The sequence below is a fragment of the Fusibacter tunisiensis genome (genome assembly GCF_016908355.1).
Lineage (GTDB): Bacteria > Bacillota > Clostridia > Peptostreptococcales > Acidaminobacteraceae > Fusibacter_D > Fusibacter_D tunisiensis.
Genome location: NZ_JAFBDT010000016.1, coordinates 1 through 55861 on the forward strand (window position 1 = coordinate 1; position 55861 = coordinate 55861).

Annotated in this window: 42 protein-coding genes, 6 tRNA genes, 1 pseudogene and 1 riboswitch; of the genes and pseudogenes, 12 read left to right on the plus strand and 37 right to left on the minus strand. The window is 39.8% G+C overall.

Annotation, left to right across the window (positions count from 1 at the left end; genetic code table 11):
• A pseudogene (locus JOC49_RS09235) lies at nt 1-347 on the minus strand (IS1634 family transposase); the annotation flags it as partial.
• 256 nt (nt 348-603) lie between these two features.
• Between JOC49_RS09235 and JOC49_RS09240 the strand changes: the two are divergent.
• Nucleotides 604-1719, plus strand: coding sequence for a M20/M25/M40 family metallo-hydrolase (locus tag JOC49_RS09240; RefSeq protein ID WP_204664621.1), 1116 nt, complete (start codon nt 604-606; stop codon nt 1717-1719).
• Between the two features lie 43 nt (nt 1720-1762).
• Here JOC49_RS09240 and JOC49_RS09245 read toward each other — a convergent pair.
• From JOC49_RS09245 to JOC49_RS09330, 18 genes are all read right to left on the minus strand, one after another.
• Nucleotides 1763-1839: transfer RNA gene (locus JOC49_RS09245), tRNA-Arg, on the minus strand.
• A gap of 46 nt (nt 1840-1885) precedes the next feature.
• Nucleotides 1886-1961 (minus strand) — tRNA-Lys (locus JOC49_RS09250).
• 4 nt (nt 1962-1965) lie between these two features.
• Nucleotides 1966-2040: transfer RNA gene (locus tag JOC49_RS09255), tRNA-Gln, on the minus strand.
• A gap of 6 nt (nt 2041-2046) precedes the next feature.
• Nucleotides 2047-2122, minus strand: a tRNA-His gene (locus JOC49_RS09260).
• A gap of 30 nt (nt 2123-2152) precedes the next feature.
• A tRNA-Arg gene (locus tag JOC49_RS09265) sits at nt 2153-2229 on the minus strand.
• Between the two features lie 6 nt (nt 2230-2235).
• A tRNA-Pro gene (locus tag JOC49_RS09270) sits at nt 2236-2312 on the minus strand.
• Between the two features lie 69 nt (nt 2313-2381).
• Nucleotides 2382-2849, minus strand: coding sequence for a metallophosphoesterase family protein (locus JOC49_RS09275; protein WP_204664623.1), 468 nt, complete (start codon nt 2847-2849; stop codon nt 2382-2384).
• Nucleotides 2827-3441: an XTP/dITP diphosphatase gene (locus JOC49_RS09280; RefSeq protein ID WP_204664625.1), complete on the minus strand. Its 615-nt coding sequence runs from the start codon at nt 3439-3441 to the stop codon at nt 2827-2829. The genes JOC49_RS09275 and JOC49_RS09280 overlap by 23 nt, the downstream gene beginning before the upstream one ends.
• A gap of 4 nt (nt 3442-3445) precedes the next feature.
• Nucleotides 3446-4159: a ribonuclease PH gene (gene rph / locus JOC49_RS09285; RefSeq protein WP_204664627.1), complete on the minus strand. Its 714-nt coding sequence runs from the start codon at nt 4157-4159 to the stop codon at nt 3446-3448.
• 12 nt (nt 4160-4171) lie between these two features.
• Nucleotides 4172-6280: an N-acetylmuramoyl-L-alanine amidase gene (locus tag JOC49_RS09290; protein WP_204664629.1), complete on the minus strand. Its 2109-nt coding sequence runs from the start codon at nt 6278-6280 to the stop codon at nt 4172-4174.
• A 12-nt stretch (nt 6281-6292) separates the two neighbouring features.
• Complete coding sequence (locus tag JOC49_RS09295; RefSeq protein WP_204664631.1) at nt 6293-7294, minus strand: AIR synthase family protein; 1002 nt, start codon at nt 7292-7294, stop codon at nt 6293-6295.
• Between the two features lie 31 nt (nt 7295-7325).
• Nucleotides 7326-9317: an NAD-dependent DNA ligase LigA gene (gene ligA / locus JOC49_RS09300; protein WP_204664633.1), complete on the minus strand. Its 1992-nt coding sequence runs from the start codon at nt 9315-9317 to the stop codon at nt 7326-7328.
• A gap of 23 nt (nt 9318-9340) precedes the next feature.
• A complete protein-coding gene (gene pcrA / locus JOC49_RS09305) occupies nt 9341-11566 on the minus strand; it encodes a DNA helicase PcrA (protein WP_204664635.1) in 2226 nt (741 codons plus the stop codon).
• Nucleotides 11567-11584: 18 nt separating this feature from the next.
• A complete protein-coding gene (locus tag JOC49_RS09310; RefSeq protein WP_204664637.1) occupies nt 11585-12034 on the minus strand; it encodes a YaaR family protein in 450 nt (149 codons plus the stop codon).
• A 2-nt stretch (nt 12035-12036) separates the two neighbouring features.
• Nucleotides 12037-12276 carry a hypothetical protein gene (locus JOC49_RS09315; RefSeq protein ID WP_204664639.1) on the minus strand — a complete coding sequence of 80 codons (240 nt, stop codon included), beginning with the start codon at nt 12274-12276 and terminating at the stop codon, nt 12037-12039.
• Nucleotides 12273-14204 (minus strand): hypothetical protein, encoded by a 1932-nt coding sequence (locus JOC49_RS09320; RefSeq protein WP_204664641.1) that lies wholly within the window; start codon nt 14202-14204, stop codon nt 12273-12275. Before JOC49_RS09320 ends, JOC49_RS09315 begins: the two co-directional genes overlap by 4 nt.
• A 35-nt stretch (nt 14205-14239) precedes the next feature.
• Complete coding sequence (locus tag JOC49_RS09325) at nt 14240-15139, minus strand: DMT family transporter (RefSeq protein ID WP_204664643.1); 900 nt, start codon at nt 15137-15139, stop codon at nt 14240-14242.
• Nucleotides 15129-16367: a BaiN/RdsA family NAD(P)/FAD-dependent oxidoreductase gene (locus JOC49_RS09330; protein ID WP_204664645.1), complete on the minus strand. Its 1239-nt coding sequence runs from the start codon at nt 16365-16367 to the stop codon at nt 15129-15131. The genes JOC49_RS09325 and JOC49_RS09330 overlap by 11 nt, the downstream gene beginning before the upstream one ends.
• A gap of 60 nt (nt 16368-16427) precedes the next feature.
• Between JOC49_RS09330 and JOC49_RS09335 the strand changes: the two genes are divergently transcribed.
• Nucleotides 16428-17513: a BREX system ATP-binding domain-containing protein gene (locus JOC49_RS09335; protein WP_204664647.1), complete on the plus strand. Its 1086-nt coding sequence runs from the start codon at nt 16428-16430 to the stop codon at nt 17511-17513.
• Between the two features lie 103 nt (nt 17514-17616).
• On the plus strand, nt 17617-19431 hold the full coding sequence (locus tag JOC49_RS09340) for a heme NO-binding domain-containing protein (RefSeq protein ID WP_204664656.1): 1815 nt from the start codon (nt 17617-17619) through the stop codon (nt 19429-19431).
• A gap of 79 nt (nt 19432-19510) precedes the next feature.
• Here JOC49_RS09340 and JOC49_RS09345 read toward each other — a convergent pair whose 3' ends face one another.
• From JOC49_RS09345 to JOC49_RS09355, 3 genes are all read right to left on the minus strand, one after another.
• A complete protein-coding gene (locus JOC49_RS09345) occupies nt 19511-20869 on the minus strand; it encodes an MATE family efflux transporter (RefSeq protein WP_204664658.1) in 1359 nt (452 codons plus the stop codon).
• A 152-nt stretch (nt 20870-21021) separates the two neighbouring features.
• Nucleotides 21022-21615 carry an ECF transporter S component gene (locus JOC49_RS09350; RefSeq protein ID WP_204664660.1) on the minus strand — a complete coding sequence of 198 codons (594 nt, stop codon included), beginning with the start codon at nt 21613-21615 and terminating at the stop codon, nt 21022-21024.
• A gap of 93 nt (nt 21616-21708) precedes the next feature.
• Nucleotides 21709-21823: riboswitch (FMN riboswitch) on the minus strand.
• A gap of 33 nt (nt 21824-21856) precedes the next feature.
• The gene (locus JOC49_RS09355) at nt 21857-23239 is read right to left on the minus strand and encodes an MATE family efflux transporter (RefSeq protein WP_204664662.1); all 1383 of its coding nucleotides are present in this window, start codon (nt 23237-23239) and stop codon (nt 21857-21859) included.
• A 157-nt stretch (nt 23240-23396) separates the two neighbouring features.
• Here JOC49_RS09355 and JOC49_RS09360 point away from each other — a divergent pair, with 157 nt between their 5' ends.
• Entirely contained in the window at nt 23397-23744 is a 348-nt protein-coding gene (locus tag JOC49_RS09360) for a cupin domain-containing protein (protein ID WP_204664664.1), read from the plus strand.
• Nucleotides 23745-23764: 20 nt separating this feature from the next.
• On the plus strand, nt 23765-25543 hold the full coding sequence (locus JOC49_RS09365) for an aminopeptidase P family protein (RefSeq protein ID WP_204664666.1): 1779 nt from the start codon (nt 23765-23767) through the stop codon (nt 25541-25543).
• Between the two features lie 42 nt (nt 25544-25585).
• On the opposite strand, the gene purD is transcribed toward JOC49_RS09365, so the two are convergent.
• From purD to JOC49_RS09420, 11 genes are all read right to left on the minus strand, one after another.
• Complete coding sequence (purD, locus tag JOC49_RS09370; protein ID WP_204664668.1) at nt 25586-26833, minus strand: phosphoribosylamine--glycine ligase; 1248 nt, start codon at nt 26831-26833, stop codon at nt 25586-25588.
• A gap of 13 nt (nt 26834-26846) precedes the next feature.
• On the minus strand, nt 26847-28385 hold the full coding sequence (gene purH, locus JOC49_RS09375; protein WP_204664677.1) for a bifunctional phosphoribosylaminoimidazolecarboxamide formyltransferase/IMP cyclohydrolase: 1539 nt from the start codon (nt 28383-28385) through the stop codon (nt 26847-26849).
• Entirely contained in the window at nt 28366-28986 is a 621-nt protein-coding gene (gene purN, locus JOC49_RS09380; RefSeq protein WP_204664679.1) for a phosphoribosylglycinamide formyltransferase, read from the minus strand. Before purN ends, purH begins: the two co-directional genes overlap by 20 nt.
• Nucleotides 28974-30011, minus strand: a complete 1038-nt coding sequence (gene purM, locus JOC49_RS09385; RefSeq protein ID WP_204664681.1) for a phosphoribosylformylglycinamidine cyclo-ligase — start codon at nt 30009-30011, stop codon at nt 28974-28976. Before purM ends, purN begins: the two co-directional genes overlap by 13 nt.
• A gap of 11 nt (nt 30012-30022) precedes the next feature.
• Nucleotides 30023-31438 carry an amidophosphoribosyltransferase gene (purF, locus tag JOC49_RS09390; protein ID WP_204664683.1) on the minus strand — a complete coding sequence of 472 codons (1416 nt, stop codon included), beginning with the start codon at nt 31436-31438 and terminating at the stop codon, nt 30023-30025.
• Nucleotides 31431-32150 carry a phosphoribosylaminoimidazolesuccinocarboxamide synthase gene (gene purC, locus JOC49_RS09395; protein ID WP_204664685.1) on the minus strand — a complete coding sequence of 240 codons (720 nt, stop codon included), beginning with the start codon at nt 32148-32150 and terminating at the stop codon, nt 31431-31433. Before purC ends, purF begins: the two co-directional genes overlap by 8 nt.
• Before the next feature lie 9 nt (nt 32151-32159).
• Nucleotides 32160-32645 (minus strand): 5-(carboxyamino)imidazole ribonucleotide mutase, encoded by a 486-nt coding sequence (purE, locus tag JOC49_RS09400; protein WP_204664687.1) that lies wholly within the window; start codon nt 32643-32645, stop codon nt 32160-32162.
• A gap of 113 nt (nt 32646-32758) precedes the next feature.
• Nucleotides 32759-33520: a TIGR03915 family putative DNA repair protein gene (locus tag JOC49_RS09405; protein WP_204664689.1), complete on the minus strand. Its 762-nt coding sequence runs from the start codon at nt 33518-33520 to the stop codon at nt 32759-32761.
• Nucleotides 33501-34772 (minus strand): putative DNA modification/repair radical SAM protein, encoded by a 1272-nt coding sequence (locus JOC49_RS09410; protein WP_204664691.1) that lies wholly within the window; start codon nt 34770-34772, stop codon nt 33501-33503. The genes JOC49_RS09405 and JOC49_RS09410 overlap by 20 nt, the downstream gene beginning before the upstream one ends.
• A 128-nt stretch (nt 34773-34900) precedes the next feature.
• Nucleotides 34901-35722 (minus strand): cell wall hydrolase, encoded by an 822-nt coding sequence (locus JOC49_RS09415; protein ID WP_204664693.1) that lies wholly within the window; start codon nt 35720-35722, stop codon nt 34901-34903.
• A gap of 59 nt (nt 35723-35781) precedes the next feature.
• Nucleotides 35782-39498 (minus strand): phosphoribosylformylglycinamidine synthase, encoded by a 3717-nt coding sequence (locus JOC49_RS09420; RefSeq protein ID WP_204664695.1) that lies wholly within the window; start codon nt 39496-39498, stop codon nt 35782-35784.
• Nucleotides 39499-39733: 235 nt separating this feature from the next.
• On the opposite strand from JOC49_RS09420, the gene JOC49_RS09425 reads away from it, so the two are divergent.
• Genes JOC49_RS09425 through pulA form a run of 7 tightly spaced genes read left to right on the plus strand, consistent with a single transcriptional unit; the run spans nt 39734 to nt 50778 of the window.
• Nucleotides 39734-40657 carry a LysR family transcriptional regulator gene (locus tag JOC49_RS09425; protein ID WP_204664697.1) on the plus strand — a complete coding sequence of 308 codons (924 nt, stop codon included), beginning with the start codon at nt 39734-39736 and terminating at the stop codon, nt 40655-40657.
• Nucleotides 40658-40668: 11 nt separating this feature from the next.
• The gene (gene glgB / locus JOC49_RS09430) at nt 40669-42612 is read left to right on the plus strand and encodes a 1,4-alpha-glucan branching protein GlgB (RefSeq protein ID WP_204664699.1); all 1944 of its coding nucleotides are present in this window, start codon (nt 40669-40671) and stop codon (nt 42610-42612) included.
• Nucleotides 42599-43735: a glucose-1-phosphate adenylyltransferase gene (locus tag JOC49_RS09435; protein WP_204664702.1), complete on the plus strand. Its 1137-nt coding sequence runs from the start codon at nt 42599-42601 to the stop codon at nt 43733-43735. The genes glgB and JOC49_RS09435 overlap by 14 nt, the downstream gene beginning before the upstream one ends.
• Before the next feature lie 11 nt (nt 43736-43746).
• Complete coding sequence (gene glgD / locus JOC49_RS09440) at nt 43747-44883, plus strand: glucose-1-phosphate adenylyltransferase subunit GlgD (RefSeq protein ID WP_204664704.1); 1137 nt, start codon at nt 43747-43749, stop codon at nt 44881-44883.
• Nucleotides 44883-46340 carry a glycogen synthase GlgA gene (glgA, locus tag JOC49_RS09445; RefSeq protein WP_459251391.1) on the plus strand — a complete coding sequence of 486 codons (1458 nt, stop codon included), beginning with the start codon at nt 44883-44885 and terminating at the stop codon, nt 46338-46340. The genes glgD and glgA overlap by 1 nt, the downstream gene beginning before the upstream one ends.
• Nucleotides 46341-46351: 11 nt before the next feature.
• Nucleotides 46352-48793: a glycogen/starch/alpha-glucan phosphorylase gene (locus tag JOC49_RS09450; RefSeq protein WP_204664707.1), complete on the plus strand. Its 2442-nt coding sequence runs from the start codon at nt 46352-46354 to the stop codon at nt 48791-48793.
• Between the two features lie 20 nt (nt 48794-48813).
• Nucleotides 48814-50778, plus strand: a complete 1965-nt coding sequence (gene pulA, locus JOC49_RS09455) for a type I pullulanase (protein WP_204664709.1) — start codon at nt 48814-48816, stop codon at nt 50776-50778.
• A 400-nt stretch (nt 50779-51178) separates the two neighbouring features.
• Here pulA and JOC49_RS09460 read toward each other — a convergent pair whose 3' ends face one another.
• The 4 genes from JOC49_RS09460 to JOC49_RS09475 all read right to left on the minus strand — a co-directional run bounded on the left by JOC49_RS09460 (nt 51179) and on the right by JOC49_RS09475 (nt 55651).
• Nucleotides 51179-51490, minus strand: coding sequence for a HesB-like protein (locus tag JOC49_RS09460; protein WP_204664711.1), 312 nt, complete (start codon nt 51488-51490; stop codon nt 51179-51181).
• A gap of 78 nt (nt 51491-51568) precedes the next feature.
• On the minus strand, nt 51569-52318 hold the full coding sequence (aroD, locus tag JOC49_RS09465) for a type I 3-dehydroquinate dehydratase (RefSeq protein WP_204664713.1): 750 nt from the start codon (nt 52316-52318) through the stop codon (nt 51569-51571).
• A 13-nt stretch (nt 52319-52331) separates the two neighbouring features.
• The gene (locus JOC49_RS09470; protein WP_204664715.1) at nt 52332-53543 is read right to left on the minus strand and encodes an EAL and HDOD domain-containing protein; all 1212 of its coding nucleotides are present in this window, start codon (nt 53541-53543) and stop codon (nt 52332-52334) included.
• Between the two features lie 20 nt (nt 53544-53563).
• Entirely contained in the window at nt 53564-55651 is a 2088-nt protein-coding gene (locus JOC49_RS09475) for a methyl-accepting chemotaxis protein (protein WP_204664717.1), read from the minus strand.
• Nucleotides 55652-55861: the final 210 nt, after the last annotated feature.

Here is a 55861-nt window from a genome sequence, read left to right on the forward strand (position 1 = left end):
CGCTGACGATTGATAAGAAACTTGTCTATTTCAAGCGTGTGATAGATAGAACTAAATGCGGCATAGCCGAAGTTTTTACGGTTGTTGGTGCCGATAGATAGTTGGCTCTTAGGATTGAAAAGAACTTGAATCTTAGAGTTTTCTTGAGCAACTTGAATTTTCATCTCTTCAACAACTTTTGTAAAGTGAGCAATAGGATCTGGAAACTCCTTTTCTAGAACATCAATAAAACCTAATGATTGTATTGTTTTTGAACGTGATTTCTTAGCAAGCTTATCATAGTAACTTTCGACTATTGATAAATATGTTCTACCAGTCTTTTTATTGTTAGCTATCCTTAAGTACATAACATCTCCCAAAAATTATAATATATTACAATTATACCATAATAAAGCAACTTACGCTATAAAAATATGAAAGAAAAATAAAATAAAAAATCCCTAGACTAGTTATAATAACTTTAGTCTAGGGATACCTATGTATTAACTTGCTGCAAAACTCGGGACGCTTTTATGAGATAAATCAAATTATTTAAATACGGGAGACATCTGTTATACTATTAATGGATGTCTCTTTCATCATTTTATAAAACAGGAGGAGCTTATGATCAATCAAGAGAGACTTGTAAACGCATTTATGGACTACGTCCGCATATCAAGCCCAACCAAACAGGAAGGCGAATTTGCAAAATTCATCTCAAATGAACTTAAATCTCTTGGACTTGAAGTTACAATTGACGATGCGGGTCCGAAAGTCGGTAGTGACACAGGAAACGTCATCGCAAAATTTAAAGGCAACGCAGATGCTGAACCGATTTTGTTCAGTTGTCACATGGACACTGTCTCGCCAGGAATCGATATCAAACCCGAAATTAGAGACGGGGTAATTTACTCTGACGGAACAACTGTCCTCGGCGGTGATGATAAGGCTGGAATTGCAGCAGTTCTAGAAGCCATACGGGTTATTCAAGAAAATGACTTACCGCATGGTGATATAGAGATTGCCTTTAGCATTTATGAAGAAGGCGGCCTACACGGTGCAAAGAACTTGGATTATTCTATGTTCAAATCTAAAAAAGCCTTTGTTTTAGACAGCGGTGGTACGCCTGGACAGATTATTACCAAAGGACCCGCCCAAGATAAAATCGATGTTAAAGTAATCGGAAGACCTGCTCACGCAGGTGTTGCACCAGAAGAAGGCATAAGTGCCATTATGGTTGCAAGCGCTGCCATCAGTCGAATGAAACTGCTTAGAATTGACTCTGAAACAACTGCAAATATTGGGACAATCTCTGGTGGAACTGTAACCAATATTGTAACACCAGAAGTCAACATAAAAGCAGAAGCTAGAAGTTTAAACAACGCCAAACTCAAAGCCCAATCCGATCACATGGTTGCGTGTTTTGAAGAAGCTGCTAAAGAGTTTGGTGCAAAGGTAGACTGTAAAGTCGTTCGTATGTATTCTGCATTTTCAGTAAATGATACTGACCCAATTGTTGCTTCAGCTGTTAAAGCTTGCGAAAATATCGGCCTTACACCCCATATTGAAGCATCAGGAGGCGGTAGCGATACCAACATTTACAATGCAAATGGCATCACGGCTATTAATTTTGGAATTGGCGAAAGAAAACCACACACTTTAGAAGAACACCTCCATATTAAAGACCTCGTAAATGCTTCTAAGTTGGTGTTAGAACTCATTAAAGTGCATCAAAAATAAGAATTTACCATCAAAAAAGAGACGCTAAGCGTCTCTTTTTTTGTGGTGCACCCGGCGAGATTCGAACTCACAACCAACGGATTCGAAGTCCGGTACTCTATCCAATTGAGCTACGGGTGCTTATTAAGTTGTAAGAAAAAAGTCACTCTATCGAGTGACTTAATCATGGTGATCCATCCGCGACTCGAACGCGGGACACCCTGATTAAAAGTCAGGTGCTCTACCGACTGAGCTAATGGATCCTATTGGCTGGGGATACAGGATTTGAACCTGTGCATAACGGAGTCAAAGTCCGGTGCCTTACCGCTTGGCGAATCCCCAACAAAATGGGGCGACTGATGGGATTTGAACCCACGCATGAAGGAGTCACAGTCCTTTGTCTTAACCACTTGACGACAGTCGCCACAATACATATCACTCAATAAACAGTCAATGGTGCGTCCGTAGGGACTCGAACCCCAAACCCTCGCCTTAGAAGGGCGATGCTCTATCCAGTTGAGCTACGAACGCACATATTGGTCGGGGTGGCAGGATTTGAACCCGCGACCCTCTGGTCCCAAACCAGATGCGCTACCAAACTGCGCTACACCCCGTCGTTTACTGACGAATTTTATTATACAGTATCCACGCAGTTCAGTCAACACTTTTTTCTGTTTTTCCACCTATAAATAGACATGTTTTAAAACCATCTCATTGTCAGAAAATTCAATAATTCCAATGCTTGCATGGGTGTGTGGAAATGGGTGGGTAGGACTACCAGGATTAAAGAGGTGAATTCCAGACGACTCCAGGTGTATTGGCTTATGTGTATGTCCAAAACACACAATGTCCACCTCCGCTTCAAGAGCCTTGTAGTAGAGTCTTGTCAAAGTATTTTTTACACCGTAAAGATGGCCATGGGTCAAAAGCACTCTATGACCACACCGTTCTAAAATGAGGGCATCTGTTAACCTCACACCCAAATCGCCATTTCCACGCACTGAAAAAAGGGGCACATCGGGAAAGTCTTCTGTGTCTCTATGGTAATCCCCCAAATGCCAAATTTCATCAATTGTGTCCTTATAGTGTTCAAGATATGCCATTAAACGTTCAGATTTGCCATGTGTATCACTGATTACGACAATTCTCATGATAAGTCCTCAATTCAGTTTTCAACTTTTTAAGCGCATTTGCACGGTGACTCATGCGATTCTTTTCTGTAGCATCCAGTTCAGCAAACGTCTTATTTAAATTTGGAACCACAAACAAGGGATCATAACCAAACCCATTTGTTCCAATCTGCTTTCTGCCAATAATACCTTCTACTTCACCTCTCGTAACAATACGATGCCCATCTGGAAAGAGCATGGCAATAACAGATACAAATCGTGCTGTTCTCTCTGAATCTTGAACGTGATCCAGTTCAACCAATAATTTTTGCTTGTTGTTTTCATCGTTTGAAGGTTCACCAGCATATCGGGCCGAGTAGACACCTGGTTCACCACCAAGTGCGTCTACTTCAAGTCCCGAATCATCCGCCAAGGTAATCTTGCCTGTTCGGTCAAAAATTGCTTGTGCTTTAATGAGGGCATTTTCTTCAAAAGTCTTTCCAGTTTCTTCTATCTCCAAATCGCCAAGCCCAGCTTCTTTCATCGTAACTAAGCGGTATCCAAAATCCGCTAAAATCGCTTGAATTTCTTTTAATTTATGGCGATTAGACGAAGCCAATATAATTTCCTGCATTCCCCTATGCCTCCTCTAAGACTCTATTTTGAGCTTCTGTTAAGTCCTTTATTCCTTTTTCAGCCAAGATCAAAAGGCGATCCAATTGATGCCTATCAAACGGTTTTTCTTCACCAGTACCTTGAATCTCAATGTATTCGCCTGCGCCAGTCATAACAACGTTCATATCCACATGGGCACGCGAATCCTCTTCATAACACAAATCCAAAATTTCATTTCCCTCTACAATGCCAACGCTAACAGCTGCTACTGATGTCTTAATAGGATTAACTGAAATAAGACTTTTTTCTATTAAGGTTTGGATGGCATCTTTTAGGGCGACATAGGCCCCTGTAATCGATGCCGTTCTTGTGCCACCATCTGCCTGAATCACATCACAATCTATCCAAATCGTGCGTTCACCCAATTGTTTAAGATCCACAATCGATCTCAATGACCTACCTATCAACCGTTGTATTTCTTGGCTTCTACCATCAATGCCCTTTGTATTCCTCGATTTCCTCTGACCTGTAGACCCCGGTAGCATCCCATATTCGGCAGTAATCCACCCTGACCCAGACCCCTTTAGAAATCCAGGAACCTTCTCTTCAATTGTTGCTGTACAAATTACTTTTGTGTGCCCCATTTCAATCAGCACTGAACCAGCAGGATGCAAGATATAGTGCCGAGTTATTTTGACCGGTCTTAAATCAGTGTTTTCTCTATTATCCATTCGCATATACGCCTCTTTCTAATCTAGGAAGTCAACCAACCCTCTTGCAATTGCATCAGCAGCCCTTTTGAGATAGGTATCATCCATTAATTTTTGTTGCTCTGCAGCATTTGTTAAAAACCCAAGTTCAACCAAAACAGCAGGCATGGCAGTTTCTCTTAAGACTACAAGATTTGGCCTCTTCACAATGCCTCTGTTGACTGCACCAAGCGACTTAATTAACTCATTTTGAATTTCAGTTGCCAATCCTTTCCCAGCTGACATGGCATCACTTGCATATAGGACTTCAACCCCGTTTGTCGCAGACTTTGTATGTGCATTGGCATGAATGCTCACAAATATATCTGCGCCCAGTCCATTGGCCATACCCGCTCGATCATAAAGATTTACATACTCATCTTTAGACCGTGTCATATACACTTTAAAGCCCAATTGTTCTAGTGAACTTTGAAGCATAATGGCTGTCTTCAGGTTAACATCTTTTTCATATACCAAACTCCCAACTGCGCCTGGATCACGACCCCCATGGCCCGCATCAATAACCACAAGTTTCTCTTTAAACTCCGAATCTCGAATTTGTGTATTTACAAAAGTCAAAGAGACATACTCTTTTGTGGAAATGTTGGAAACCTCCGTATTTTCACCTACCCGAATAATGACATCATAGCTGTCTTCCGTTTCTACAACCTGAAGGGATTCAATAATTGCATCATTTACCGGATAATCAAAGCTGCCAAGGTCTGTTGTGGAAAGGGGTAATGAAAACGTAATCAGTCTTTGGGATTCATTATAAACATAATCATAAGCTGTTTCTTCAAACAACCTAATATCAAGCCTTGCAGATTCATTGCTATTTTTTACATATTCAAAATTATTAATTAGCGTCTCTGTGACATACACATATATATCCCCGCCTTCTATTTCAACGTAAAATTGATCTTGGGCAATGGGCTCTGTTAACTGAACTGTAAGCCGGGTCACATCTTCAAGGTTCTCATACTCTGGTACTTTTATCTGTTCATAAGCAACTGACCTGATTTTTCCCTGATTAACACCTATATTCTCTGCAATCCCATCATTTATATGCAGGTAACTTCCCAATACATCTACAACAATCTTATCGCCATCAAATTTTTGATTGATACTGGGATTTTCACTGGTTTTTATCACCACAGTGTCTGTTGCGTAAATTTTCTTATAAATCACGTCATCTACTGTATTGATCATTCGGATTACAAATTCCCCTGTCTCAGAGTCATAGAAAAAATCATGACCACGTCTCACTTCTTGGTTGATAATAACGCGAGTTGTATAGGGGTTATCTTCTGTTTGGGCCAGTTCAACAGTGTCGATGCCAAAAATATTATCTGAGATGTCATAGATCCACTTACTGCCTTCAAGTGTCCAATCTTTTCCCATTTGCCCAATGTCCATTTTGGTATTCTGTATGTCCACCACCGTTTGATCTTGTCCACCTAAGTCGGTACCACGAATAACATAGGAAGTTGCATCTACTTTTCCAGTGATCTTAAATCGAATTTCAGGATATTGTCCCTTATAATTTAAATAGCCGCCTGTTAACGTTTGCTCCGGATTGTTAATGGCCACCGTACGGGTTTCAGGAATCCAGGCCACATCCAGCCCCATCAATTCCACTATAAACCGTACAGGTACGTACGTTCGATCAACCCCTTGATAATTAAAAATTCGAGGTGCAATCCCATTGGGCAAATAGACACGCTCACCATCCACACTTGCATAGGGATTGTCAATTTGAATGACAACGTTTTTCCCGTCTAATACAAACGCAACTTCCCGACTTGATCCAATCCATTCATAGGGAACATCAAGTGCGTTAAAAACAGCAGAAATAGGCACCAGAGTTCGATACTCTCCCAAACTGTTTTTCTCTAAAATTCCAGGGGTGTCTGAAAACAAGTCTTCCCCTTTGAGAATCAAAGAAACAGCGGTATAATCAATAGACTTCCAAGTTGTTGTATCTGTAAGAACAACTGTTTCAGACTCCAAATATTTGTTTGCAAAGGTCGGACCCGAGACCGGCATGAGCCCAGCCAGCATGATGATTGCCAATAAAATTGTAAGTTTATGTCGCCATACTCTGTTCATAGTTCTTCCTTTCTATATCACTTTATAGAGTTCATCCGCTTCAGGTGCTGGAATTACATCAAACACTTCTTCTATAGATGGGTCGCCGAAATACAGACGCATTTCTTTCTCTTTGGTAATGGTCCCCACTTTTGAAAATGAGACTTCAGCTTCCTTAAATGCGCGCTCTAAATCCCCTGCCCGCTCTGGATTTACAGCCATAATCATAGACCCACTTGCAATGAGTTTTAAAGGATCTATGTGGAAATGATCGCATATCTTTTGAGTCACTGGGTGAATCTTAATTTTTTCACTTTTCAAACGACACCCAACATTTCCAGCCGTGCAGAGTTCATGAATTGCGCCTAAAACACCGCCTTCAGTTGCATCATGCATGGCTGAAACGCCTATATCCGCCCCAATTAACCCCTCTTTTAGCACACTCACCTGCTCAAAAAATTCTTGGGCAGTACTAAGTTCTTTATTGGATAAAACTTCTAAAAGTGCCTGTCTCTTATCAGAAGCAATAATTGCAGTCCCTTCCAAACCAGCTACTTTAGTCATATAAAGGTAATCTCCAGGTACAGCCCCTTTGGTTTGAATCAATTTGTCTTTTTCAACTTTTCCAATTGCAGTAGCAGACACAATAATACGATTCACAGCAGAAGTAAGTTCCGTATGCCCCCCAATAATTTCAACACCTATCTCACTTGCCGCACGATTGGCATCTTGTAAAATAGCTTCTATCGCTTCTGTTTTCGTATCTTCAGGGCACAGAACGGTCAACATAAGACCTGCTGGGACAGCACCACTACTTGCAATGTCATTGACACATACGTTTACAGCTAGATTTCCCAAATTAGAATTGCTGCCTGTTATGGGATCTGTGGTAATTACGCAGGCCAAGTCCCCAAACTCTATTGCTGCACAATCTTCACCCACAGCTGGCCTAACTAAAATATCATCTCTGACTTGATCTATATGGTTAAGTACAACACGTCCCAACGTTTCATTGGTTAATTTTCCAGTTTTCATATGTCACCTCTTGACTTGTGATTTCAGTATATTATTTAATCATGTCTTCAAAATCAGATTCTGTTAAAATGGCAATATTCAGTTGTTTGGCTTTATCCGCCTTAGAGCCTGCTTTTTCGCCTGCGACTACAAAATCTGTTTTTTTAGAGACGCTTCCACTGACTTTCCCACCCATAGATTCAATTAATGCTTTAATCTCATCTCTTGTGTACTTTTCAAGCGTTCCTGTAACCACTACAGTCTTACCTGCAAAAACACCCTCTGAAATCCGAGACAAACTACTGGTCATGTTAACGCCATTCATAGCCATTCGACGAATAACGTCGCGCATGGATTCTAAAGAAAAGTAATGTAAAATGCTTTCGGCCATTTTATCGCCTATTTCATCAATTGAAACCAAATCATCATATTTTGCCTGCATCAGGTTTTCCATTGAGCCAAAAACACCCGCTAAGGTTTTGGCCGCCTTTTCACCAATCAATGGGATTCCAAGTCCAGATAAGAGGCGATACAAATCATTGGATTTGCTTTTTTCAATTGCTGCAAGCATTTTTGATACAGATTTTTCACCATACCCCTCTAAATGAATCAAGGCCGCCTCGTGATCTTTCAATGTGTACAAGTCAGCGATATTCTCTATAAAGCCTTCTTCAATCAAAGTTTCCACAAGCGCTTCACCAACCCCATCTATATTCATAGCGGTTCTAGAAACAAAATGTGTCATTGCGCGGTGGAGTTTTGCAGGGCACGCATCATTCGTACACCGTATTGCCGCTTCACCAGGTCGCCTTATGGTGTCAAAACCACAAACCGGGCAACTGGATGGTAACACATAGGGCGATGACCCCTGAGGCCTTGCATCAAAATCAACTCTTACAACAGCAGGGATTACATCACCTGCCTTTTGAATCCAAACTGCATCCCCAACGCGAATGTCTTTTTCTTTTATAAAATCCTGATTGTGAAGTGTTGCTTTTCCTATAACGGATCCCGCCAAATTAACTGGTTCAAAAATTGCAAGCGGCGTCACGACACCCGTTCGGCCAACTTGAACTTCTATGGCTTTTATACGGGTTTTTGCCAGTTCAGCAGGAAATTTATAAGCAATGGCCCATCTTGGGCTTTTTGCAGTGTTGCCAAGTTTCTTTCGGTGGTCAAAGGCATTGACTTTAACGACTAACCCATCAATTTCATAGGATAGATCATGTCTTTTTTCAGCCATTTCCAAACAATATTTGTAAACCGCTTCCATAGAGTCAAACACTTTCATTGCCGCTGTCTTAAACCCCATCTGATTCAGCCAGTCAAAAGTTTCTTTTTGTGATATTAAAGAAGCTGATTCTGCACCAGACAACACATCAAAAATAAAAAGATCCAAAGGTCTTGAAGCTGCAATTTTCGAGTCCAATTGCCTTAACGACCCTGCAGCTGCATTTCTAGGATTTGCAAACCCTTCTTTGCCACTGAGGACTTGTTGTTCATTGAGTTTAACAAATCCTGATTTTGGAATGAACACTTCCCCGCGAACTTCTAAATCAAAGGGTTCAGAAAGTTTTAAAGGTACCGAGCGAATGGTTTTAACATTTTCACTTACATTTTCCCCTTCAGTTCCATTCCCACGGGTAGCACCCCGTTTAAACCGCCCATTTTCGTATTGAATTGCCACTGACAAACCATCAATTTTATATTCAACAACATATTGAACCTTTTCATTTAGCTCTTTTTGAATGCGATTGTCAAACGCCAACAAATCCGGTTCGTTGTAAGCATTATCAAGACTTAAAAGTGGAACGGGGTGAATCACTTTTTCAAAAACGCTAAGTACCGACCCACCAACTCTATGTGTTGGCGATAAAGGGTCGTCAAATTCAGGATGCGCTGTTTCAAGTTCTTTGAGTCTATTCATTAGTGCATCATACTCGGCATCCGTTATCTTAGGTTGGTCCATTACATAATAAGCATAATTGTAGGTTTCAATTACCTGTCTAATTTCTTGTATTTCTTCTAGAATAGATGCGTTCATATACCACTCCATATTCTTAATTTTTAATCTACTGTCTTTAAGGGCGCCATGCTGGCACTTAGTTTTTTAATGCCGTGCGCATCAAAAACAATTGTAATCATATCTTTGGCCTGGTCCATTGAAACCACCATTCCAGAGCCAAAGGTTTTATGTGTAACCTTATCACCTGCTTTATATCCCGAAAAATGTTCGGCGGTGTTCTCCGGCGCTTTCACACGCTGAGGAGCGGCACTGCGTAAATTTGATTTCTTTTTTGGTGTCTGAATGTCAAAAAACGAAATGGTTTTTGTCTTTTTATCGCCATACGTCTTGATTTCTGGCATACCATCTTTCCCTTCCATCAATTGAGCATCCATTTCCTTTAAGAAGACACTTGGGATCCGAGCTTCATAGCGTCCAAAGTGGTTCCTGTTTTTTGCATGTGAAACGTGCAAACATTTTTCAGCCCGAGTAATCCCCACATAGCAAAGACGTCTTTCTTCTTCCAACGCCTCTTCGTCATCCATAGATCTAAATGAAGGAAATAACTGATCTTCAAGTCCAACCAGAAAAACAACAGGAAACTCCAAACCTTTTGAAGCATGAATGGTCATAAGGAGAACCGCATCGTCTGAGTCGTTCAAACTGTCCTGATCACTCACCAGCGACGTTTCTGCCAAAAAATCTCTCAAATTGGGATTTTCAGAACGCTTCTCAAATTCTTCAACAACCACTCTAAATTCATAAATGTTATCAATTCTACCATCTGCTTCTATTGTCTTTTCAAGCTCATAAGCACGTACAATCCCGCTTTGCTCAATGAGATCATCATAGAGTGTTGTCACAAACTCCGATTCCAAGCGCATTCTCAGGCCCGAAATCATTTTATAAAATGCTTGAATGTTTTGAAGTGCTTTTCCAGAAATACCTTCAATTTCAACGGCATGCCCACAGGCATCGAAAAGACTCATCTGATTTGCACTTGCATATATTTGTATTTTTTCAATGGTTCGATCGCCCAGGCTTCTTTTAGGTTCATTGATAACCCTGAGAAAACTCACATCATCTTGATGATTTACAATAAGCTTTAAATACGCCATAAGGTCCTTAATTTCCTTACGGTCGTAAAACTTCGCGCCTCCAAGAACTTTATACTGAATCCCTTCGAGCATAAACATATCCTCAAAAGCACGCGACTGGGCATTGGTACGGTAAAGAATTGCAAAATCTGACAGACTATAGCCCGAGTCTCGAATTTGCTTTTTTATTTGCTCTATGACATTACGGGCTTCGTCTTTTTCATCATAGGCCTTATAATACTGAATTTTGTCACCTTCTGCTGCATCAGTCCAAAGCATTTTGTCGCGTCTGTTGGGATTGTTTTTTATAACACTGTTCGCCAGAGACAAAATGTTTTGTGATGACCTATAATTTTGTTCTAGCTTGTATACTTTAGCCCCCACATAATCTTTTTCAAACTCTTGAATGTTCCTTATGTCAGCACCGCGCCATCTATAAATGGATTGATCGCCATCACCTACAACAAAAAGGTTGTGGTATCGCCCACTTAAATACTTGACCAATTCATACTGGGCTCGGTTGGTATCCTGATACTCATCCACATGTATAAATTTAAATTTATTTTGGTACATTTGAAGAACATCTGGATGTTTCTGAAACAGTTCAAGTGTTTTAAGAAGTAAATCATCAAAATCCATCGCTTGATTTTGTTTGAGTTTTGCCTGGTAGCGTTTATAAAGTTTAATGAACTCGCGCTCTCTAAAGTCTCCGCCATAAAGGCCTTCATAAGCTTCAGGGGTAAGCATGTCATTTTTGGCACCCGATATTTTAAATTGGTACGTTTTAAGCGGTGTCATTTTTTCATCAATGTTCAACTCTTTGTAGCATGATTTTAGAGCAGATTTTTGATCTGTTGTGTCATATATGACAAAATCACTGCCATAGCCAATTTTTTCACCATCGCGTCTTAAAATCCTAACGCATATTGAGTGAAATGTCCCAATCCACATTTGATTTGAGACGGGGCCTACCAGTGATTCTATTCTCGATTTCATTTCACTTGCTGCTTTATTGGTAAAGGTGATTGCCAAAATATTAGACGGGAAAATATCATGTGTTTCTATTAGATTTGCAATCCTATACGTTAAAACGCGCGTCTTTCCCGATCCGGCGCCTGCCACAACTAAAATAGGGCCGTCCACAGCACACACGGCCTCTTTTTGTACGGTATTAAGTCCATTTAAGTCCATTCACAATGCCTCCAAATATTAAAGTGTCAAGTTGACAAGCAGACCTTGTATCTCGCCAACTCTTTTTAAAACATTGATTTCTTTATGTTCTCGCTTCAAAATCAAATTTGTTAGTTCAACCAATTTCGCGTCAATTTCTGCTACAGTCCGGAGTACTTTGGCGCGGCCCATTTTCGAAAAGCCTCTTTTCTCCCGGATTTCATAACCTTGATGAACAGTTTCCTCTATAAATCCTCGAATTAGATCTTTGTAGGCAAATAGATTTTCAACCGTTCGATTTTCAACAAGAGCCTGACCTTTTTCATCAATCTCATCCAGCGCTTTTTGAAGTGCTTCTTTTTGCTGATCATAGGCCTTATGTGATAAAATCTCCGTAAAACTAATTTTAGGCCTTTCAGTCGGTTTCGATGTTACAGGCGACGTTTGATTCCCGGATTTTACGGTTTTGGAAGTTTTTCCAACTTTCATGATTAAGCCTCCTCATCGGATGCATCTTCTATAACGGATACAATTTTCCCCACAAGTTCCAAAACACGTGCCGGCAAAACATCCCTTAAATCATTGTGAATCATGTGCTTCACCCTGCTAGGATCCTGATCAACATAAAGGCCATTGGCATTGGCCTTGTCAATAACTTGAGAAGCCATGGAACTGAAATCTTCATTTTGATCAAAATGTTCATAATCCTGAGTTATTTTTGAAGTTTTCATATTTTAAAGTCAAATCCTTTCTCCGGTTGATATTCAAACGTTTCTTTAGGCTGTTTTTCCTGTGTCTTTGTTGAAAAATCCGACCACTCAAGCGTGCCTTTATCATACCCTATTTCATCTAGGGTTTCAAACACACCATCGAATGCTGGTTTTATTTTTTCAGGCGCGTCTGTCATGACTTTAACTGAAACCTTGCCTGCCTGTATGGTTACTCGAATTCCCAACCCACCAAGTTTTCTTGAATCCATGCCAAAATAGAGTTCTGTATTATCGGCATCCAGTCGCATACCATTCTTTCGACCACTTACATATACTTTCATAGAGCCAACCGATTCACCATCTTCATAAGGCATGTTAAAATAGTGTGTTTGCCTGCCTTGATCTTGATTCTGCTGATTCATCATCTGTTGTCCCGTTAAATTCATCAATGATTTTTGGACAGTACGCTGGTCCGTTTCCTCTTTCATCAATTTCAAAAGTATTTCTTTAACATTATTTTGTTGCCATTCCATATGTTTCTGAAAATCCTTTTGCTCCACTTTTTCCGCAATTTCGGCTTCATGATTTACACCTGTAAACCTTAAAATCTCCATAATATCTCTGGCATGTCGAACCCCAGACGCGTCTTTTGAAGCTGTAAGCACAGCTTGTGCCTGCGCATCTATCCGAATACGATTGGGAAGGGGATTTTTATCACTTAAAGGGCGCTCAAATAAAGGTTGGATTGCCTTTCCATTCTGAGTCACAAAGGCCTCCACACGTTTTAAAGAGGGCTTAAAGACCATTTCATCAAGTTGCTTCTGAACCTCTTTAACCAATTGAACCGCCTTTGCCACATCCCCCTGAAGCACAAAATTTTTCGCATCACCAAGTCTTGCACTGGCATGCATTAGTTCTTTTTCCATATACATATCCGTAAATAAGGTCACATTGCTACGCAGGATCAAACGATCCGTTTTTTCAATGGCCATCATAATTTTATCCGTTAAGTCAGCAGGTTTGATGTGTTCCGGAACATCCAAAACTTGAGACATCTCACTTTTATAAACCTCAAACGTTTTTGAGGCTGCAATTGTGGCTTCCGTTGTTTGCTCAACTAAAAATTGTTTCACGTCCATCAGTTGATTGTCTAAGAGAACTGACATCTGATCTAAAGTTGCAATCACTAGCGCTTCAACATCACTTGAAACAACTTCCATATCTTCCGGTATTTCCGATGTAATTTCTGGAGCAATGTCTGGCTTAATGTCTGGCTTAATGTCTGACGTTTGAGTTTCTACCTTTAACGGATGTTGATCAATTGATTGCTCATAATCAGTTGAATTATGGTTACTGGCTACTGGTATCTCGCTTATTATTTTTGACAATGCGCTCATCCATTGGTCCATTGATGCGTCTTCATCTAAGATCACACGACCCGTTTGACCGACGAACTCTGATAGCGCCTTTACAATTTGAACAATTGCCTTTTTAAGGTGCGTTTCATTCTTAAGGGTATCAAGAATTTTTTGCTTAACCTCTTCGGGTATTTTCAAATGGCGAACAAGTCCTTCAACTTCTTTAAGGGTCATTTGAGGAAGTGGTGTTTCCACTTCTAAAAATCCAGTTTCACGAGATATTTCACCTGTCAATGCAATGTGAATTGCCTGCAAATTATCTTGAGACAAATCGATACCTTTTGCCAAAGCCATTTCAACGGTCTCCAATTTCTCATCTGTGGTGCCTTCGGCAGTTTCCATAAATCGATTGATAATTTCCATACTCTTAACATCTGGTTTTTGATTGTATTTTTCAAACAAGCGCCTTATGGCTTGTTCATCTTTTGATTCAATTTTTGTCACAACAGGCTGATGGGCCTGCTGCTTATTAGAAAGCTCTTTCGGGGTGCTTTTCCCCATTAAATTTTGCATCCAACCATTAATTTTCATAACATCCACCTCATATAAAGTTATCGGCGGTCATCTTATGAATTGTTAGGCACAACCCGCTTTTTTTCACGTGCTGTTGTAAGGGTCAAAGATAACATAATCAAAGCACCCCCCGCCATTTGCTTCATAGAAATCAGGTCTCCTAAATAGAAGTAACTGAATATGATGGTTATAATTGGCAAAAAATTAATAAAGAGTGCTGATTCGGTTATCCCCAACAAGTCCATTGCTTTTGCATAATAGTAAAATCCCAATACCGAAGCAAATATGGACAAAAATATCAAATGGCCATATCCAGAAAGTGTTAAGTCATGCCATAAATTGTTTTCAAACGGAATGGCAATTATAAAGAGTGGCAGACTGTAAAAAAACTGATAGTAGATAATTGTCAAATACGAGTATTTTTTAAAGAGCGGACGTGAGGCCATGGAATAAATAACCCAAGAAACGACCGCACCAAGCATCATCAAGTAGCCTATGGCTTCATCAGCAGAGAAAAAATCCTTCAACTTCATATCTACAACCAGAACAACACCCAAAATCGAAATCACAATGGCAAAAAAATCAAGCGCCCCTATCCTTCTTTTATAGAGTATGGCTTCAAAAATTAAAGTCACCATCGGAATAGAAGCAATGATTAAAGAGGCTGGTGATGCAGAAATATAATAAATGCCCAAATTTTCAAAATAAAAATAGATGGCAATTCCAATAGCACCTGCTAAGATAAATAAAATCCGATCTTTAGGATCAATCTTTAACGGCTGTTTGTGGAGACGCATCATGCCATACATAATTGCCGTTGCAATTATAAATCTAATACCACCAATGGTCATTGGCCCTAAAAAAGCCAATAAATACTCGGTACTTACAAACGAAATTCCCCAGAACAAAACAGGAATTGTGACACTGATTAAACCTTTTGTTTTATTTTGCATACGCATCTTCTCCATCTAGTTGTTTAATTTGTTCAGCCGCTACATACGCTGACGCAAAAGCCCACTGCAAGTTGTAGCCACCTGTATCCCCATCCACATCCATCACTTCGCCTACAAAATATAGGCCATTAATGATTTTGGACATCATCGTTTTAGGATTAATCTGCCTAAGTCCGACACCACCAGAAGTTACCATAGCTTCATTTAAATCCGATAACCGGTTTATGCGCACTTCATAGCCGGTTAGCGCATCCACGATTTTTTTACGATTTTCCTTTGTCAGTTCAGCCAATTTCATCAGTCCATTCAACTGAACTTCTTTTAATACAAATTGCTTGACGCGGTCTGGTAAGTTAAGTTGATTCATTAAAAAGGAAAGTGGGTTTCTGCCATGAGACGCAATCACCTCTAAAATTATATGATTTAATTTGTCTGCTTCTATGCCCGCCCAATTCAGTTTGAGCACATCCCCTTTTTCAATATACCTGCTATGGTCCAAAATTCCAGGACCACTTAACCCAAAATGCGTGCATAATATATCGCCACTAAAACTGTAAATTCTTTTCTTCTGACGTTCTATCGTACAGCTCATCTCTCGAATGACAAGTCCCTGTAATTCCTTTAAAGCATCTGATTTGATATAAACAGCAGCTAAAGCTGGTTTAGGCGCTACAATTTCATGCCCAAGTTTATCGGCCATTAAATACCCGTCCCCAGTGGTTCCCAATTTAGGATAAGTATAGCCTCCCGTTGCCAAAACCACAGATTTCGTGGTAAAGGATTCCCCCTTTACACCAACACTAAAACCAAGATTGTTTTCAGTGATACTAAGAACCTGAACCCCTGTTTTAATCTCTGTTTGATCATAAGATTTGATGCTTGTAACCAAGGCATTTAAAACATCCTTTGATCGCATTGACACCGGAAATATCTTTCCATCTTCACGTTCTATAGTTTCAACACCCATCTTTCCAAATTTTTCAAGAACCTGTTGATTTGTATGACGATTGAGGGCGTGCTTAACAAATTTCCAGTGCCCACCATAATGGGACTTGAATCCAGCAATAGGACCACCATGCGTCAGATTACACTGACCATTTCCAGAGATGAGAAGCTTTAACCCAAGTCTTGTGTTTTTTTCCAAAATTAGAACACGCTGATTTGGGAGTTGAGCAGCAAGATATAGCCCAGATGCACCTCCACCAATTATTATTGCATCATAAATCATGTTTACCTCTTTTTCATTTCACGATATAATACACACATGAATCCCCTTAAGGAGAAAAATATGGCTCTCGATGTCAATGGCATTCTCAATGCGCTTCGCAGCGGAACACCACCAAAAAAACACATCGTTTCAATTCTTTCAGGCCGAACGGATGAAATTAAAAACTTTAAAGCAGTATTAGACACCACTTCAACCGGCACTGGCATGGTCAAATTTATGGTTGGAGACTATGGTGCCGGAAAATCCTTTTTACTTGAAACCTTCAAGCATATTGCGCTCAACGACGATTTTGTTGTGTCTGAAATGCAGCTTAATAGTGGGTTTAGATTCAACAAAATAGAAGAATTCTATTACGCCATTATGCACAATTTGGCCCTTAAAGCTCTCCCGCAAGTAACTGCTTCTTTTGATGATTTGTTCAACCTTTGGATTGAAAATTTAAAACACGTTCCTGACAACACTTTAAAATCTAAAGAAATTTTGTGGGTCTGTGACGCTTTGGCGAGGTTCAACACAAACTATTCAAGAGCTTTCTTAAGTTACATACGGGCAAAAATAAAAGGCGATTTTGAAACGATTAGGGCTTCATCTGCCTGGTTATCCGGCGAAAAACATATCCCATATGCTATGAAGCAAAAAATTGATTTAATCGGTTCTATGGATCGGCAAAATGCCATTGACTTTTTAAAGGCTTTTGTCAAATTGATTACACTCATGGACTATAAAGGTCTGGTTATTTTAATTGATGAAGCCGATCTTATTTTAACCGAAAGATCGGATATCCGATCAACAGCACTGTCAAACTTAAAATACCTTGTCGACCTCACCACAACCGGTGATCTTCCAAATACTTTAATTGTCTTTTCTGGTGCAAATGATTTGATTGACAATCCAAATTTCGGGGTATTATCACAACCAGCACTGTTCCAAAGAATCCAGCATCACATTTGGACGATTTCACCACTTTCTCGGGAACATTTGCTAGAGCTTACAGAAAAAACACTTGAAATTTTTCAAAAGAAATATGTGCTCCCAAGCGGGATTACACCAGAGCACGTATACACAAAAATAAACCCTTCACCACAAGTGCAAACACGTGAATATGTAACGGCGCTCATGACAATTTTAGATCAAGAGACAAATTAACGCTACCGTCTCTATTTTACACCATTATTTCATGAATATATGAGATTTTTATCAAAAATTCTATTATAATATTTTTATAACATCAATAAAGGAAGGTGCATCTATGAAAGGAACCGTTGTAAACATTTGGCTCAATACCATTTCAAAACTTTATGGCGAAGATACCAAAAACAGCATTCTCACTCAGGAAGGCTGGGATCCCAGAAAACTTATAACACCACTTGAGGAAATTGAGGACCAAAAGATTTTTTCATTAATCAGTGCCTTTGCTAAAAAAGATGGCATTACAAGCGACGAGCTCTGGCGTAAAATTGGTCAACGTAATATTCAATCATTTTACAGTTGGTTTCCATCTTACTTCGACGCATCCTGTTCTATGAGTTTCCTTATGATGATGGATCGCGTCCATACACAACTTACTAAAATGATCCCAGGGGCCAAACCACCACGCATGATTCCCGAAATACTTGGGGAAAAAGAAATGACCATTACCTACAAATCAAAACGTGGTCTTTTCCAATATCTAGCTGGTCTCTTTGAAGGTGTCTCCGAACACTATCAAGAAAAGATTGATGTAAAAATCCTGGAACAATTTAAAGAGTCAGATGGCACCCATGTTGGAAAATTCCATCTAACATTTGAAAAATCACCACAGGTTGTTCGCAAATACAAATTCTCAAGAGTTTTATCTTTAGGGTTTATAAAAAATCTACCACTTAAAATTACACTTTTACCAACACTGCTTTCCGTAGGTGCAATCTTAATTTTAAACGGTACAGATAACATACCGCTACTTATTGCAACACCTGTTGTTGTTGCAGTATCAAGTATTTTAACTGGTAGCGCTATCATGAAACCTCTTGAAGACATAAACCAGGAACTGGATCGGATTAGACGAATTGACATCCCAGAAGACGTGGTTGTGAAAACTGGAGACACTTTTGAAAAATCATATATGGAAATTGCCAAAGCAAAAGATGGCATCCGCGAGGAGTTCACTTATTTTAAAGGTGGCATGGATGATTTATACTCATTCACAGACAAGTTTTCCGTCGTTGCTAAAAATCTTGGTAACGTTTCGGATTTGATTTCCCAATCTGTTCAAGAAGTTGCTGAAGGTGCCATTCATCAAGCCACAGAAACCGAAGGATCCGTTAGCATTTTGGCGGATAATATAGAAATATTAAATCAAATCAGCCAACGCGAACTAGAGGGTAAGGAAAGTCTGGAATCAGCAGTGGAAAAAATCGAACTTTCCTTTAACGACATCGAAAAGGTCTCTTTAAACCTAAATCAAGTAAAAGATAAATTTGCAGAAGTGAACACACAAGGCAATGAATTGAGCAAAAAAGTGAAAGACATCATCACAATTGTCAGCACCGTTGAGAGCATCGCTGAACAAACAAATCTTTTGGCACTTAACGCATCAATTGAGGCAGCCCGTGCTGGCGAGATGGGTAGAGGATTCAGTGTGGTTGCAGAGGAAATTCGAAAACTTGCAGAAGACTCAAAAGAAGCTGTAAGTACAATCAACAACAGTTTAAATCAATTTACACACGGCGTAAACAGCATGGTTAAGCAAGTAAACGATCAATTTATCGAGCTTGATAACGGAACTCAAACCATGGCCAATGTAACTGAAGAAAGCAAAAACGCTTCCAACCGGATAAAAGTGGTTTCAGATTCTATTTCCGAAATTTCAAGTCAGTTGTCAAGTGAAACACAAAAGATCAACAAAGTCTTTGAGAACATGCATACATTGGCTGCAATCGCCGAAGAAAATTCAGCAACCTCTCAGGAAATGAGTGCTAATGTAACCAGCTTCTCTTCAGAAATTGCTTCATTAACTGAAAACATTTCAGAACTTGAAAAAGTTGTCTTGTTCCTGAAAAACGAGCTCAAGAGATATCACTTATAAATAAAAGGCCATGTTGCAACTCTAAGAAATTAGAAATGCAACACGGCCTTTTTTATCTTTGCAAAATTGCCCTATCCTTTTAGACAAGACGCGGATTTTCATAGATGTTGATTTTAAAGTATAAGAAACTATTTAAGACCAGCCTCACAGTCATATCAAGTGCAATTGCGAGGAAAATAACATTTAAAGAGAAGTGAAAAAGATAAGCTGCTGAGAGCGCAATTGGGACGCGTACCAAATAGAGGCCAACACCTGCCGAATACATCGGCATTTTTGTATAACCGCCTCCTCTAAGAGCGCCACCGATTACACCCGCCATATTTTGTGGCACTTGAGCCAATCCACAGTAAATCAGATAGACAGTTCCAATAGAAATTAAGCTCATATCATCCGTCATAATCCCCAACATAAAATTAGGAAAAAAGACCAAAATCCCACCGCCTATTATAGACATTACAATTGCCCACATTAGAATTTCTCTAAAATAACGTTTGGCATTTTCAAAATCTCCCGCACCTAAGTACCGACCAACATATGCTGTCGCCGCAACTTGAAACCCAGCAGCAGGCATATAAGCAATACTCTCCGCTTGAAGGCCCAACTGGTATGCTGCATACGCATCATCCCCATATGTCAAAATGGCACGAATTAAAAGCACAGAACTTAATTGCCAAAACAAAGATTCTATTGCACTTGGAATCCCTGTCCCATATACCGCTTTCATAATCGGCTTTGAAAATTTGAAAAATTCAGTTAAGCCAACTCCCTCCAAAATACCACCTTTTCTACGCATAAACACAATGGCAATACCTGCTGCAATTGCTTGAGAAAGCACCATTGCCATCCCTGCGCCCAAAAGACCATATGCCGGAACAAATAAAAACCCGCGTACCAGTATCAAGCCCAACACCACATTTAGAAGATTCATTATCCCACTTATAATCATAGGTGTTGTGGCATCCCCTTTTCCCTGCAGGGCGCCAGAAGTAATAATAACAGTTCCCAAAAATGGCATTCCAAGGCCAACAATTCGAAGCAAGGTTGTTCCAGTTTCTAGAAGTTCACCACTTGCACCAAAGAGTTTCAACCAATATTGAGGTACCAAAAGAAGTGTCAATACAAAAATAATTGATAAAATTATAATCGAGCCAATGGTTTGACGTATTGCGTTTTGTATTCGATCAAAATTATGGGCGCCTAAGGCTTGTGCGATAACCACTTGAACCCCAATTGCAATCCCTTTATAGGCTGCCCAGATAATCCCTCTAACACGGGTACTTAGGCCCATCGCGCCAATGGCAATATACCCCAAATCGCCAATCAAGGCCATTGAAACGATTCCCACCAACATTTCCAATATATTAGCCGCCATAATCGGAACAATCATTTTTAAGATTGATATCCGCATCTCTTTTTTGTTTTCCAAACTACCAACCATGCCCCACCCCGGTAAATTTTTATTTCGCTTCCCTTAATATTTTAACAGAACATACATGGATGTAAATCAAATCTTTTTAACTCAAAGCAAACAAAAAAGCACGGCTCTATCACCGTGCAATTTTATCACTAAATCTTAAGTTATAGAAGGTTCTACCGATGTAAAATCGGAGAAATACGTTTGTAAAGCAGGAGTGTTAAAAACGAAAGAACAACCCCTTTAAAAAGATTAAATGGAACGATTCCATAAAGAACAAGGGTTTCCATTGAAACGATTGATTTGTTAACGGCAGCCCCCATTCCAATAATAGCCTCTAACGGCATAAAGTTTGAATAAAATGGCAACATAACATAGTAATTTGCCAAACCACCAACCATTGCCATCACTAAAGTGCCAACTGCAAGGCCAATAATCGCAGATTTCTTGGTTTTATGCCTTTTGTAAATCACTGCCGCAGGTACAACAATGGCAATTCCAACTACAAAATTCGCAAGTTCACCAACACCACCTGTTGATGTTTGCAACAAATGCAACAAATTCTTAACCGCCTCAATGGCGACGCCAGCCAAAGGCCCCATAGCAAATGCACCAATCAAGGCAGGGAGATCACTGATATCAATTTTTAAAAATGCTGGAAAAATCGGTACAATCAGTTCAATTTGCATCAGTACAAAAGCCAAAACACTGAGCATGGCAATTTTCGTCATCTGTGATACAGACAACTTCTTCTTTTCACTTGTAATCATAAGCCTACCTCCAAAATAATATGCGGGTTTATGACTTTGGCGCAATAAAAAACCCCAAAGCATGTCACTTCAGGGAAAATAGACGTGAAACATAAACCTCTTCTTCCATCCAGACTTTAACTGTCGGCTCTGGAATTCAACCAGATCAACCTTTCGGCTCGCGGGCTATACCGCCGGTGGGGACTTTCACCCCGCCCTGAAGATTATTTCATAGTCAGTTTAGCAGATTCATAACCACCTGTCAAGCAGCCACTTCTTGTACTTTTTTACGACGTGTTTTAATCACTTTCTTTTGCCATTTGCCACTTAAATATATGCCTAGTCCTACAATACAAGTAAGGAAATTACTAATAACCATAGCATACCAAATGGAGGAAGGACCAAAACCGCTGGAATTACTAAGGTACATAATCATAGGAATTCGTAGCGCCCATAGCCTTCCCATCATAAGAACCATGGCGTATAGTGTATGACCTGACCCTTGAAACGTCCCAACAAATATCTGAAAGTAACCCATCAAGGGTACCGAGATTAGTATCACACGTAGATATTCTGTCCCACTTGCAATAACTTCTGGATCGGTCGAAAAGAGCGCCACAATGCCTCTAGAAAATGGCAACATGATTCCAGCACCGATTATCAAAATAATGGTAGACAACTTAACGCTGGTCCAAACCGCATTCTTTGCCCGATCAATGTTATCAGCACCTAAATTTTGTCCGACCACCGGTGCGAGTGCGCTGCCAATTCCCATGGCCGGCATCATAATTAGAGAGTTAATTCGATTGCCAATTGCAAAGGCTGTTAGCACAATTTCACCAAATGAAACCAAGAAAACATTTAGAACTGTAAAACCAAACGCTGCCATTGCTTGGCCCATCGATGATGGCAATCCAATTTCTACAATCTTACCAATGGCTTTCTTATTCGGTTTTAAATCCGCAACTGAAACAGCCAGACTTTGTTGATCTCCAAAAACCGATACGATTCCATATATCGCAAATATCGCCGTAGATAAAACCGTTGCCAACGCTGCACCTGTGATTCCTAGGTCCAAAACAAATATAAAAATTGGGTCCAAAATAATGTTAAGTCCTACTGAAAGCGCGCCAATAATCAGCGGTGACATGGTATCTCCCTGACCTTGTTTAATTGCATTAAACGCATTCATCATAAATTGAGAAAACAAACCTGCAAACATAACACTTAAATAGGCAACGCCATTCTCATAAAGCGTACCTGTAGCCCCCATCCATCGAACAACATACGGGGCAGCAAAGTAGCCAATAGTCCCAAAAACCAATGACATCCCGAGCAAAAGAATAATCGCCTGCCCAGCCATGTTTCCTGCCTTCTTGTGATCACCAGCACCAATGTACTGAGAAATAAGGGCTGAAGTCGCCGTTGTCATTCCAATCCCAAAAGACAACATTAAAAAAACAACTGGCCAAACAAATTGAACACCTGCCACTTCATTGCCACCAATTTTACTGATAAAAAATGTATCTGTTAAATTGTATAGCGTGTGTATGAAATTATTGAGCATTACAGGTAAAGCCAAAGTCAAAATGACTTTCTTCATATTTCCATTTAAAATCAATTCTCTCTTTTTTTGAAAATCCATTTCTTTCTCCTGAGTCTTTAATAGATTTAGTATAGCACAAAATCATTCGCGGCTCAAATATTTCGGGACACTAAACTTTAAATGTGAACGCATTTTAATAATTGTAATTTTCCATAATCTGATATAATGAACTCATCAAAGAAATAGGGAGGATGTCATGATTGTTGGAAATTTCAATAAGTTGCCCGCTAAACCCGTTACCCATCCCGACGCTCAAGATGCAGCAATGAAAGTTTTAATCTCACCAAATGAAGGGTGGGATGGCTATGTCATGCGCGTTGTGGAAGTCGAAACTGGTGGCCATACACCGAAACACGCACACGATTGGCCACATATCAATTATGTTATAGAAGGCAATGGAACCATCTTAATTGGAGATACTTTGCACGCAGTAGAATCCGGTAGCTACGCTTATATCCCCAATAACACCCTGCACCAATTTTCTAACACAGGGAACTCTGTATTTAAATTCATCTGCATTGTGCCAGAGGAAGGCCATCAATAATACTTACAAAGGGGATAAAAATGCATATTCAGAAAAAGCTTAAACTCATTCGTGAACAAATGAAAATGGCAAAAATTGATGTGTACATCATTCCATCCAGTGACCCACATGCAAGCGAGTACTTGCCCGATTACTACAAATCAAGGGAATGGGCATCTGGTTTTTCAGGATCAGCCGGCACCCTCGTGTTAACACTTAAGGATGCCGCTTTATGGACAGATGGACGGTATTACCTTCAGGCTGAAAAAGAATTAGAGGGCAGTACGATCAAACTTATTAAAGCTGGTCTGCCAGATTCCCCTGAAATCGGCGAATGGATTGACCAAGTATTGCAAGCGCCTTTTAAAATTGGATTCAACGGTTTCCAAATGATGGCCGGGTTTGTTGAAACCCTTAAAAATCATTTTGAAAATACATCTGTAACTTATGATTTTACGTCAAATCTCGTAGATAAAATTTGGTTGGACCGACCCTTACTGCCTGCTGAAAAAGTTTATAAACATCCCGACAATTACGTGGGCGCCTCTACACAAGAAAAACTTATGCGCATTAGAAAAGCCATGAAAACCTATGGGGCCAGCAGCCATTTACTTACCAAACTCGATGACATTGCGTGGATTACAAATTTAAGAGGCAATGATATCAAGCACAATCCATATTTTATGTCCTACCTGTTTATCACCTTGAACACTGCGTTTTTGTATGTTGATCCTTTAAAACTCAATGATGAAATCGTTGAAGCAATGCACGCTGCAGAAATAAAGATTAAACATTACGATGATTTGCCACAAGACTTAGAGTCCTTATCCTGCGAAACAGGCATTCTCGTAGATAAATCCGCAACACCATATTACATTTGGCGTAGTTTAAAAAACCGATGCAAAATCATTAACAAACCAAATCCAAGCACAAGTTTAAAAGCGATAAAAAACGAGATTGAACTGGCTCATATTACAAATTGTCACATTCAAGATGGTGTTGCAGTTGTTAAATTTATGTATGCCCTATCAACCGTCCCAGACCTAGAAACACTCACTGAATACGACATTGATACAATGATTACAGAAAAGCGTGCTGAAAACCCTCTTTTCATCGGCCGCAGCTTTAGTACAATTGCGGGATACGCTGATCATGGTGCAATCATGCATTATAAAGCAGAACCGAAATCTGCCTACCCGTTAAAACCAGAAGGTTTTCTGCTCGTAGATTCAGGTGGGCAATATATGAACGGAACCACAGATATAACTCGTACCATTGCAATGGGGAAACTCACCCAGCAAGAAATGACAGACTACACCCTGACACTTAAATCCATGATGGCGCTCTCAAGAATGACTTTCTTGAAAGGGGCTACCGGAACGCATCTGGATACCATAGCCAGAATGCATATGTGGGCAGAAGGAATGGATTACAAAAGTGGTACGGGACATGGCATTGGGTATTTGTTAGGTGTTCACGAGGGCCCTCATCGGGTCAGTATGAACCCTTCCAGCGTTCCACTTGTTCCAGGAATGATTTTATCCAATGAGCCCGGTGTTTACAGATCCGGTGCATATGGTATACGTCTGGAAAACGTTCTTGCAGTCGTGCCACATCTTGAAAATGAATTTGGTACTTTTTATAAATTTAAAACTTTAACCTTATGTCCATTTGACCTAAATGCTATCGATTTAAACCAACTCACAGAAACCGAACGTCTTGAACTCAACGCCTATCACGCAGAAGTGTTTAAGGAATTATCCCCTTATTTGTCGGCGTCTGAGGCCAAATGGTTAAAAGATGCAACACGTTCACTATAAAAAAAATTCCGTCTTCATACTGAAGGCGGAATTTCTTTTTCTTTACTGACCAATGTCCTTTCGATAAAAACACCCGTTGAACTGGATTCGTGAAGCGTCTAAATAAGCATTTTTACGCGCAATTTCATGCGTCTGCCCCTGTCCCACAAGACATAGAACCCGACCACCAGAAGTGACATAATCATCGCCTAACCAACTTGTTCCAGCGTGGAAAATCAAAGAATTTTTACACTTTTCAAGCCCATAAATCGGGATGCCCTTTTCATAGAACTCAGGGTAGCCTCCTGAGGCAAGAATCACACCTACCGTATGTGTCTCATTATATACAAGGTCAACTTCCGATAGCTTTTCCTCAACAACCGCTTCAAAAACATCCAACAAGTCGGTTTCAAGTCTTGGCAAAATCACTTCAGTTTCAGGATCTCCAAAACGCACATTGAATTCCAATACATTAACCTCATCTTCATCAATCATCAAACCCACAAAAAGTATCCCCTTATAAGACACCTTTGAGTCTTTTAACCCTTTTAAAAATGGAATCAAAACGCTTTCCTTAATTTTATCCATCCGGTCAGCGTCCACAATCCTGCTTGGGCAATACGCCCCCATACCACCTGTATTGAGGCCAAGATCACCGTCAAATGCCTTTTTATAGTCTTGAGCCACCTGCATTGGCAATATCGTCTCGCCATCACAAAAACACAAAACTGACGCTTCTACGCCTTTTAGAAACGCTTCTAAAACCACTCTTTCCCCCGCGTTTCCAAATTGCTTATCTTCCATAATTGCTTTAAGTGCACGCTGAGCATCCTGCCTGTTTTCTGCAATAACAACGCCTTTACCAGCTGCGAGACCATCTGCCTTAATCACCACTGGGTATTCAAAATCAGAAAGTGCATCCATTGCAATTTCCACAGTTTCACACACCTTATAGGCCGCTGTAGGAATTTTGTTTTTCATTAAAAAATCTTTTGTGAAACATTTACTCCCCTCAAATTGAGCGGCTTCTTGATTGGGCCCAAAAATTTTCAAACCATTTGCTTCAAACAAATCCACAATCCCCATAACAAGAGGTGCTTCAGGCCCCACTATCGTCAAATCAATCTTTTCAGACAAAGCAAATTTGAGAAGGCCTTTTAGATCAGATGCTTCTATGGGTGCACATGTTGCAATTTCTGATATCCCAGGATTCCCTGGTGCTACATACAATTTTGGTTTTCTTTTGGATTGGCTTAATTTCCAGGCAATGGCATGCTCTCTAGCGCCACTCCCAATAACTAAAACTTTCATTACAACACTCCTATCAATGTTTGAAATGACGCATTCCTGTAAATACCATCGCAATGCCATATTGATTTGCAACTTCAATTATTTCCGCATCTCTTACAGAACCTCCAGGCTGAATTATTGCCGTAACGCCTGCTTTTGCTGCCAGCTCAACCGCATCTGCAAAAGGGAAGAAAGCATCTGATGCCAAAACACTTCCCTTTGTTGGAAAGTTACTGTGACCAACTGCCGCTTCACTTGCCCAAACACGACTCACTTGACCCTGACCAAGCCCAAGCGTCATTCCATTTTTTGAAATTACAATTCCGTTTGATTTAACATGTTTACACACAGTCCAAGCGAAAGTCATCTCTTCCATTTCTTGCTTTGTGGGAATACGTTCCGTCATCACTTTCATGTCTTCCGCCATTAATTTTGAATCTTGGTCTTGAATCAAAATTCCGCCGGTAACCTTTTTAAGGTCGACTATCTGATTTTGACTTTGTGTATCGGCAACATCAAATTTCAAAATTCGGACATTTTTTTTACGCATCAAGTGTTCAAGTGCATCTGCTTCAAAATCAGGCGCGATAATAATCTCCAAAAAAATCGATCCAAGCTTTTCTGCTGTTTCCAAATCCACAGGTCTATTTAAGGCAACAACGCCTCCAAAAATAGACACCGGATCACAAGCATTGGCTTTTTCAAACGCATGAAAGATATCTATTCCCACACCTACACCACAAGGCGTAGCATGTTTAACCGCAACTGCTGTCGGCTTTTCAAACTCGTTTAAAAGTCCCAAAGCCGCATTGGCATCATTAATATTGTTAAAGGAAAGTTCTTTCCCATGTAACTGTTTCGCATCCGCAAGTCCTCTTATGTTTTTTGAAGACACTTCCCTGTAAAATGCGCCCCTTTGATGAGGATTTTCACCATAACGCATATCTTGAACTTTTTCATAAGCTAAAGTCATTTTTTGAGGAAATACATCCCCGTCAACTTGTTCCCTCAAATAATCTGATATTAAAGCATCATAAAAAGCGGTGTGCTCAAATACTTTAAGTGCAAGTTCTCTTCTAAAAACATGGGTTACCGATTTCTCTTTCAAAGCATTTAAAACACCAGAATAATCTTCCGGATTCACAACTACAAGTACATCCTCATGATTTTTAGCGGCAGACCTAAGCATGGTAGGCCCTCCAATGTCAATGTTTTCAATAGCCTCTTCAAAAGATACCTTTGGTTTTTGAATGGTTTCTGCAAACGGGTATAAATTGATAACAACCAAATCAATGGTTTCAATGCCCAAATCCTGAATCTGATTCATGTGATCCTTCAAATTCCGTCTCGCCAATATACCCGCATGAACCGCAGGATGTAACGTCTTAACACGTCCATTTAAGCACTCAGGAAAATGTGTAATCTCCGACACGTTTACAACATCCAACCCCGATGCTTTCAAAACACTTTCAGTGCCACCCGTTGAAATCAAACGAAAGCCCAAATTCACAAGTTCTTTTGCAAATTCCACAATCCCTGTTTTATCTGAAACACTAATCAATGCATTTTGCATGTTCTCCCCCTCCAAAACGATCTGCAATTTCTTTAAGCACGCTAACCAAAACCTCATGCTCCACTTCCAAAACACGCTTGCTTAAAAGTTCTGGCGTATCACCTTCTTTAACTGCTATTTGAACTTGACGTATAATAGCCCCCGTATCTATACCTGAATCCACATAGTGTACGGTCACTCCGGTTTTAGAATCTCCATTTTCAATGACCGCTTCGTGAACCTTTAACCCGAAATATCCTTTTCCACAATATTTGGGAATCAAAGACGGATGGATGTTAAGAATACGATTTTCAAACTCCGTGACAATTTCTGGCGACAAAATGTCCAAATAACCTGCCAAAACAATATAATCAACCTGCTTAGATTTCAGCAACCCAAGGAGTGCACGATCACGCGATAGACGGTCTACATAATTTCCTTTGCCAATATAATAAGCTTCAACACCCGATTTTTCAGCACGCTTTAAAGCGTATGCTTCCTTTCGATTTGAAACAACACACGCTACCGTCACAGCCAAATCACCAGACGTCACACCATCTAAAATCGCCTGAAGATTTGTGCCGCCGCCAGATACCAAAACACCTATTCTCATGCGTTGCATAAGACAACTTCTCCATGCCCGTTTATAACCTGCCCAATTGTATGGGGAACCTCACCGGATTCCTTTAAACTATCCAGGACAAAGTCTGCATGATTTGGGTCTACAACAACAATAAACCCAATTCCCATATTAAATGTGGCAAACATTTCATCTCTTTCAATTTCACCTGATTTTTGAATCAATTTAAAAATGGGGTGTGGTGTCCAACGCTCCAAATAGATTTCCACGCCAGTCCCTTCAGGCAAGATTCTTGGAATGTTCTCATAAAATCCGCCTCCAGTCATATGTATAGCGCCTTTAACCCATCTCTTCTCAAGCAATTTTAATATAGACGACACATAAATACGAGTTGGGGTTAAAAGTTGGTCGCCAACCTTACCACCCAGTTCATCCACCACTGTTTCTGGCGAAAACCCCATTTTATCAAAAATCACGTGTCTTACCAAAGAATACCCATTTGAGTGAATGCCACTAGATTCTAGACCAATTAACAAATCTCCCGGTTTAATATCTTTGCCTGTCACAACATGCTTCTCGTCTACAACGCCAACTGCAAAACCCGCCAAGTCATACTCGCCATCTGAGTAAAATCCAGGCATTTCAGCAGTTTCGCCTCCAAGAAGCGGCATTTGAGAAAGCTTGCAGGCTTTTGCGATCCCACTTACGATTTCAGCGGCTTTTTCAGCTTGAAGTTTTCCAGTTGCCATATAGTCTAAAAAGAACAACGGTGTTGCACCTTGACACAATATGTCATTGACACACATTGCCACGAGATCTTGTCCAACTGTGTCATGCCGGTCCATCATAAAAGCAAGTTTTAGTTTCGTTCCCACGCCATCAGTCCCTGCAACGAGTACAGGATTTTGAAATTCACCTGAGAGTCTTAGCAAACCACCAAAATTGCCTAAATCACCAAGCACATTCCCATTATAAGTTTCCTTCACATGTTTTTTCATCAACTCAACTGCACGTGCGCCCTCTTTTACATCTACACCTGCCGCTGCATATGTTGCTTTTTCACTCATTGGACGACTCCTTATTTTTCAAATATATGCTTGTCTCCATTTTCAGGTACTTCCATTGGATAGTTTCCATCAAAACAAGCTGTGCACAGTTCATTTCGAGATAGGCCAATTCCTTTTATTAACCCTTCTGGGCTCAAATAAGCCAGAGAATCAGCGCCAATCGCTTCACAAATTTCGCTTAATGTTTTAACCGCACCAATTAAGTGTTGACGGTTGGGGGTATCGATTCCAAAGTGACACGAATGTATAACGGGCGGCGAACACACACGCAGGTGAACCTCTGTAGCACCTGCATCCTTAAGCATTTTAATCAATTTTGCACTGGTTGTGCCCCGTACAATTGAATCGTCAATTAAAATCAATCGCTTACCTGAAATGTTTTCTTTCATCGCATTAAGTTTAAGGCGAACCGCCAACTCTCTTGATTTCTGATCTGGCTGAATAAAGGTCCGCCCCATATACTTGTTCTTTATTAAACCTACGTTAAAAGGGATGCCCGATTCTTCTGCATACCCAATAGCTGCTGCAGTTCCAGAATCCGGAACTGCAATGACCATGTCTGCATCAACGGGATTTTCCTGAGCCAAGATCTTTCCAGCTTCCTTCCGGCTAACGAAAACATTTCGACCATCAATTATGCTGTCTGGTCTGGCAAAGTATACATATTCAAAAGCGCAAACGGCCTTCCTAGAACTTTGATCAAAGAAAACCGATTCAACACCATTTTGATCAATAATGACCATTTCACCAGGTTCAATATCCCGAATAAACGTCCCACCAACAACGTCATGGGCACATGTCTCCGATGCCAAAACATAGCCATCTTCCAGTTTGGCCAAAGAAAGTGGTCTAATCCCATTTGGATCACGCACACCAATCAATTTGTCTTCCATTACAATTACAAGGGCATAAGACCCTTTGATTTGCTTTACCGATTCAACAATTGCCTGTTTCATTCCCAAATGATAATGCTTGGCAATGAGGTTTGCAATCACTTCTGTATCAATGGAGGTTTGAAAGATAGACCCGTCATCCTCCAACTCACTTCTAATGGCATTTGCATTTACCAAATTGCCATTGTGCGCGAGCGCTATGCTCCCCCCTTTATACCGAACAACTAGCGGTTGAGCGTTTGAAGCATAACTTTCGCCCGTTGTGGAATACCGCACATGCCCAATCCCAACGTCGCCATGCAAACGGTTTAAAATCGACGTGTTAAAAACCTCTTGCACCAAGCCCATCTCTTTATAATATTGCATTTTATTGTCTTTCACCACTGCAATTCCAGCGCTTTCCTGTCCACGGTGCTGAAGCGCGATAAGTCCAAAACACAACATTTGGGGTACTACTTCTGATTCTTTGGCATAAATCCCAATAACACCACATTCTTCATGCAACTTATCCTCGAGACACGCCAAACTATGCATGTGTAGAACCCTCAGTTAGTCTTTCAAGCACCTCTTGGTATGTAGATTCCACATCGCCAAGATCTCTTCTAAACCGGTCTTTGTCCATCTTCTTATGTGTCTGTGAATCCCACAATCTGCACGTGTCAGGTGAAATTTCATCTGCAAGGATTACCTCTCCATTATAATCGCCAAATTCAAGCTTAAAATCTATAAGGTTTAGACCTTTATCCATAAAATAAGCTTTAAGGATCTCATTTACTTTTAGGGCATACGTTTTAATAAGTGCAACCTGATCCTTTGATGCAAAATTCATAGCTGCAATATGATACTCATTGATCATAGGATCACCCAACGCATCATCTTTATAGCAAAACTCCAAAACTGTTTCATTCATTGTATACCCTTCTTCAAGGCCAAGCCGTTTCGCCAAAGAACCAGCAGCCACATTACGCACAATGACTTCCAAAGGTAATATTTTAACAGCTTTCACAATTTGTTCACGGTCATTAACAAGGGATTCAAAATGTGTCGGCACGCCAGAAGCTTCAACAACTTTGAACAAGAGGGCGCTCATTTTATTATTGACGATACCCTTGTCATGAATGGACCCCTTTTTTTCACCATTAAATGCCGTTGCATCATCTTTATATTCAATCCAATATTTAGTGACATCATCCGTCTTGTAAACGCGTTTCGCTTTGCCTTCATACAACATTTCAAGCTTTTTCATATTTGCCTCCTAGTATCTGTCCTGAATGGACGCATCTTTAACCAGCACTTGGTCTGCCATTTTCTTTTTATAAGTGTGCAATTTATGCCGTAATTCTGGGTATTTAACAGATAAAATCTGAACAGCAAGAAGACCCGCATTTTCTGCCCCATTAATGGCAACCGTAGCAACTGGAATTCCAGAAGGCATTTGCACAATTGAAAGCAAAGAATCAAGTCCATCCATAGTTGATGATTTAATTGGCAATCCAATAACCGGAAGTACAGAAACACCTGCTATTACGCCCGGTAAATGTGCCGCTTTACCAGCAGCCCCAATGATTACATCTACACCATTCTCTTCAAGGCTCATGGCGTATTCCACAGCCAAATGTGGTGTACGGTGCGCAGAAAGGACACGCGCTTCTACAGAGACGCCAAAATCCTTCAAAACATCAATACACTTTTCAACGACAGGAAAATCAGAATCACTTCCCATAAGAATTGCTACTTTCATACACCCTCCAAATCACGAATAATTTTTAGACAACAAAAGAATTTGTTCGTTAAGTTTATGATACCATCTGTCTCTCTTCCGTCAATAGTAAATCGAACTATTTTTGATAAATTTTATTTAATATTCATGTTTGATGGGGTCTCAACTAAGAATTTCCAGTATTTCTTAGGCATCATCTGTTTTTGTTGTCTTGGATTCAAGCGTTCGTCAATTGAAATAGCCTTAAAATATTTTTTCCACAGACTTCGATAATTCCGCTCGCGTTCGGAAAAATTGAGAATCGAAGGCATTTCAAGTGGCTTAATATAAATTGCAGTGCCATCATAAAACGCCGCAAGGCCACGTTTTACATCATGAATCACCCAGCTTTGTGCACCGAGCCTTTCTTTAAAATGGCCCGTCAGAAGCGGAACAATATTTTGAGTGGGTTCAAAAGCCGCATAAAGAATCCCGTTTTCAAGTTCTGAAAACCTGAGAAGGCCTAAAAAAAGATGCGATTCACGTGTTACCCGATTATAAAGTTTATACATTTGAGAAATATACGGATCAGATAAGCACATAACACCCCCGGCGCCCAACTGATTCAGTCTTTTTAAATAATTGAACAAAAAAGTTCCATAATGCGTGTCTTCTGCTAAAAAAGCATACGCTAAGTGCCTAAACGCATGTTCACCAAACGCCTCTAAAATCCATTTTGTGACACGATCCACATGTTCAGCGTTCACCTGTACCACAATCGTTTCGTTTAAACACGACATTTGATAGGTCTCTTGAAGAAGCAACCGGCTTTCATTAAGCTTCTCTTTCGCTTTAAACATGTAATAAATACCCGTCAATGCCCCTTCAAACGTCCCATCATATAGATAATCTTTCATGCCCACCACCAAACTGTTTTGGATAAAGGTCAAACAAATTCAACTGTGTGTTACCATCTGCTAAGAGCTGCCTTAAAAACATAGGATTTTCATCCACGCGTGCAAGCATCTTGCCTTTACAAGTTATAAAATATTGAGCGCGTTTGAGCACAACACCTATGCGCTTAAGGCCATCGAAATCTAGATATGCCAATCGCCTTGCTGCCAAAATTCGTCTGGCAGAAACAGTTCCGATACCAGGTACTCTCAAAAGCGTCATTAAATCTGCCCGGTTGACGTCTATTGGAAAAAGATGCAAATTACGAAGCGCCCATTGGGCTTTCGGATCTAAGACCAGATCTAAATCAGGGGCTTCTTCATTTAACAACTCTGAAGCCTTGAATCCGTAGAATCTTAGCAGCCAGTCAGCTTGGTAAATACGATGTTCTCTCTGTAGAGAGTGTATGCCATATGGGACAACACCCTCAACACGGCCAACCGGCACATAACTGGAATAATACACACGCTTCAGCTTCATCTTCTGGTAAAAAGCTTCTGAAATTCTCAAAATCATATAGTCCGGTTCAGGGGTCGCACCGACAATCAATTGAGTTGTTTGACCTGCTGGTACAAATAATTTTGCTTTCTTAAATTTCTTTGCATCCACTCTATACGAGGCCATTTCTTCACGAATCAATTTCATAGGCTCAATAATTTGCGCCCGATCTTTTTCAGGGGCTAAAAGCCTCAAACTCTGACTTGTTGGCAACTCAATATTTAGACTCATTCGATCCACATAGAGCCCAGCCTCCCTGATAAGCTTTGCATCTGCACCAGGAATTCCCTTCAAATGAATATAGCCATTGAAATTTTCACGCACCCTCAACGTTTTAACAACTTGAATCAATTGCTCCATTGTATAGTCTGGAGATCTTAAGACCCCCGAACTTAAAAACAGTCCCTCTATGTAATTGCGTCTATAAAACTGAATCACAAGATCTACCAATTCATCTGGTGTAAAAGAGACACGCTTAATTGAGTCGTTGGAGTTTCTATTGATACAGTATCCACAATCGTACATACAGGCATTTGTAAATAGAATTTTTAATAAAGAAATGCACCGTCCATCATCTGCAAAACTGTGACAAATTCCAGGCGCAGATGCATTCCCAATACCGTTATAAGTTGCAGACCTATTGCTACCACTAGATGAGCACGATACATCATATTTTGCAGAATCAGCCAAAATGGTTAATTTTTCAAGTGTTGTCATGGGGTCCCCCTTATTCTTAAAACAGAACATGTGTTCTGTTTTAAGAATACACCTTTTCCACAAAAAAGTAAAGAAAATCCCACTTTTCACATCCAATACGGGTATGAAAAATGGGATTTTATGATACTCTAACGGTAGAAATAATCACCTTCAATATTCTTTATGAAATCTGAGTCGCTTTTCCAACTAAAAGGGATATAGTTGAAATAAAGTGCTTCCTCTATAACCACTTCACCTTCAAAGGCTCTAAGAGCCGCTTCAAAACTTTCTGGTTTTGGCTCAAGGGTGTTAAAACTGCTATAGTAAGCTGGTGGAAATTGGCCTTTTTGAAAAATAACACCTTCTACAGTATTTGGAAAACCAGTATGTTCTACACGATTAAGCACGACATTGGCAACCGCAGTCTTTTTTAAAATAGAACCATCGCGGGCCTCTAAATCCACAAGTCTGGCCAACATCAAAAGCTCTTCGTCCGTATACGCATACCTCAGCGAGACTGGCATTTCATCCAATTGCTCTGGCATCAAAACCAATGTTTCGCCATCAAGGGTCGCAATTTTTAACGCTTCATCATAAACATAGTCAAAGTCATAAACAGCCGCTAAATATGACATCGGTACAAACAGCCTTCCTTCTAAAGTAACCGTTTCCGTCTCCATTTTCACAAGACCTGTATCCGTCACAACTGCAGATGACCCAATCTCGAACACATAATTTCGACCCATGTGCTTCAAATAAGCTGCTTGAGCCACATCACTCCATGTAACTTGTGCCCCATACATTTCAGCAAAGGCCACAAGACCACCATATACCGTCTCTCCATCTTGCCAGACCAAACGCTCATCTACAACACTTTGATCTTGATAAGCAATTAGTATATCCTCTGCAAAAACGACATTAACAGATAAAATCAAGATAACAATAAACACAATCCATTTTTTCAAATGCATATAATCCTCCTTAATAAACTATTTGTGTATTCTACCACAAAAGTCTAGTAATTTGAAGATTATTTATAATACTGTACCCCAGATGTAAAGAGGTTGAAATATTTCTCTCCAGAAATATTTTTATACAAATGGTCTCCCATTCGTTCAACGTGGCCCATTTTGCCTAGAATTCTACCATCTGCAGACGTTAATCCTTCAATTGCTTCAACAGATCCATTTAAATTGTAAGCCCCATCATACGTCGGCCTTCCAGAGGCATCAACATATTGGGTTGCAATTTGACCTTTATGGGCCATGGCTTCAATAGCATCCACATTTGCGTAAAACCTGCCTTCGCCATGGGAAAAAGCCGTTTTAAAAACATCGCCCACTTGAACACCACTAAACCAAGGTGACATGACAGAAGAAACGCGTACATTTCCCATTTTTGCCACGTGACGACCAATTTTATTAAAGGTTAATGTTGGCGCATCCGGTTCCAAAGAACGTATCTCGCCATAAGGCAAAAGACCTGTTTTCACAAGCGCTTGAAATCCATTACAAATGCCTAAAATTAAGCCATCCCGAGACTGCAATAGACGCATAACCGATTCTGCTACCTTGGGATTTCTTAAAACAGATGCCATAAACTTACCCGATCCTTCAGGCTCATCGCCAGCACTAAAACCACCTGGAAGCGCTAAAATTTCACTTTGATCCAAAAGTTTAGAAAGCGCCTCAATTGAATCCATCAAATCAGATTGCGTACGATTTCTAAACACAAAAGTTTCTACTTTTGCGCCTGCTTTTTCAAACGCCTTTGCAGTATCGTATTCACAATTCGTTCCCGGAAAAACAGGCACCAAAACACGTGGTTTTGCTATAGAAATTGAAGGCTTGTGCTGGCTTCTTTTTTTATACTCAAATGCTTTCGCATATCCCTCACCTTCATGAACAGTTGGAAAAATAGGTTTCAGCGGTTTTTCCCAAGTCTCAATTAAATTACGTATCGCATAACGCTTATCTTCAAATCCAATCGAGGCTTTTTCTATGGTTTTTCCAATTTCAAAACACCAAGCCATCTCTTCAAAAATCGCTTCTTTGCCACTTGCAAGTTCAAAAACAATGCTGCCATAAGCTTCTTCTTTAAGCATGGCTTCAAATTTCGAATTAAAGTCCACACCAATTTCATTTCCAAATGCCATCTTTGTCACAGCAACTAAAGCGCCGCCTTTGCCAACCGCATAAGCAGATAAAATATCCCCCGCCGCAATTGCTTTATGAATTTTTGAGTAGCCATATAAGAGACTATCAAATTCAAGCAAATCATCCGTCAACCGCTTTGCATACCACATATATACTTTTGACCCAGATTTCTTAAGTTCAGGCGTTATCACACAATCTGCTTGATTGGTTGAAACCGCAAACGATATCAAGGTTGGTGGCACTCCCAAATCCTTAAAAGAGCCTGACATGGAATCTTTTCCGCCAATTGCAGCTATCCCAAAAGCACTTTGCGCATGACTCGCGCCTAACAGTGCCGCGAAGGGTTTGCCCCACTTTTTAGGATCAGCCCCCAAACGTTCAAAATACTCTTGGAGCGACACTCTAATTTTCTTATAACTGGCACCAGATGCAACCAGTTTGGCCACAGATTCAACCACAGCATAATACCCCCCATGGAAAGGAGACCATTTCCCAATTTCAGGATTAAACCCATAACTCATCATAGAAACGGTATCTGTTTCACCATGAAGCACGGGGATTTTTGACACCATCGTCTGAATAGGTGTCGATTCTGTTACACCCCCAAAAGGCATCAACACCGTTCCAGCCCCAATTGTATTGTCAAAACGTTCAACCAATCCTCTTTGAGAGCAAATATTCAAGTCTTCTAGCATTTCAGGCAAATCTCGTTCTCTTTGCGGTTCAAAAAAGGTTTTTGTTTGCGGGGATACAACTGTTACTTTCATTTCACCACGAACACCATTGGTGTCTAAAAAAGCTCTTGAGAGATTTAAAACTTCCTGTCCCTTATAAACCATAATCAAATGTCCAGAGTCTGTAACCTTTGCCACCACAGAAGCCTCTAAATTTTCATCATGACAAAACCCAATAAAGGCATTGACATCTTGAGGCGCCACAACCACAGCCATACGTTCTTGTGATTCAGATATTGCAATTTCGGTCCCATCAAGCCCCTCATATTTTTTCACAACTGCATCGAGGTTAATTTCCAGAGAATCTGCCAACTCTCCAATAGCAACCGAAACGCCTCCAGCCCCAAAATCATTACATTTTTTTATGAGCCGTGTCACATTTGAATTCCGAAACAAACGCTGAATCTTACGCTCTTCTGGTGGATTGCCTTTTTGAACCTCTGCACCACAAGTCATCAAACTATCCTCATCATGCGACTTTGACGATCCTGTTGCACCACCAATACCATCTCTCCCAGTTGCGCCACCCACTAAGATCACAACATCTCCAGAAACAGGACACGCCCGAACAACATTTGTATAAGGTGCAGCGCCAATGACAGCACCTACTTCCATACGCTTAGCAACGTATCCCGGATCATATACTTCAGAAACAAGCCCTGTAGAAAGTCCAATTTGGTTGCCATAAGCACTAAATCCTGCCGCTGCTTTTTGTGTAATCACCTTTTGTGGCAACTTGCCATCTAGCGTTTCTGATATGGGCTGACGCGGATCGGCTGAACCTGAAACGCGCATACTTTGATACACGTAACTGCGACCAGAAAGTGGATCTCTAATTGCACCACCAAGACATGTTGCAGCACCCCCAAATGGCTCTATTTCTGTTGGATGATTGTGGGTTTCATTTTTAAACATCAAAAGCCAAGGCTCTTTTTCACCATTCACTGAAACATCTATTTTTATACTACACGCATTGATCTCATCAGACACATCTAAATCTTCGAGCCCACCACTCAATCTCAATGCCTTCATATTAATAGTTGCCAAATCCATTAGAGTTACAGCACGATCCTTAAGCGGGTAGACAAAATCTCTAAGGCCAATATAGTGGTCATAAGCTTCCACCATAGCCCTTTTATAAGGCCCATTTTCAAAAGTCACATCGGTAAGCAAAGTCATAAACGTTGTGTGCCTGCAGTGATCAGACCAATACGTATCAATAACCTTAATTTCAGTCATTGTAGGATTTCTTTTCTCTTTAGCAAAGGTCTTTTGGATGAGTTTGAGATCTTCAAGGGTCATCGCCAACCCCAAGTCTTGCCTAAAAGTATCCAGCGTCTCAAAATCCCAGTCCACAAACCCTTCAACCACCGGAACAAAACCAGGTGCATCGAGTTTCAAATCCAAAGCGTTTGGCTTTTCAATTGGAACCTCATAACTCTCCACCGGATTAATTAAATAGGCCTTAATCCTATCCAAATCAAAATCCGAAACCCCTTCCACAACATATATTTTTGAGGAAATAATTTGAGGTTTTTCACCCAAGGTTACAATTTGAATACATTGTGCAGCCGAATCAGCTCTTTGGTCATATTGTCCCGGCAAATAGGAAACTCTAAAAATTTGCTTCCCTTCTAATTCATCTTCAGATAAAACACGGTCTACATTCGGTTCGGATAAAACAACTTGCTTAACCTCCGAAAGTTGTTCATCTGAAACACCTTCGAAATCATAGCAATTAATAATTCGAATTGACACTTCTGACTCTAGCGCCAATGTTTGATGCAGTTCCTTGGCAAGATGTTCTGCCTCAACTGCAAACGCTTTCTTTTTTTCAACAAGCACACGCTCCACCATATTTGCCTCCAAATCGATTTCTATTACCTACAATATACCACAGAGTCGAACAAAATTAAAATTATTATAATTAATGTTCGTTATAATGTGGGCTAATATAAAATTCTTGTGTCAAATTTTCATTAATCCTGTTTAACATCTTTTTATACTGGTATAATCTTATTAGCACAGCTAATTATTTCATACAAAATAATCAGAGGGGTTAATTTCATCCCCCAGCATCAAGGAGCTTGTTATGCAGACTGAAACCAATAAACAGCATACATCCATCAACTTTGAACTTTACAAATTTTTCTATCACAGCGCTCACGACCTTAATTTTTCAAAAGCTGCAAATACCCTACACGTCACTCAATCAGCCGTGAGTCAAGCCATCAAATCCTTAGAAACTCAATTGGGGGTGAATCTTTTTTTTAGGCAGGGTCGAAATATAAAACTCACTTTTGAAGGCGAAGTTTTGTATAAACATATTGAAAAAGCCTACAATTTTATCCGATCCGCTGAAAATGCGATTCACAGCATCAAATCACTGGATGAAGGCACAATTTTTATCGGTGCAAGTGATACCATAACGCGTTATTATTTGATTCCTAAAATTAAAATGTTTCATGCCTTATATCCAAAAGTACGTATATCCATCAGCAACAGGCCTTCTCCAAAATCTGTTGAACGCCTCAAAAACGGTGAAATCGATATTGCAGTGATCAATACCAACCCCAAGTGCTCTTATGAAGGTTTAAGTGTTTCACCATTTTCATCTATTGAAAATCTTTTTATCTGCAGTGGTTTTAGAAAGGACATTTATTCAAGAACACACACTTTAAAAGAATTGACCCAATATCCCATAATATGTCTAGAAGAAAATTCAACGACCCGCCGTGTTCTAAATGCGTATTATGCAGACCATAAATTAGAACTGGAGCCTGCTTTTGAATTTGGGTCACTTGACGTTATTTTAGAATCTGTAAAAGCGGATATGGGCATTGGATTTGTAACACAAAACATTGCAGAGCTCGCTTTAAAAAAAGAAAGTGTGTGTCGAATCCCAGTGGTCGAATCAATTCCCGCCATCACTGTCAGTGTTTTGACAAACACCAGCAAGCCACTCTCTTTGGCGGCACAGAAATTTTTAGATTTACTTATTGCTAAGCACGATTAAAGGAGGTTCCCATGACAGACCAAAACATTCAAGACTCTATTCTTAAAAAAGGTTATTTTTATCTGAATGAAGGTGACTTTGACATCCATCTTTTTCATGAAGGGTCCTATTACAAAAGTTATGAATTTCTTGGCGCACATTACATAACCCGCCTTGATATAGAGGCGGTACGGTTCGTCGTATGGTCACCAAACGCCACCGCCATCCATCTAATGGGCGATTTTAACGATTGGGACGAAACCCAATTCCCCATGCAACGTATAAAAGGCAGCAGTTTATGGCAAATTTGTATTCCAGGCGTTCAAATGTTCGATCGGTACAAGTACAGAATTACAGCTACTGATGGTCAGATTCTTTACAAAGCCGACCCTTATGCTTTTCATGCAGAAGAACGTCCTGAAACCGCTTCAAAATTCTACGATTTAAAGGGTTACATTTGGCACGATTCAGAATGGCTAAAAAGCAGAGAAGCGTCTGATGATTACAATCGTCCCATCAGCATTTATGAAGTCAACCTTCTGTCGTGGCGAAAAAAACACGACGGCAAACAATATTCCTATCATGATTTGGCTCAAGAGCTCATCCCCTATGTCAAGGAGATGAACTTCACGCATATTGAACTCATGCCCATTATGGAACACCCTTACGATGGGTCTTGGGGCTATCAAATTACAGGCTACTATGCACCTACCAGTCGTTTTGGTACCCCTAAAGATTTTATGTATTTTGTTGATACTTGCCATCAAAATGGCATTGGCGTGATACTAGACTGGGTTCCAGGGCACTACTGCAAAGACGCGCATGGTCTTTATCACTTTGATGGTGGCAGCGTCTTTGAATCACATGATTACGATAAGGCCCACAACGACGAATGGGGAACAGCAAATTTTGATTATGGCAAGCCTGAAGTAAAATCTTTCTTAATTTCAAACCTACTCTATTGGCATGACTACTACCATGTAGACGGAATCAGAATCGATGCAGTTGCCTATATGCTCTATCTTAATTTCGGGGGGAAACTGCTGAAAAACAAATACGGCGGCTTTGAAAATCTTGAAGCAGTTGATTTTATAAAACAAATGAATGAAATTGTATTTAAGTACTACCCAAACACCTTAATGATGGCAGAAGAAAGCACAGCTTGGCCTATGGTCTCATGGCCTACAGCCTCTGGTGGTTTGGGTTTCAACTACAAGTGGAACATGGGATGGATGAACGATATTCTTGAATATATGCAACTTGACCCCGTATTTAGAAGTGGCTTTCACAAGGCTTTAACCTTTACCATGACTTACGCGTTTTCGGAAAATTTTGTTCTGCCACTCAGTCACGATGAAGTGGTACATGGCAAAAAATCCTTACTTGAAAAAATGCCCGGAACGTATCACGAAAAATTTTCAAATTTAAAGCTCCTTTACGCGTATATGTATGCACATCCGGGTAAAAAACTATTGTTCATGGGCAGTGAATTCGGTCAGTTCATTGAATGGAACGAATGGCAAGCATTGGATTGGCATCTTTTGAACTATGATTCACACAAAAACGTTCAAACATTCTTAAAAGATTTAAATGGTTTTTACAAAACGGAAGCCTGCTTGTACGGCGTGGACACATCTTACGATGGGTATGAATGGATTGAAGTTGACAACTCAAAAGAAAGCATCATTTCTTTCGAACGCATTGATGCGGATGGACATAAACTTCTCGCCATCTTTAACTTTACGCCTGTTGGCCGGAATGCCCACCCAATAGGTGTCACTCAGGAGGGGACTTATGAAGTTGTTTTAAATTCAAATTCTGAACGCTATGGCGGTTCAAGCCCCTCTCAGAAAAAAAATTACCAAACTGAAAATGAACCTGCATTTAATCGGCCATATTCAATTAGAATTGAACTTCCCGGCTTAAGTGCCGTTTATATTAAATTAAAGGAGGAAGCAACCCATGAAAGAAGGTAAAATGATTGCCATGCTGCTTGCTGGCGGACAAGGCTCTAGACTCAAACTCCTCACCAAGGATGTGGCGAAGCCAGCAGTTCCTTTTGGAGGGAAATATCGAATTATTGATTTCCCACTGAGTAACTGCTCAAATTCCAACATATTTGATGTGGGCATCCTCACACAATACAAGCCTTATCAGCTTAACTCTCACATTGGAATTGGAAGCTCGTGGGATTTAGACCGCCCCAACGGCGGTGTTCGCGTCTTGCCACCCTATACAAACGAACAAGGGGGCAGGTGGTATAAGGGCACTGCAAATGCCATTTACGAGAACCTTTCTTTTATCGATGAATTAGATCCTGAATTTGTACTCATTTTATCGGGCGACCATATTTACAAAATGGATTATTCTGTTATGTTGGATTTCCATCTTGAAAAAAATGCAGACGTGACTGTCTCTGTCATTGAAGTCCCTTGGGAAGAAACCAATCGTTTTGGTATTCTAAAAATCGATGCAGATCAATTGATCACAGAGTTTCTTGAAAAACCTAAAAACGCTACTTCCAACCTAGCTTCCATGGGCATCTATATTTTTAACTGGAAATCATTGCGCGATTATCTGATTGCCGATGAAAAAAATCCAGATTCTGAAAACGATTTTGGAAAAAACATTATTCCAAATATGACAGTTGACGGCAAGAAAATGTACGCCTATAAATTTCAAGGCTATTGGAAAGATGTTGGTACAATTAAAAGTTACTGGGAAGCAAATATGGACCTTCTTTCTGATGAAAATACATTGGATTTATATGACCGAACATGGAAAATATACTCCAAAAACAAACATTTGCCACCGCATTATATTTCAGCAGACGCTCATGTTAAAAACTCCATGATCAATGAGGGGTGTGTCATAAATGGCACTCTTGAAAACGCAATGCTTTTTAATGAGATTCACATTGAAAAAAATGCTGTTGTGAAAAATAGCGTCATTCTGTCAGGGGTTGTTGTTGAAGAAGGGGCTTCTGTTTACAATGCCGTTATTATGGAAAATGTCGTTGTTGAATCCGGGACTAAAATTGGCAGTCCTGATTCTGAAGAAGTCTACTTGGTCAGCAGCACCAATATCATAAAATCATAGAGAGGTGCCTTATGAAAAATTGTCTTGGTATTATTAACATGAGTGAAAATGATTCAACTATGGGGGCCTTAACCCAAAATAGGCCTACAGCAATGTTACCAATTGCCGGTCGCTACCGGGTAATTGATTTTGTCCTGTCCAACATGGTAAACAGCGGCATAACAGGCATTGGTGTTTTTACAGGCAACAAAGTCAGATCGGTTATGGACCATCTCGGCTCTGGTCAACCCTGGGATTTGGACCGCAAGCTCAACGGTTTGTTTGTGTTCACCCCAACGTATGACTACCACTCCATTCACCGAAAAATAGGTGACTTGGAACTCTTTTTTGAAAACAACAGTTTTGTAAAATACGCCAAGCAAGATTATCTCTTGTTTTCCAAAAGTTACATGTTGGCCAATATAGATTACAATGAAGCTTTCAAGGCGTTTTTAGAATCTGGCGCTGATATTTCAATTGTTTATAAAAAAGTTAAAGATAAATCCAACGCCTTCTTAGGCTGCGATAAAATTCATTTTGATGACGATGGTGTATTCGAAAGCATTGGGACGAATCTAGGCATGGATATTGAATTCAATATGTCCATGGAAATGTACTTTATAAAAAAATCTGTCTATTTTGAAATCCTATATGATGCGGTTGAAAAGGGAAATGCCAACTACTTAAAGCAAGCCATATTCAACAATCTTGACAAATATAAAGTACACACGCATGAGTTTAAAGGCCATGTGTTTCCCATCAACACAATTAAAAATTATTTTAATGCAAATATGGGCATTTTGAAATCGGATATCGAAAAGGATCTTTTCTTCTCCAATGGCCATATTCTAACAAAAGTTAAAGATGAGCCTTCAACCTACTACAAACAAAATGCCAAAGTTAAAAATTCATTTGTTGCCAACGGCTGCATCATCGATGGGTATGTGGAAAATTCTATTATTTTTAGAGGGGTTAAAATAGACAAAGGCTGTATTATAAGAAATAGTATTGTGATGCAAAAATCCGATATACAGGAAAACGTCCATTTAAATTACGTAATTTTAGACAAACGCGCTAAAGTTAGCAAAGGCGTAACCCTAATTGGGGATCCTTCAAGTCCATATATTGCCAGTAAAAAAGCCACCATCACAAGGGAGGGAGAACAATGATCAAACTTGCATTTGTCGCATCAGAAGTCGCCCCGTTTGCCAAAACAGGCGGACTCGCTGACGTGGCGGGATCATTGCCAAAAGCACTGAAATCTAAGAAAATGGATGTTGATGTCTACATGCCTCTACATGGAAAAATAAGCAATCAATATCGGGAAGATATGACTTTTATAGGGTCTACATCTATTCATATGGGTTGGCGAACACAATATGTGGGCATTTTGCACCTAGAGTATGGTGGGGTCAACCACTATTTCATTGACAACGAATTCTATTTCGGTCGCAATGACTTGTATGGTGAAGGTGATGATGAGGAACGCTATATCTACTTTTCAAAAGCTGTTCTTGCAGCTATGAAATATATGGATCGAAAGCCCAACATTATTCATACAAACGACTGGCACACAGCATCTGTAAATATACTGATTAACGAGTACAAAAAACACGACGCCTTCTACGAGGCTGTCAAAACGGTTTTTACCATACACAACCTCAGATACCAAGGCGTTTTCGACCCTTATACACTTGGGGATCTTTTGAATTTACCACATGACTACTTTAACGAAGAACACCTTAAATTTTACAACGCCATCAATCTTATGAAGGGCGGTATTGTTTTTAGTGACCATATTACCACAGTTTCTAGAAGTTATGCGCAAGAAATCAAGTACCCCTATTTTGGTGAAAATTTAGATGGCGTGCTCCGAAAATATGACTTTAAACTTACTGGAATCGTAAATGGGATTGATTATGATCTTTACAGACCATCAACCGATCCAAAAATTCCTGTTAATTATGATTTAAGAAGTATTGGACGCAAAAAAGAGATTAAGATGCATCTGCAAGTAAAATTCGGTCTCCCAGTTGATCCAGATATCCCAATGCTTGCCATCGTTTCAAGACTGGCCGATATGAAGGGGCTCGACCTCATTCAACATATTCTCGATGAATTATTAACCGAAAACATTCAACTTGTTGTTTTAGGGACTGGCGAACACCGTTATGAAGACCTTTTTAGAACCTATCAATACAAGTACCCAGACAAGGTAGCAGCCAGAATTTATTTTGATCAAGATGAGTCTCACGTTGTCTATGCTGGCTCAGATATTTTTCTAATGCCTTCACTGTTTGAACCTTGTGGCTTAAGTCAGTTAATTGCGCTTAGATATGGCAGTATTCCAATTGTAAGACAAATTGGTGGTTTAAAAGATACCGTAATCCCCTATAACAAATATACCGGCGAGGGCAATGGCTTTGGATTTATGAATTACAATGCACACGAACTTCTTTTCACCATTAAAGAAGCCCTTGAGATTTATAACGACCCTGAAACATGGAAAATAATCATGCGGCATGCTATGAAGGCAGACCACAGTTGGACATCTTCTGCAAAAGAGTACATGAAAATCTATTACAAATTATTGGGACAGGAGCTTTTTGAAGAGCCTGAAATGTGAGGTGACCCCAAATGAAAATTACACCCTTGGAATTTAAGACAGACTATACTGAAACCTTAAGGGCTATGACGGCCAAACATGTGGATGAAACCTCCCCTTTGGAACGCTACAACGCGCTTGGGACACTCTTAAAGGACTACATTGGGGAATTATGGGCCAATACAAACAAAACCTATCGCACACAAAAGACAAAACAGGTTTATTATTTTTCAATGGAATTTTTAACTGGAAAGTTTTTAGCAAATAACTTGATCTATTTGGACCTTTATGCAACCGCTGAAAAGGCGCTTAAAGAATTGAATATAAGCCTAGATGAACTCATAGAAGTAGAAGTCGATCAAGGCCTTGGTAATGGAGGTCTAGGCAGACTTGCTGCCTGTTTTTTAGACGCAATGAGTTCGCTTTCAATCCCTGGACACGGGTGTGGCATACGGTACAAAAACGGTTTGTTTGAACAAAAAATTATAAACGGCTACCAAGTGGAATACCCCGACCGTTGGCTGGTGAACAACAATGTTTGGGAATACAAACGCGCCAGCAAAGCAGTTAACGTAAAATACAATGGTAAAATTGAAACCTATATGGAAAATGGACGTCTTAAGTTTAACCACGTTGACTACGATGCAGTTAGAGCCGTTCCTTATGACACACCCATTTTAGGCTTTGACAATAACACTGTAAACACTTTGAGACTTTGGTCTGCCGAAGAAATTAATGATGTCATGGATTTTGAACATTTCTCAAAGGGAAACTATGTGTCTGCTTTTGAGAAAAAGAATAACGCCGAAATCATCACACAAATCCTATACCCAAACGATTCTATTGAAGAAGGCAAGCTTCTTCGGCTAAAACAAGAATACTTCTTTGTCTCTGCCGGCTTACAAAGCATCCTTATGACTTTCAAAAAAACTGGTGTTCCTATTGAAGCTTTTGCTGAACATGTGGCCATTCACATTAACGATACCCATCCATCTTTAGCCATTCCTGAGCTAATGCGCATTTTATTGGATGAAGAAAACCTTACTTGGGATGTGGCATGGCGAATTACAACAGCCTGTATATCTTATACCAACCACACCATCATGTCAGAAGCGCTTGAAAAATGGCCTTATTTCATGATTCAAGACTTACTCCCTAGAATTACCATGATTATTGAAGAAATCAACAATCGGTTTATCGCCAAATTAAAAGATGCATTACATTATACAGATGAACAGAAAATACATGACATGGCCATTATTGCTGACGGCTTAGTTCGAATGGCCAACTTGGCCATCGTAGGGTCTCATAGCATCAATGGGGTTGCTAAACTTCATACAGAAATTTTAAAAAATAATGTCTTACATGATTTTTATGAAATCTATCCCGAAAAGTTCAACAACAAAACAAATGGCATCATGCACAGGCATTGGCTTCTTAATGCAAATCCTGATTTAACAGATTTGGTAACTGAAACAATTGGAGATGGCTTCAAGAAAAATCCCCTTGCCCTCCGTGATTTATTAAAATATAGAGAAGATGCCTCTTTTCAAAACAAGTTGTTTGACATCAAGCACAAAAACAAAGAACACCTTGCCAATATTATTTTTAAAGAACAAGGCCTTCGCATAGATCCATACAGTATTTTCGATGTTCAAGCAAAGCGGATTCACGAGTACAAACGTCAGCATCTAAATATTCTTCACATTATGATGCTCTACAACAAACTTAAAGAGAACCCTAATTTAGACATTCCACCAAGAACTTTCCTCTTTGCAGGAAAAGCAGCCCCCAGCTATTATGTTGCCAAACAAGTTATTAAACTCATCAATACACTTGCAGATGTCATTAACAACGACACCAGCATCAAAGACAAGATAAAGATTGTTTTTATGCCCAACTATGGTGTATCATTAGCAAGTAGATTGATTCCAGCTGCAGATATCAGCGAACAAATATCCACAGCCTCCAAGGAAGCTTCTGGAACAGGAAACATGAAATTCATGATGAATGGCGCTGTAACACTTGCAACTTTAGATGGCGCTAATGTTGAAATAATGAACGAAGTTGGCGAAAATAACATTGTTTTATTTGGTCTAAAAGACGATGAAGTCTATCGTTACTATGAGCAAGGGAATTACAATGCCTTTGATGTGTACAACAACACACCCGATTTAAAACAGGTTATCGATCAATTGACAAATGGCTTCCTCCCAGTCCCAAAAGAAGAATTTTTACCAATTGTAGAAAGACTGCTCAGATTCAACGATGAATTTTTTGTGCTCAAAGATTTCGAATCTTATTCGGACGCACAGGAGCGTATTGGACTCTACTACAGAGATAAAAGACACTGGATGAAGATGTCCATTACCAACATTGCATGTTCTGGTGTATTTTCAGCAGACTATACCATTGATAAATACGCATCAGGCATTTGGCATGTTAATCGAAAACCCTTGGATTTCAATCTATAATCCAAATTGAAGGTGGTATTATGACTTTAAAAGACTACCCAGTATCAAACCAAAAACTGGGTGCACTCTATACAAACGAAGAGACAACATTCCATATATGGGCACCTACTCAAAATCATCTAAAAATTGCCCATTATGAAACAGCTCGTGGACTTCATAGAACGCTATATGATATGTCAAAAGATTCAGATGGTGTTTTTAAAGTTACCATCAAAGGTGATTTACACGGGACTTTCTATACACTTATAACAGATGATCAATCCGAAATCACAGATCCATATGCCATTTCAACCAATACAAATGGCATTAGAAGTGCAATTGTTGATTTGAACCAAACCAACCCCAAAGGTTGGAACACGCATGAAATTCCAAAGGGTAACACCTTATGCGATGCCATCATTTACGAGATGCACATTAAGGATTTTACATCCCATAAGACTTCAGGCATTCACCACAAGGGGAAATTTTTAGGCTTAACCGAATCAGGGACGCAATTTAAGCACTATACAACTGGTTTAGATCATCTGGTGGATTTAGGAATTACCCACGTCCATTTGTTACCTGTTTATGATTACCTCACCGTTGATGAAACCGATAACTCAGATACAAATTATAATTGGGGATATGATCCAGAACACTACAATGTTCCTGAAGGGTGTTACGCCACAAACCCAGAAGACCCTTCTGTTCGAATTTTAGAACTAAAAAAAGCAATTATGGCGCTTCACGAAAAAGGACTTAAAGTTGTTTTGGATGTTGTCTACAACCATACCTATAGGAGTCACTATTCAAACTTCAACGTTTTAGTACCTGGCTACTATCACAGGCTAACCGATGACGGAAACTTTTCAAACGGCTCCGGTTGTGGCAACGAAATCGCCTCTGAAAATCCAATGGTCCAAAAATTTATAGTTGAATCCTTAAAATACTGGGCTCAGGAGTACAAGGTTGATGGCTTTAGGTTTGATTTAATGGGCCTCATGGATCTAAAAACAGTAGATGTTTTTATGGCTGAACTCAAAAAAATCAATCCCGATATCCTAATTTATGGTGAGCCTTGGACAGGTGGACTGACCACACTTCCTGAGAACAAAAGGGTCTTTAAGGGCGCCCAGATTGGAAAAGGTTACGGCCTTTTCAATGATGATTTTAGAAATGCGATAAAAGGGGATAATGACGGAACAGAAAAGGGTTTTATTCATGGAAACAAAAACAGTGCCCATGCAACCCTAACAGGCATTGTGGGCTCTATCCCTTTTGATGACCACCATATTGGGTTTGCAGGAAAACCAAGTGAATCTATTAACTATTTCAATTCACATGACAATTTGATTCTATGGGATAAAATCTTAAAATCTACCGAAAATGCCTCCTTTGAAACCCTCATTCGGATGAACAAACTTGCTTTTTCAATTTTGTTGACAGCCCAAGGTATTCCTTTTTTTCATGCAGGAAATGAATTTTTAAGAGACAAAAAAGGCCATCACAATACCTATAACGCCTCTTTAAAAATAAACGCCATCGATTGGGAAAACAAAGCCAGACACTATGGGTTTTACACCTATGTCAGAGATCTGATTGCCTTAAGAAAAAAGTACAAGTGCTTGCGTTTAAGTGATGCAGAAGCCATAAAAAAGAGAATTCACATCATTAAAGACGTTTCCTTTTCGGACCTTATAAAAAATGGGATTGTCTATACCATTGATCAAGATGAAACAGAAGATTTCCATTGCTTAATGATTGTTCATAACCCATCACATACGCCAATGCTGCTGGAAACCCACCGGATATTGTCTTACTTATGTGCACAAAAATATCCCGATGTACCACCTGCTGTTCACAATGTCAAAATCGAACGTATTTTTGACGAAAATGGTTGGTTTAAAGATTCTAAAAGTTTAAACCCAGACCACCAAAACATCTTAAAAATTGATCCAATCAGTACGCACATCTTCAAGCTTACCAATCTGGAAATCGATTTATAAAACCAAAAAACCTAGTTTTCGTATTTAAACATACGCAAAACTAGGTTTTTTATGTGATACAACTAAAGCATGAACCAGTTTAACAACTGGATCCGCCACCTTTTACAGGCCCAACAGAATAACTATAGCCATTCCACTTGACTTCCACTTCTCCAAATGTATCCACAAGATATTTTTCCATTATGAAGTTGACGCCACCAATTTTTTCTTGAACATCATCTTCCTTTTCATGGTCTAGACCTAGACCAAAACTTGGTCCGCCTCAACCCATACCCGCAATGTAAACTCTTAAATTCTGAGGTTTATCAGCTTGTTGTGCCATTACCCCTTGAATTCGACTGCAGGTTTCATCATCAACTTTAAAGTACATGAAGCCCTCCATAGTCATACATTAAAACTATTAGCCACAGCTTGTGCAAGAACCACATGCTGACGGCGCTGGCGTAACTGGTTGAACAGAATATCCGTTTCCAACCCACTCAACTTTGATTTCACCTACTGTATCATAAACAGATTTCTCTAAAACAAAGTTCACACCATTAATTACTTCTGTTAAATCTTCATCGTTCACATTATCCAGACCAAGACCAAAGCTTGGACCGCTGCAGCCCATACCTGCGATGAAAATACGAATGTTCTGCGGTTTGTCAGCTTGTGACGCTAAAACTTCACCAATCTTATCGCAAGTTTCTTGATTTGTAGCAATATACATATAGTCACCTCCATTTAGATACCATGATTATAATATAATTCCGACTAAATTAGTATCATTATATATAAAAGTTCACAATTAATTTTCAAAACCCATAATTTGATGCAGAAGGTCAAGTGCATCTGAGGTTTGTTTTATAGGCATTTGACCTGGACCTGTGCCAGCGTCTAGGCTAGCAAATACAAGTGCAGAGCCCATAAATTCAGCCGCATAACGTGTAATTAAGCCTGCATTTCCCATCGCAATGAATACAGTCTGCAACTCAGGTGATTTTTTATTTTCAAGTTCAGATAACGCCATCACCTTTAGGGCATCTGATTTGGACTCTGCCATCACAGCAATTTTTAAAACATCGGCGCCAAAATATCTCATTTTATCAGCCCAACTTTCTAAAACTTTAAGACTTGGCGTCCCTTTAAAATCATGTTTTGAAATAACAAGTTCAATGCCTCTTTTTTTGCATTCTAACAGGCACGGATTCATCAGCACGTAATGATTCTCAATCATTTGCAATTCCACATCTAACAAATCGACACACCCAGATTGTATGGCCATTTTAAGAAGATTACAGTAGTGTTCTGGATCTAAATCACCATTCCCACCTTCTAAAGCAGTCCTATACGTCAAGAGTATTGGGGCGGCACCAAGATGGGTACGCAAGTCCTTTAAGATCCTTAAAAACTCTTGATCCGAAGGCGTCACTTCTAAACCATCTACCCGCCATTCCACAAGGTCAAATGTTGCGCCTGTCAACTTTTTTATCAGCGCGTTCAGTTCATGCAAATCTTTACCCATTAAAGGCACACATATCTTTGGTTTTATCCCCATACTCACCTCTTTATCAGAGCATCAAATCCATTGTTTCCCGTGCCCATTCAACCGACATTAGGTATTTTTGATACAAATTTTCAGAATCCAATCCCATATTTTTCGAAAGTGATGCTGTTTCTAACCAATCACCATGTTCATAAGCTTCAACGAGTTCATACAGTGAAGCCAATGTCCCTTGTTTTCGAATCAAAGCATCCAACACATGACCCGGCAACGGAATATCCAATAAAGCTTCTTCCATGTCCATGTCTAGCAAAGCGTCTATGGTGCTGAAAAGTCCCATCATAGCCGCCTCATGTTTAATGCGTTTCAAATTACTGGTCAAAGCCACAAGCTCAGAGAATTTTGACCTAATTAAAGAAAGACGCATAAGTTCTTTGGGTTTATTGGCGCCAAGTTCTTGAATCATAAGAACATGAATCCAACGCTCCAACTCCTTGAGTCCCATATAGGTAAGTGCTCTTTTAATTGAATACACCAGATCATCTCCAGCGCGTCCACTAATCACACGCATCAACCTGTATGCCAAATTCACATCCTTCTCTACAATCTCAGCTAACTTCTGATAAGAAGGCTCATCCGCTTGAAGTTCTTGAATCAACCTTAAATACTGTGTCTTTGACGTTGTCTTTGTTCGGTTTTTTTTACCAACAATCGAAGGTTTGCTAAAAAAATACCCTTGGAAAAGTTTGAAGCCCATTTTTCGAGCTTGATCAAACTCTCCCTCAGTTTCTATTTTTTCAGCAAGCAATATTTTGTTATCTTTTAACGCCTTAATGACTTCTGTCTTTATTGTTTCTAGAGGCGTTACAACAAGATCATACTTGATAATATCCGCAATGGGTACAAGGGGATAAGTGTCATAAGAGTCCTCAAAATCGTCCAAGGCAATTCTATAGCCTTTTTGAGACAGGTCTTCAATTCTCTCTTTAATTCCATCATCCACTACAACCGTTTCTAAAATCTCTACAACAAGTCGGTCTTTGTCTATAAGTTCAGGTAAATCCGTTTTAAGTAAAACTTCATCAAAGTTAATAAAGGCTTTTTTGTCTTCTACAATTTTCTCTAGACCCGACTCAAATAAACCTGTTAAAACACTTGCTGTTGCATGAGTCGCAGAAATCCCATCAAAGCCTTTTGACGCCTTTCCACCTCGAAACAAAAGCTCATAACCATATACTTCCTTGTCTTCTCTAAAAATTGGCTGCCTTGCAATATACATAGACACCTCACTTAATGATTCTAAAACTTAAATTTGGATAAGTTGACATTCATTTCTTCTGCAAGTTGGCTTAAAGAATCACTTGCAGATGCAATTTGATTCATAGCCGCTGTTTGCTCTTCCACAGAGGCATTCACCTCTTCTGTGCTCGCTGCATATTCCTCGGTAACCGCTGCAAGGGTCTCTATATTGCCTATAATTTCAGCTTTTTTCACCTGCATTAAGTCACCACTTTTATTGAGTTTGTCAATTACTGCATTGGTTTTTTCAATGGCTTCAGCAATCCCGTTAAACTTCTCTTTTGTTTCATAAACACTGGTGGTTTGTGATTCTACAGAGTCATTCATAACTTTCATCGTCTCAACAGCTTTTTCAGTCTCAAAGCTCAAACCCTTAATAATTTCTGAAATGTCATTTGTAAAACGGTCCGATTGTTCAGCGAGTTTCCTAATTTCTTCAGCCACAACTGCAAACCCTCTACCAGCATCTCCTGCTCGAGCCGCTTCAATTGCCGCATTTAAGGCCAATAAGTTGGTTTGATCGGCTATGCTCTTGATCATAACACTGGCTTCTGCAATCTTCCCTGCACTTTCATTGGCTTTATCAATAACACTGCTAATTTCTTTTGCGGCACTTTGGTTTTGCCTTGTTTTATCTACCAAGTCTTCTACTTTTTCAATACCTTCATCCTTAAGTGTAACAACCCGGTTGGTTTCTTGATTGAGTTCAATAAGCTCCTGCTGTTCTTCTTCAATCAAAACGCCAAATTCTGTTATATGCCCCACTGCCATTTCAGATTCTTTCGCTTGGTCATCTGCACCATGCGCAATCTCTTCAACTGTTTTTGATATGTCTTCAAGAGAGGCAGACGACTGATAGCTTAAATTGGTTAGGTTACCTGAAAATTTAGCAAGTTCACTTGAAACTTTTGTATTGCTGTCCATAAAAGATTTTAAGCTGTGCACAATGCGATCAAAAGACTGGGCCAAGAGTCCCACTTCATCCTTTCGAGACTTAAGTTTATCAGGAACCGTCACCCGAATGTCTAAATCCGCAATTGAGTTCGCAATATTCGAGACTGCTAATATTGGCTTTGTAATTCGACCCGTCATAATCAAAATCAGACCTGCCACTATAAGAATAAAAATACCAGCCACAATGGAGATTATAAATGTCCGTCTGTTAAATGCCGCCATTACCTCTTCTTCAGTCAGAATAGTCCCCAAACTCCAATACGTTTCTCCAATATAAATTGGCGCCAAACTCTTATAAGTATACTCATCTATTGCAGCTGAATACTCAACACTTGTATACGTCTTTCCATTTTGAATAACATCTTTATAAATTCCTTGTCCATTTTCGTCAAGTTCTCCAGAAAAGTCCCCCACTCTTGCAAAACTTTTATGGGCAACAACAATCCCAGTATTGGAAAGAATCCGCATAAAGCCTTCTTCCATAACCTTTTGGCCTTCAATGTAAGTTTGTAGAGCAGACAAATCAAACTCCATTCCCACGACGCCTACAGTTTTACCTGAATCATCCACAATTGGACGTGTATAAGCCACATGCATAACGCCATCTACCATAACTGGCTCCATTAAATACGACGCGCCTGTATCTTTGGCCTGGGTGTCTACCATGAGCATGTCACTATCAAGGGAGACTTGGTCAACTTTTCCTGATTCAGGCTGCACAAGCGCAACTGAAAACTCACTTCCTGAACGAATCGACCCCGGATTCCAATAAGACCATACTGAATAAATAGAAGCGTCTTTTAAGAGCAAACGTTCCATTTCGGTTTCAACAAAATCCGCCCGACCATCACTTGGAAGCAAGGTAAACCTTTGTAATATTGCTTGAATTTCACTTGTGTACTCCAACATACCAGACATAACATCTGATACGACAACCGCACTTTCAAGTGCTGCGTTTTGGGATAAATACTCTGCAGTTTCTTCAGCACTCTCTTGCATGGTATTAAACAGCAAAAAAAATGCTAAAACAAGAATCAAAACAATTGGCACTAAAATATAGCCAATCATTTGAGTTTTTAGGCCCTTTTTCATTCCACTACGCTTATCTTTCTTTTTTCTTGATATTTTCTTCAAACCCCACCTCCAAATATAATAATAAGTATAAGTTTGTAACAAAACCATTTTATCACAACCCTATAGGTAAATATACCCATTTATTTTGAACATAAATCTTTATATGTCTACTTCGCGTGACATACTCCCACCACTTAAGAAGTGGGGGCTTCTCGTTCGAATAGCCTAATGGCTACAGCATAAGCGAGCTATCCCCGTGTGCCCCACGGT

Bases quoted from the DNA above. Each gene is read 5' to 3' on its own strand.
- JOC49_RS09240 (WP_204664621.1), top strand. From the start codon at position 604: ATGATCAATCAAGAGAGACTTGTAAACGCATTTATGGACTACGTCCGC.
- JOC49_RS09275 (WP_204664623.1), bottom strand. From the start codon at position 2,849: ATGAGAATTGTCGTAATCAGTGATACACATGGCAAATCTGAACGTTTA.
- JOC49_RS09280 (WP_204664625.1), bottom strand. From the start codon at position 3,441: ATGCAGGAAATTATATTGGCTTCGTCTAATCGCCATAAATTAAAAGAA.
- rph (WP_204664627.1), bottom strand. From the start codon at position 4,159: ATGCGAATGGATAATAGAGAAAACACTGATTTAAGACCGGTCAAAATA.
- JOC49_RS09290 (WP_204664629.1), bottom strand. From the start codon at position 6,280: ATGAACAGAGTATGGCGACATAAACTTACAATTTTATTGGCAATCATC.
- JOC49_RS09295 (WP_204664631.1), bottom strand. From the start codon at position 7,294: ATGAAAACTGGAAAATTAACCAATGAAACGTTGGGACGTGTTGTACTT.
- ligA (WP_204664633.1), bottom strand. From the start codon at position 9,317: ATGAACGCATCTATTCTAGAAGAAATACAAGAAATTAGACAGGTAATT.
- pcrA (WP_204664635.1), bottom strand. From the start codon at position 11,566: ATGGACTTAAATGGACTTAATACCGTACAAAAAGAGGCCGTGTGTGCT.
- JOC49_RS09310 (WP_204664637.1), bottom strand. From the start codon at position 12,034: ATGAAAGTTGGAAAAACTTCCAAAACCGTAAAATCCGGGAATCAAACG.
- JOC49_RS09315 (WP_204664639.1), bottom strand. From the start codon at position 12,276: ATGAAAACTTCAAAAATAACTCAGGATTATGAACATTTTGATCAAAAT.
- JOC49_RS09320 (WP_204664641.1), bottom strand. From the start codon at position 14,204: ATGAAAATTAATGGTTGGATGCAAAATTTAATGGGGAAAAGCACCCCG.
- JOC49_RS09325 (WP_204664643.1), bottom strand. From the start codon at position 15,139: ATGCAAAATAAAACAAAAGGTTTAATCAGTGTCACAATTCCTGTTTTG.
- JOC49_RS09330 (WP_204664645.1), bottom strand. From the start codon at position 16,367: ATGATTTATGATGCAATAATAATTGGTGGAGGTGCATCTGGGCTATAT.
- JOC49_RS09335 (WP_204664647.1), top strand. From the start codon at position 16,428: ATGGCTCTCGATGTCAATGGCATTCTCAATGCGCTTCGCAGCGGAACA.
- JOC49_RS09340 (WP_204664656.1), top strand. From the start codon at position 17,617: ATGAAAGGAACCGTTGTAAACATTTGGCTCAATACCATTTCAAAACTT.
- JOC49_RS09345 (WP_204664658.1), bottom strand. From the start codon at position 20,869: ATGGTTGGTAGTTTGGAAAACAAAAAAGAGATGCGGATATCAATCTTA.
- JOC49_RS09350 (WP_204664660.1), bottom strand. From the start codon at position 21,615: ATGATTACAAGTGAAAAGAAGAAGTTGTCTGTATCACAGATGACGAAA.
- JOC49_RS09355 (WP_204664662.1), bottom strand. From the start codon at position 23,239: ATGGATTTTCAAAAAAAGAGAGAATTGATTTTAAATGGAAATATGAAG.
- JOC49_RS09360 (WP_204664664.1), top strand. From the start codon at position 23,397: ATGATTGTTGGAAATTTCAATAAGTTGCCCGCTAAACCCGTTACCCAT.
- JOC49_RS09365 (WP_204664666.1), top strand. From the start codon at position 23,765: ATGCATATTCAGAAAAAGCTTAAACTCATTCGTGAACAAATGAAAATG.
- purD (WP_204664668.1), bottom strand. From the start codon at position 26,833: ATGAAAGTTTTAGTTATTGGGAGTGGCGCTAGAGAGCATGCCATTGCC.
- purH (WP_204664677.1), bottom strand. From the start codon at position 28,385: ATGCAAAATGCATTGATTAGTGTTTCAGATAAAACAGGGATTGTGGAA.
- purN (WP_204664679.1), bottom strand. From the start codon at position 28,986: ATGCAACGCATGAGAATAGGTGTTTTGGTATCTGGCGGCGGCACAAAT.
- purM (WP_204664681.1), bottom strand. From the start codon at position 30,011: ATGAGTGAAAAAGCAACATATGCAGCGGCAGGTGTAGATGTAAAAGAG.
- purF (WP_204664683.1), bottom strand. From the start codon at position 31,438: ATGCATAGTTTGGCGTGTCTCGAGGATAAGTTGCATGAAGAATGTGGT.
- purC (WP_204664685.1), bottom strand. From the start codon at position 32,150: ATGAAAAAGCTTGAAATGTTGTATGAAGGCAAAGCGAAACGCGTTTAC.
- purE (WP_204664687.1), bottom strand. From the start codon at position 32,645: ATGAAAGTAGCAATTCTTATGGGAAGTGATTCTGATTTTCCTGTCGTT.
- JOC49_RS09405 (WP_204664689.1), bottom strand. From the start codon at position 33,520: ATGAAAGATTATCTATATGATGGGACGTTTGAAGGGGCATTGACGGGT.
- JOC49_RS09410 (WP_204664691.1), bottom strand. From the start codon at position 34,772: ATGACAACACTTGAAAAATTAACCATTTTGGCTGATTCTGCAAAATAT.
- JOC49_RS09415 (WP_204664693.1), bottom strand. From the start codon at position 35,722: ATGCATTTGAAAAAATGGATTGTGTTTATTGTTATCTTGATTTTATCT.
- JOC49_RS09420 (WP_204664695.1), bottom strand. From the start codon at position 39,498: ATGGTGGAGCGTGTGCTTGTTGAAAAAAAGAAAGCGTTTGCAGTTGAG.
- JOC49_RS09425 (WP_204664697.1), top strand. From the start codon at position 39,734: ATGCAGACTGAAACCAATAAACAGCATACATCCATCAACTTTGAACTT.
- glgB (WP_204664699.1), top strand. From the start codon at position 40,669: ATGACAGACCAAAACATTCAAGACTCTATTCTTAAAAAAGGTTATTTT.
- JOC49_RS09435 (WP_204664702.1), top strand. From the start codon at position 42,599: ATGAAAGAAGGTAAAATGATTGCCATGCTGCTTGCTGGCGGACAAGGC.
- glgD (WP_204664704.1), top strand. From the start codon at position 43,747: ATGAAAAATTGTCTTGGTATTATTAACATGAGTGAAAATGATTCAACT.
- JOC49_RS09450 (WP_204664707.1), top strand. From the start codon at position 46,352: ATGAAAATTACACCCTTGGAATTTAAGACAGACTATACTGAAACCTTA.
- pulA (WP_204664709.1), top strand. From the start codon at position 48,814: ATGACTTTAAAAGACTACCCAGTATCAAACCAAAAACTGGGTGCACTC.
- JOC49_RS09460 (WP_204664711.1), bottom strand. From the start codon at position 51,490: ATGTATATTGCTACAAATCAAGAAACTTGCGATAAGATTGGTGAAGTT.
- aroD (WP_204664713.1), bottom strand. From the start codon at position 52,318: ATGGGGATAAAACCAAAGATATGTGTGCCTTTAATGGGTAAAGATTTG.
- JOC49_RS09470 (WP_204664715.1), bottom strand. From the start codon at position 53,543: ATGTATATTGCAAGGCAGCCAATTTTTAGAGAAGACAAGGAAGTATAT.